Origin of the sequence: Mycobacterium simulans (genome assembly GCF_900232995.1) — a bacterium.
GTDB classification, from domain to species: domain Bacteria; phylum Actinomycetota; class Actinomycetes; order Mycobacteriales; family Mycobacteriaceae; genus Mycobacterium; species Mycobacterium simulans.
On the sequence record NZ_OCVX01000007.1, the window covers coordinates 715,733 to 773,403 of the forward strand.

Genomic DNA, 57,671 nt, shown 5'->3' on the forward strand with positions numbered 1-57,671 from the left:
GGGAGGCGGAGGCGGCGGGTAGCCCTGGGGGCCGTGGTTGCCACCTTCGGCGTCGGCTGGGTTACCTGGATACTCTGGGGGCTGGCTCATAGCCGTCCTAGTTTCTAGTCGGTACGCGCGCAGAACTAAGCAAATCGGAACTTAACAAATATCGGGCGGAGGCGCGCGGATGGGCTTGCCTCATTTCACGTCGGTCGGGCCTCCGGCGAAGCCGGGTGTCCGTGCCGCGTGGTATGCCTGAAACCGTGTCCGACGGTCTGTTTGACCTACCCGGCGCACCGAACGCGACGGGTCATGATCTGGGCGTGTCGGCCGGGGCGCCGCTGGCGGTGCGGATGCGTCCGGCGTCGCTGGATGAGGTAGTTGGGCAGGATCACCTGCTGGCACCCGGATCGCCGCTGCGCCGACTGGTCGAGGGCTCCGGCGTCGCGTCGGTCATCCTCTACGGCCCGCCCGGAAGCGGTAAGACGACGCTGGCGGCGCTGATCTCGCAGGCGACCGGCCGCCGGTTCGAGGCGCTGTCGGCATTGTCGGCTGGCGTCAAGGACGTCCGCGCGGTACTCGAATATGCCCGTAAGGCCCTCCTCGCCCGCGAGCAGACGGTGCTGTTCATCGACGAAGTCCACCGATTCTCCAAGACCCAACAGGACGCCCTGCTGTCAGCGGTGGAGAACCGGGTGGTGTTGCTGGTGGCGGCGACCACCGAGAACCCGTCGTTTTCGGTTGTGGCACCGCTGTTGTCGCGATCGCTGATCCTGCAGTTGCGACCGCTGACCTCTGACGACATCTGCACTGTGGTGCAGCGCGCCATCGACGACCCTCGCGGCCTGGGCGGGCAGGTCTCCGTGGCACCTGAGGCGCTCAAGCTTTTGGTGCAACTGGCGGCCGGGGACGCCCGTCGCGCCCTGACCGCGCTGGAGGTGGCTTCAGAAGCCAACGAACACGTCACCGTCGAGACCATCGAACAGTCACTGGACAAGGCCGCGGTCCGCTACGACCGCGACGGCGATCAGCACTACGACGTTGTCAGCGCCTTCATTAAGTCGGTGCGCGGCTCCGACGTCGACGCCGCACTGCACTATCTGGCCCGCATGCTGGTCGCCGGGGAGGATCCGCGATTCATCGCCCGCCGGCTGATGATCCTGGCCAGCGAGGACGTCGGCATGGCCGACCCCACCGCGCTGCAGACCGCCGTTGCGGCCGCCCAGACCGTGCAGCTGATCGGTATGCCGGAGGCTCAGCTGACGCTGGCCCATGCCACCGTCCACCTCGCCACCGCGCCCAAGTCGAACGCGGTCACGACCGCCCTGGGCGCGGCGATGAACGACATCAAGGCCGGCAAGGCCGGCCTGGTGCCGGCCCATCTACGTGACGGGCACTATTCCGGTGCCGCGGCGCTGGGCAACGCGCAGGGCTACAAGTACTCCCACGATGACCCGGATGGCGTTGTCGCCCAACAATATCCGCCGCATGAGCTGATAGGCGTGGATTATTATCGGCCCACTGGCCGAGGTGGTGAACGGGAGATCGCCGGCCGGCTCGACCGGTTGCGGGCCATCATCCGGAGGAAACGGGGGACTTCCGCGTGAGCGTGACGCTGGCCTGACGCTCGTCGCCGGACGTCACGCCAACGTGACGCTCGGCGACGAGCAACGCAGCTAGACCAGCTCGGGTGCCCGCAGGTGCGCGAGCGCGAGGTCAAACTCGCACTCGTCGAGTTCCTCGACGCCCGCTTCGCGGATTTTCGCGTTCTTGATGGCCCTCGATTGTTCCCTGTTCCGCTCCATCGCTTCGTGGCTGTCGAACGCTGCGCAGGACACGGCGCGACCTGACAAACGGTCGATCATCAGGCTGGCACTGCAGAATCCCTCGAGACCCTCCAGCTCGGGCAGCACGGACGTCTTGAAGTACTCGATGTTTTGGTCCGCGCGAGCCGGGTCTCCCTTGACCCACGTGGCCCGCACGCACGCGCCCTCACGTGAGCGGTGGTCGCGGTGCAGCACCGCAAGCTCCCACTCTTCGACGTGTGGTGTGCCCCCGAACGCTTCCGCGGCCCGGTACCGGATCGGCCGAATCTCGTCAGCGCTTGCGCGCATCGCCTCGTCGGTTTCCCAGGCACTGGTAGCGATACATCTGCCCGATTTGCCGGTCGACCATCAGAGACACCCCCACACACCCGTTGATCTGCTGAAGCGCTGGCATGACGACGTCGCGAATATGTGCAATCCCCGGGTCGATGTCGGTTGATTTCGCCTGAATTGTGGTAGAGCGTGCGTACACGATCCACCCCCCTCACCAGTTAGGGTGGCGCCCCGGCGGCGCCACCGGTGCACCCACTACCTTCCTCCATTGATCCTGGCGCGGCAAGGGGGCGGCAAGGGGAATGCCGTTGTGCTCGCACGGGATTGAGCTGTGCGTTCAGACGAGCTCGGGAACTCGCAGGTGGGCGATCGCCAGCTCGAACTCGGCTACGTCGATCACCTCGGCCCCTAGTTCCCGGACACGCCGGCTGCGCAGCTCGGTCGCCTGGTCGCGGTTTCGCGCCATCGCATCCATGCTGTCGAAGGTCGAGCATGACACGGCACGCCGACACGACGGGTGGTCGACCATCATGCTGGCACTGCAGAATCCATCGAGACGCTCCATCTCGGGTAGTACGTAGGTCCGGTAGAAGTCCAGGGAGCGGCCCACCTGATCCGGCACCACTTTGAGCCAGGTGGCCCGCACGTACGCTCCCTCATGCGAGTGGTGGTCGCGGTGCACCAAGGCGATCTCCCACTCCTCGACCTTGACGCTGCCGTCGAACATCAGCCCGGCACGGTCGCGGATGGGTGCCACCCGTTCGGCGCTGGCGCGCATCGCCGCCAACGACTCCCACGCGCTGGTGGCGATACATCTGCCGGATTGCCGGTCGACCAACAGCGACAGTCCGACACACCCGTCGATCTCCTGTAGGGCGGGCATGACGACATCGCGAACATGCGCAATTCCAATGTCGACCGACAAGGGTTGCGCCTGGATGGTGGTGGAGCGTGCGTACACGATCGACCCCTCCTGTGTCGGGGCAGCGCCCCGGCGGCGCCACCGGTCTCACCAGATACCTTCCTCCTACCGATTAGCCCTGGCAACAGTGGATTGGCAGCCCGCCAAGCGCCCACCGTAGGCTGGACGAGATGGATATTGATGTGCTGGATGTGGATACTTCGCGTCGCCGTATTGTCGATCTGACCGACGCGGTGCGCGGGTTCTGCGCCAACCATTCCGAGGGCTTGTGCAACGTGTTCGTCCCGCACGCGACCGCCGGGGTCGCGATCATCGAGACCGGCGCCGGTTCCGACGACGACCTGGTCGACACCCTGGAAAGGCTGTTACCGCGCGACGACCGCTACCGGCACGCGCACGGCTCCCATGGTCACGGCGCCGACCACGTGTTACCGGCGCTGGTGGCGCCGTCAGTGACGGTGCCGGTCTCGGGCGGTGCGCCGTTGCTGGGCACCTGGCAAAGCGTCGTTCTGGTCGACCTGAACCGGGACAATCCGCGGCGGTCTGTGCGTTTGAGCTTTGTAGAAGGCTAGGTTTACGTCTTTAGACAGCCTTCTAACGAGCCTTCAAAGAGCCCACGAACTAAGGAAGCGGAAACAGTGCAAACACACGAGATCAGGAAGCGGTTCCTTGATCATTTCGTGAAGGCGGGCCACACCGAGGTGCCCAGCGCCTCGGTGATCCTTGACGACCCCAACCTGTTGTTCGTCAACGCCGGCATGGTCCAGTTCGTGCCGTTCTTCCTCGGGCAGCGCACACCGCCGTACGCGACGGCCACCAGCATCCAGAAGTGCATCCGCACCCCCGATATCGACGAGGTGGGCATCACCACCCGGCACAACACCTTCTTTCAGATGGCCGGCAACTTCTCGTTCGGCGACTACTTCAAGCGCGGGGCCATCGAGCTGGCGTGGTCGCTGCTGACCAACAGCATCGCCGACGGCGGGTATGGGCTGGACTCGGAAAGAATGTGGGCCACGGTCTATCTCGATGACGACGAGGCCGCCGGCCTATGGCAGGAGATCGCCGGGCTGCCGCCCGAGCGGATCCAGCGCCGCGGCATGGCCGACAACTACTGGTCGATGGGTATCCCCGGGCCGTGCGGTCCATCCTCGGAGATCTACTACGACCGCGGGCCCGAATTCGGCCCCGAGGGCGGTCCCATCGTCAACGAGGACCGCTACCTCGAGGTCTGGAACCTGGTGTTCATGCAGAACGAGCGCGGCGAGGGAACGACCAAGGAAGATTACGAAATCCTCGGCCCGCTGCCCCGCAAGAACATCGACACCGGCATGGGTGTCGAACGGATCGCACTGGTCCTGCAAGGGGTGCACAACGTCTACGAGACCGACCTGCTGCGGCCGGTGATCGACCTGGTGGCCACTCGTGCGCCGCGCCCCTACGACCCGGACGATCGCGAAGGCCACCACGACGACAATGTGCGTTACCGCATCATCGCCGACCACAGCCGCACCGCCGCCATCCTGATCGGCGACGGCGTCAGCCCCGGCAACGACGGCCGCGGCTATGTGTTGCGCCGGCTGCTGCGCCGGGTCATCCGTTCGGCCAAGCTGCTGGGAATCGACACCCCGATCGTCGGCGACTTGATGGCCAGCGTCCGCGACGCGATGGGCCCCTCGTATCCCGAGTTGGTCAACGACTTCGACCGGATCAACCGCATCGCCGTTGCCGAGGAGACGGCGTTCAACCGCACACTGGCATCCGGCTCGAAGCTGTTCGACGAGGTTGCCGGTGCGACCAAATCCTCAGGCGCCACGGTGGTTTCCGGCTCGGACGCCTTCACCCTGCACGACACCTACGGGTTCCCGATCGAGCTCACGTTGGAAATGGCGTCCGAAGCGGGTCTGACCGTCGACGAGGCGGGCTTCCGCGAACTGATGGCCGAACAGCGCCGGCGCGCCAAGGCCGACGCTGCGGCGCGCAAGCACGCGCATGCCGATCTGAGCGCCTACCGCGAGCTTGTCGACGCCGGCCCCACCGAGTTCACCGGGTTCGACGAGTTGACCTCGCAGGCAAGGATTCTGGGCATTTTTGTCGACGGCAAGCGGGTTCCGGTGGTGTCGCACGGCGATACCCCCGACGGTCCGGCGGCCGACCGCGTGGAACTGGTCCTGGACCGCACACCGCTGTACGCCGAGTCGGGAGGGCAGATCGCCGACGCCGGGACCATTACCGGGACCGGTGCCGGCGGGAGCGCCAAGGCCGCGGTCACCGACGTGCAAAAGATTGCCAAAACCCTCTACGTACACCGGGTCAACGTGGAATCCGGAGAGTTCGTCGAGGGCGACACCGTCGTCGCGGCGGTGGACCCGGGCTGGCGCAAGGGCGCCACCCAGGGCCACTCGGGTACCCACATGGTGCACGCGGCGTTGCGACAAGTACTGGGGCCCAACGCGGTTCAGGCCGGGTCGCTGAACCGGCCGGGCTATTTGCGCTTCGACTTCAACTGGCAAGGGCCACTGACCGACGAGCAGCGCACCCAGATCGAAGAGGTGACCAACGAGGCGGTGCAGGCCGACTTCCAGGTGCACACCTTCACCGAGCAGCTCGACAGGGCCAAGGCGATGGGAGCGATTGCGCTGTTCGGTGAGAGCTACCCCGACGAAGTGCGGGTGGTGGAAATGGGCGGACCGTTCTCCCTGGAGTTGTGCGGTGGCACGCATGTGCACAACACCGCGCAGATTGGCCCCGTGACGATTCTGGGCGAATCGTCGATCGGCTCCGGGGTGCGCCGGGTGGAGGCCTACGTCGGCCTGGATTCCTTCCGGCACCTGGCCAAGGAGCGTGCGCTGATGTCCGGGCTGGCCGCGTCTTTGAAGGTGCCGTCCGAAGAGGTGCCCGCACGGGTGGCCAACCTGGTCGACCGGCTCAAGGCGGCGGAGAAGGAACTCGAACGGGTGCGGCAGGCGAGTGCCCGGGCGGCCGCGGCAAATGCGGCCGCGGGAGCCGAACGCATCGGTAACGTCCGTGTGGTGGCGCAGCGAATGTCCAGCGGAATGTCGGCCGCCGACCTGCGCTCCCTGGTCGGCGACATTCGCGGCAAGCTGGGCAGCGATCCCGCGGTGGTCGCGCTGGTCGCCGCGCCTTCCGGGGACGGGGGCTCCACCGTGCCGTATGCGGTCGCTGCCAATCCCGCTGCTCAAGACCTGGGGATCCGAGCCAACGATCTGATCAAACAGCTCGCCGTGGAGGTCGACGGCCGTGGCGGCGGTAAGCCCGACCTGGCTCAAGGCTCGGGAAAGAATCCGACCGGCATCGACGCTGCCCTAGAGGCGGTGCGTTCCGAGATCGCCGCGATAGCGCGGGTCAGTTGAGTGGTCGAAATACATCGGGGACCTAGACGCGGGAGGAGCCTCGGCATCGACGTCGGCAAGGTGCGCATCGGTGTGGCGTCCAGCGACCCCGACGGCATCCTGGCCACCCCGCTGGAAACAGTGCGCCGTGACCGCTCCGGTAAGCACGTGAAGCGGCTGGCCGCGTTGGCCGCCGAATTGGACGCCGTCGAGGTGATCGTCGGGCTGCCGCGCACCCTGGCCGACCGCATCGGCCCCTCGGCGCAGGACGCGATGGACCTCGCCGAAGCGTTGGCGGAGCGGATTGCTCCGACACCGGTGCGGCTCGCCGACGAACGGTTGACGACGGTCAGCGCGCAGCGGTCACTGCGGGAGGCGGGGGTGCGCGCCCGCGACCAACGCGCCGTGATCGACCAGGCGGCCGCGGTGGCCATCCTGCAGAGCTGGCTGGATCAGCGCCGCGCCGGGGCAGGTTCCGATGTCTGATGAAGAAGGACACCGCCGGGTCGATCCCGTGTCGGTCGGGCCGGCCAGGCACCGGAGAACTCGCGCCGAGCGTAAGCGCGCACAACGAATCCGCCGTCGGCGCCGCATCGCCGGCGGGTTCGCAGTTGGCTCGATCGTCGTCGTAGGAATTGCAACAGTCTTCCTGGGCTCGAAGCTGTGGCACCTGCTGTCCGGTGCCAACGACGACTACACCGGCAACGGCAAGCGCGACATCGTGATCCAGATCGAGGCCGGAGACTCGACCACCGCGGTCGGGGAGACGCTGCACAACAAGGGCGTGGTGCGCACCGTCCGGGCGTTTGTCGACGCCGCGCACGGCAACGCCGCGATCTCGTCGATTCAGCCCGGCTTCTACCGGATGCGCACCGAGATCCCGGCGGCCAGCGCGGTGGCACGGCTCGCGGACCCGCGGAACCGGGGGGGCAAGCTCGTTATTCCGGAAGGTCGTCAGCTCGACGACACCACCGACATGAAGACCGGCAAGGTGAATCCCGGCATCTTCTCGCTGATCTCCCGAGCCACCTGTGTGGATCTCGACGGTAACCAGCGCTGCGTTTCGGTGGCCGACCTGCGCACGGCGGCAAGCAAAAGCACCCCGGCGATGCTGTCGGTGCCGCCCTGGGCGGTTGAGCCGGTGATAGAGCTGGGAGACGACCATCGCCGGATCGAGGGCCTGATCGCGCCGGGCACCTTCAACATCGCTCCTGCCGCCCCGGCCGAGACCAGCCTGGCGACCCTGATCGGCGCCGGCGCCATCGAGTACACGAAATCGGGGTTGGTGGACACCGCTAAGGCCCTGAGCCTGTCGCCCTACGACATCCTTGTGGTGGCGTCGCTGGTCCAGCAGGAAGCGAACGTGCAGGACTTCCCTAAGGTGGCCCAAGTCATCTACAACCGGCTGCACGAGCACCGCACGCTGGAATTCGACTCGACGGTGAACTATCCGCTGGACCGTCGGGAGGTGGCCACCAGCGATGCCGACCGCGCCCAACGGACGCCGTGGAACACCTACGTGGCCGAAGGCTTGCCGGCTACGGCGATCTGTTCGCCCGGCGTCGATGCGCTACATGCCGCCGAACACCCGCAGCCCGGTGACTGGCTGTACTTCGTCACCATCGACGCCCAGGGGACGACGCTGTTCACCCGGGATTACCAGCAGCATCTGGCGAACATCGAGCTGGCCAAGCACAACGGTGTCCTCGACAGCACGCGCTAGCTCGGCGCCTCCTAGAAGGGCCGGGGTGCTCGGTTCGCCGATTGCGCATTCCCGGTCCCCGCAACTACACCTGGCCGCCTACCACGCCCTGGGCCTGGATGACTGGACCTACGAACGCATCGAGTGCGGCGCCGAGGAGCTGCCGGGCGTGGTCGATGCGTTCGGGCCGGAGTGGGTCGGCGTGTCGGTGACCATGCCGGGCAAGTTCGCCGCCCTACGGTTCGCCGACGAGCGCACCGCCCGCGCCGAACAGGTTGGCTCGGCCAACACTCTGGTGCGTACCCCGAGGGGCTGGCGGGCCGACAACACCGACATCGACGGCGTCGCCGGCGCGGTGGGCGCGGCATCCGGGCATGCGCTGGTGTGCGGGTCGGGTGGTACCGCTCCGGCGGCCGTCGTCGGGTTGGCCGAACTCGGCGTCACCGGCATCACTGTCGTGGCGCGCAATCCGGAGAAGGCGGCCAGGCTGGTGGATCTGGGAACGCGAGTCGGCGTGGCGACCCGATTCTGCGACCTCGATAGCCCCGGTCTGGCCGACGAAGTCGGTGCCGCGCAGGTGCTGGTCAGCACCATCCCCGCGGATGCGGTGGCGCATTATGCGGGCACTTTCGCGACGATCCCGGTGCTACTCGACGCCATCTACAACCCGTGGCCCACACCGCTGGCCGCCGCGGTGTCAGCCGCCGGGGGACAGGTGATCAGCGGCCTGCACATGCTGCTGCACCAAGCGTTCGCGCAGGTGGAGCAATTCACCGGGATGCCCGCGCCCCGAGAAGCCATGACTTGCGCATTGGCAGAACTGGATTAGCCTGCCGCGCATGCGGATTGGGATCGCTGGTGTGGTATTGGCCTGGCTCGCGGCGTTGAGCTACTACGACATCAAGCAACGCCGGTTGCCCAACCTGCTGACGCTGCCCGGGGCGGCCGTGGTCCTGGTGGGTGCTGCCGTGGCTGGCCGGGGCATGCCGGCGTTGGCCGGTGCGACGGCATTGACCGCGATGTACCTACTGGTCCATCTGTTGGCACCGACGGCGATGGGCGCCGGCGACGTCAAGCTGGCAATCGGCCTGGGCGCGCTGGCCGGGTGCTTCGGTGTCGAGGTGTGGTTTCTAGCGGCGCAGGCCGCGCCGTTGCTGACCGCGGTGATGGGTGTGGTCGGGCTGTGGCGCCGCGTGCGTACGGTGCCGCACGGACCTTCGATGTGCGTGGCCGCCGCCGGCGCGGCGGGGATAGCGCTGCTGGGTTAGCTGGCTTGGCCGTCGGTGCCATGGTTTCCGGCAACGCCGACGGTGCCGGGAGCTTGATAGTCCTGAGCGCGGCGGGAAAACAGTGCGGCGTTCGCCGCCGACACCTCATCCTGCGCGGCAGCGATCAAACTCGTGGTCGGCGCGGCCGCCGCCACATTGGCGGTCCTGATCATCGGGCCGAGTCCTACCCACTTTCACGTCACGATTTGGCTGTGACGTGTGCGCGCCGCCTTCAACGAACCTTGAATAGTTGTTGAGTCGCAGGTAGGGGGCACGGCGCGGCCCATCGGGCTAGGCAGCGGCGAAGGTGTGGCTTCACAGCGAGGCCCACCCGTGCGCCCGTGGGAAGATGGTCGGGTGTTGCGCTGGATAACCGCGGGAGAGTCCCATGGCCGAGCGCTGGTAGCCGTCGTGGAAGGCATGGTCGCCGGCGTGGAAGTCACGTCGACCGAGATCGCCGACCAGTTGGCCCGTCGCCGGCTGGGTTATGGCCGTGGCGCTCGGATGGCGTTCGAGCGGGACGCGGTGACCGTGCTGTCCGGGGTGCGCCACGGCAGCACCCTGGGCGGGCCCATCGCCATCGAGATTGGCAATACCGAATGGCCCAAGTGGGAAACCGTGATGGCCGCCGACCCGGTCGACCCGGCAGAGCTCGAAGACAGTGCTCGCAATGCGCCGCTGACTCGGCCGCGGCCCGGGCACGCCGACTACGCGGGCATGCTCAAGTTCGGCTTCGACGACGCGCGTCCGGTGCTGGAGCGCGCCAGCGCCCGGGAGACCGCCGCTCGTGTGGCGGCGGGGACCATCGCGCGGGCCTTCCTGCGTCAGGCGCTGGGTGTTGAGGTGCTGTCACATGTCATCTCAATTGGTGCGTCTGCGCCGTACGAGGGTCCGCCGCCGCGGCCCGAGGACCTGGCGAAAATCGACGCCAGCCCCGTTCGCGCGTTCGACGAGGCCGCCGAACAAGCCATGATCACCGAGATCGAAGCGGCCAAGAAGGACGGCGACACGCTGGGCGGGGTGGTCGAGGTCGTGGCTTTGGGCCTGCCGGTGGGGCTGGGTTCCTTCACCAGCGGCGAAAACCGGCTGGACGGACAGCTGGCCGCCGCGGTAATGGGCATACAGGCAATCAAGGGTGTGGAAATCGGCGACGGATTTCAGACCGCGCGCCGCCGTGGCAGCCAAGCCCACGATGAGATGTACCCGGGTCCGGACGGTGTCGTGCGCTCCACCAATCGGGCGGGTGGGCTCGAAGGCGGCATGACCAACGGGCAGCCGCTGCGGGTGCGTGCGGCCATGAAGCCGATCTCCACCGTGCCGCGGGCGCTGGCCACCGTCGACATGGCTACCGGCGACGAAGCCGTGGCCATCCACCAGCGTTCCGATGTCTGCGCAGTGCCCGCCGCTGCAGTCGTGGTCGAGACCATGGTGGCGTTGGTGCTGGCCCGCGTGGCGCTGGAGAAGTTCGGCGGGGATTCGCTGACCGAAACCCGACGCAATATCGCGGCCTACCAGCGTGCCGTCGCGGACCGCGAAGCCCCGGCCGCCCGAGCAAGGGCCTTCGGGGAGTAGTCGATGTCCCCCAAAGCGGTCCTCGTAGGCTTGCCGGGCTCCGGCAAGTCCACCATCGGCCGGCGGCTGTCCAAGGCGCTCGGCGTCACCCTGCTCGACACCGACGCGGCGATCGAACAGCGGACCGGACGTAGCATCGCCGACATCTTCGCCGACGACGGCGAGCAAGAGTTCCGACGCATCGAGGAGGAAGTGGTGCGCGCGGCGTTGGCCGAACACGACGGTGTGCTATCGCTGGGTGGCGGCGCGGTCACTAGCCCCGGGGTATGCGCAGCGTTGGCCGGTCACACCGTCATCTACTTGGAGATCAGCGCCGCCGAGGGCATTCGGCGCACGGGCGGCAGCACGGTGCGCCCGTTGCTGGCCGGAGGCAACCGCACCGAGAAATACCGAGCCCTGATGTCCAACCGCGTCCCGCTGTACCGGCGCGTCGCAACCATCCGGGTGGACACCAACCGTCGCAACCCGGGGGCGGTGGTGCGCTACATCCTGTCGCGGCTGCAGGTTCCCAGTCCGAGTCAGGCCGCCACATGACCGATATCAGGGAACCGGTCACCGTGCACGTGGCCGTTGATCCGCCGTACCCGGTGGTGATCGGCACCGGATTGCTCAACGAACTGGACGAACTGCTCTCCAGCCGGCACAAGGTCGCCATCCTGCACCAGCCCGTGCTGGCGCAGACCGCAGAGGCGATGCGAAACGTCTTGGCCGGCAAGGGAGTCGATGCCCACCGGATTGAAATACCGGACGCTGAGGCCGGTAAGGATCTGCCCGTCGTGGGATTCATCTGGGAAGTGTTGGGCCGCATCGGAATTGGCCGCAAAGACGCCCTGGTGAGCCTGGGCGGTGGGGCGGCCACCGACGTGGCCGGTTTCGCGGCGGCCACCTGGCTGCGCGGCGTCTCGATAGTGCATGTGCCCACCACGCTGCTGGGCATGGTCGACGCGGCCATCGGCGGCAAGACGGGCATCAACACCGACGCCGGCAAAAACCTGGTCGGGGCCTTTCATCAGCCCCTTGCCGTGCTGGTTGACCTCACGACGCTGGAAACGCTGCCGCGCAACGAAATCGTCTGCGGGATGGCCGAAGTGGTCAAGGCGGGGTTCATCGCGGACCCGGTGATCCTGGATCTCATCGAGGCTGACCCGCAGGCCGCGCTGGATCCGAAACGCGATGTGTTGCCGGAGCTGATCCGCCGCGCCATCACTGTCAAGGCAGAGGTGGTCGCCGCCGACGAGAAGGAATCCGAGCTGCGCGAAATCCTCAACTACGGCCACACTTTGGCACACGCGATCGAGCGCCGGGAGCGCTATCAGTGGCGACACGGCGCCGCGGTGTCGGTAGGCCTGGTGTTCGCGGCCGAGCTCGCCAGACTCACCGGACGCCTTGATGACGCCACCGCACAGCGTCACCGCACCATCCTGACGTCGCTCGGCCTCCCGGTCAGCTACGATCCCGACGCTTTGCCGCAGCTGCTGGAATACATGGCGGGCGACAAGAAAACCCGTGCCGGGGTGTTGCGATTTGTGGTCCTCGACGGGTTGGCCAAGCCGGGCCGATTGGTGGGGCCGGACCCGGGGCTGCTGGTGACCGCCTACGCGGGAGTATGCGCCCCATGATCGTCAACGTGATCAACGGCCCGAATCTGGGCCGGCTGGGTCAGCGCGAGCCCGCCGTCTACGGCAGCACCACCCACGACGAGCTGGCGACTCTGATCGAGCGTGAGGCCGCCGATCTGGGGCTGAGAGCCGTTGTGCGGCAAAGTGATAGCGAGGCCCAACTGCTGGATTGGATTCATCGGGCCGCCGATGCCGCGGAACCTGTGATACTCAACGCCGGCGGTCTGACGCACACATCGGTGGCACTGCGTGATGCCTGCGCCGAACTGCGCGCACCGCTGATCGAGGTGCATATCTCCAATGTGCATGCGCGCGAGGAGTTTCGGCGCCACTCCTATCTGAGCCCGGTCGCGACCGGCGTGATCGTTGGGCTGGGCATACAGGGCTATCTGCTCGCCCTGCGCTACCTGGCCGGATCCTCCGGGGCTTCGGGCTAGTCTTTCTTCTTCCGTGTGTCCGGCTTCGTCTGCTCGGCATCCGTGCGGATCACCTCGGTCGGTGCCTCACCCTCGGCGGTGGGAATCGTTTCGGTGGGTGACTCTTCCTCGGTCGTGCGGATCGTCTCGGTTGGTTCCTCGCGCTCGGCCGTGGCCAGCGCCGCGGTCCGTTCCTCCTGCTGGGCCCTGGCCGTCTGCCCGGTCGGAGTCTCGTCAGCGCGGACGGCGGCAAACACGTCGGTATCCGCGCGCTCATGCTCGGCAGCAAGCCCGTGGTGTCGCACGGGCTCTTTCGCGATCTGGCGGTCCACTCGCCACCGGCCGAAAGCCGCCCCAAGGATTCCGAACACGAAGACGAGGAGAGCGGTGAAGGCCGCGAACGTCGTCACCTCGTTGAGCAGCCCGCCGGTGTAGATGCCCTTGTAGAACAGGGCAATGATCCAGGCCACCACCCCGCTGACCAGTCCGGACAACAGGCCTGCCAGCAACCAGGTCATGGCCAGGTCCTGGCGACGGTCCGGATCCGGGTTCGCCCGGGCGTCGTTTCGGCCGTCGATCACCCCCCACACGATCACGCCGACTATGAAGAGCAGCAGCAGCACGATACTGATCAGCGCAGACTGTGTTTGCCACGCGTTGATCAGCGCCCCCTGAAAGAGGCGGACAACCACCATGGCGGCGGCAAACACTAATCCGCGCAGCATCCAGTTCCTCATGGGGCTTCAGCCTAGCGAGTACCGTCAAGGGTCGTGACACATTCTCAGCGTCGGGACAAGCTCAAAGGCGAAATTGCTGCCACCGGACTGGATGCGATGCTGGTCACGGAGCTGATAAATGTCCGATATCTATCGGGTTTCAGCGGGTCCAGCGGCGCGTTGCTGGTGTTCGCCGACGATCGCGAGGCGATTCTGGCCACCGATGGCCGGTATCGCACGCAGGCGGCGCAGCAAGCACCCGACCTGGAGGTGGCCATCGAGCGGGCCGTTGGGAGCTACCTGACGGGCCGGGCCGCGCAGGACGGCGTGCGACGGCTGGGCTACGAAAGCCACGTGGTCACCGTGGACGGCTTGGATGCGATGTCGGCTGCGCTAAACGGTCATGACACCGAGTTGGTGCGGGCCTCCGGGATCGTGGAGAAGCTGCGAGAGGTTAAAGACGCCGGTGAGCTGGCGTTATTGCGGCTAGCCTGCGAGGCGGCCGACGCCGCGCTGACCGACCTGTTGCAGCGCGGCGGCCTGCGGCCGGGCCGAACCGAACGCGAGGTGGGCCGTGAATTGGAGGGCCTGATGCTCGACCATGGCGCCGATGCGGTGTCGTTCGAGACCATTGTCGCGGCCGGGCCGAATTCGGCGATTCCACACCACCGCCCCACCGACGCGGTTCTGGCCGCGGGTGACTTTGTCAAAATCGACTTCGGCGCGCTCGTCGCCGGATATCACTCCGACATGACCCGCACCTTCGTGCTCGGCTCGGCGGCGGACTGGCAGCTGGAGATCTATCAACTGGTCGCCGCGGCACAAAAGGCCGGCCGCGAGGCGCTGCGGCCGGGAGCGAAACTGCGTGACGTGGACTGCGCGGCGCGCCAGCTCATCGCCGACGCCGGTTACGGCGATCACTTTGGCCACGGTCTGGGACACGGGGTCGGCCTGCAGATTCATGAAGCACCGGGCATCGGAGCGACATCCGCCGGTACACTACTTGCGGGCTCCGTGGTGACCGTGGAGCCCGGCGTCTATTTGCCCGGCCGCGGCGGCGTCCGTATTGAGGACACATTGGTAGTACCTGGCGGGACGCCAAAAAAGCCTGAAACCACCGGGCTGACCCCGGAATTGTTGACCCGGTTCCCTAAGGAACTGGCCATCTTGTAGGGAGATTTAGGAGATCGTGGCGACCACCGCTGACTTCAAGAACGGACTTGTCCTGGTTATCGACGGGCAGCTGTGGACGATTACCGAGTTCCAGCACGTCAAGCCCGGCAAGGGGCCGGCCTTTGTGCGTACCAAACTGAAGAACGTGCTCTCCGGGAAGGTCGTGGACAAGACCTACAACGCCGGCGTGAAAGTGGACACGGCCACTGTCGACCGGCGCGACACCACCTACCTGTATCGCGACGGTTCGGATTTCGTATTCATGGACAGCCAGGACTACGAGCAGCATGCGCTGCCGGAGTCTCTGGTCGGCGACGCTGCGCGGTTCCTGTTGGAGGGGTTGCCGGTGCAGGTGGCGTTCCACAACGGTTCGCCGCTGTACATCGAGCTGCCGGTATCGGTGGAGCTGGAGGTCACTCACACCGAGCCGGGGCTGCAGGGGGACCGGTCCAGTGCGGGCACCAAGCCGGCCACCCTGGAGACCGGTGCACAGATCCAAGTCCCGCTGTTCATCAACACCGGTGACAAGTTGAAGGTCGATTCGCGGGACGGCAGCTACCTGGGTCGGGTCAACGCCTAAAGATGCCTGACGGAAAGCCGGTTAAAGGACGTCATCAGGCCCGCAAGCGCGCGGTCGACCTGCTGTTCGAGGCCGAGGCTCGGGGTATGAGCCCAGTCGAGGTGGTCGACGCCCGCACCGCGCTGGCCGAAACAAAGCCCGACGTGGCGCCGCTGCATCCGTATACGGCCGCGGTGGCCCGGGGGGTCAGTGAGCACGCCGCCCATATCGATGACTTGATCACCTCACATCTGCAGGGCTGGACGTTGGACCGGCTGCCCGCGGTGGATCGTGCCATTCTGCGGGTTTCGGTGTGGGAGCTGCTGCACGCCGACGACGTGCCGGAGCCGGTTGCCGTCGACGAGGCCGTGGAGCTGGCCAAGGAGCTGTCCACCGACGACTCGCCGGGCTTTGTCAACGGCGTGTTGGGTCAGGTCATGCTGGTGACGCCGCAGATCCGAGCGGCCGCCCAGGCGGTCCGAGGAGGTGCGTCGTGACCCGGCTGGAGCTGCGTGTCGTCGTCGCCGCTTCGTTGGCCGCGACGGTGATATTGGGCGCGGTCATTTGCGCCGCGTTGGGGTGGGCAATCGTCGCGTCGGTCTTGTCGATCTACGCACTTGGCGTCGGCGCCTGGCTGTATCACTCGATCGAGCGCCTGATCCTGGCCCGACGCATCAGCACGGTTCGCACGGCGGCCAAGCCGCTGCAGCCGCTGCTGCCGGTGATGGCCGCGATTATGGGCCTGACGCAAGCCGTGGTCCGATCGCTCGGCGATGTCACCGAGATGCCGTCGCGCCATTGGGAGTTTCCCCAGTTCCCACAGCTGCCGGTGCTGCGATGGATGGAGCATCCCCTCGGTAATCGGAGCAAAGGGCGGATCGCGGAAAGTGATGACGAACTGGACGGCTGAGACGTCGAATCCCGGATCGAAAATGATCGCGCTTTGAGCGCGGCCGGGACACAATAGCGGCAACCGGATGGAAAGCTGACGACATGAATCGAGACAGCGCCCGCCCGCGACGACTGCGTGTCTCCGCACTGGCGGCAGTAGCCAACCCTTCATACGCGCGCATCGACACGTGGAACCTGCTCGACGACGCCTGCCGTCATCTCGCCGAGGTTGACCTGGCCGGGCTGGACACCGCCCACGACATGGCCAAAGTCAAGCGCCTGATGGACCGCATCGGGGCATACGAGCGGTACTGGCTCTATCCCGGCGCCGAAAATCTGGCGACTTTCCGCGCTCACCTGGAGAGCAAGTCCACGGTCCGGCTTACCGAGGAGGTGTCGCTGGCTGTACGTCTGCTCTCCGAATATGGCGACCGCACAGCGCTATTCGACACTTCGGCACCGTTGGCCGACCAGGAATTGGTGGCGCAGGCGAAGCAGCAGCAGTTCTACACCGTGCTGCTTGCCGACGATGCCCCGTCCACCGCTCCGGACTGTCTGGCGGAAAGCTTACGGGCGCTGCGCAATCCGGCCGACGACGTCCAGTTTGAGATTCTGGTGGCCCCCAGTGTCGAGGATGCCATCACCGCCGTCGCGTTGAACGGCGAGATCCAGGCGGCGATCATCCGCCACGACCTGCCGTTGCGGTCCCGTGATCGGTTGCCGCTGATGAACGCGTTGCTGGGCGCCAACGAGGACGTGGTCTCTATCGAGGGCGCCCACGACTGGGTCGAGTGCGGTGAGTGGATCAGGGAGCTGCGGCCACACATCGAGCTATATCTGCTCACCGACGAGTCGATCGCGGCGGGCGGTGACGACGAGCCCGACGTCTACGATCGGACGTTCTACCGGCTCAACGACGTCACCGATCTGCACAGCACGGTGCTCGCGGGCCTGAGAAATCGTTTCTCCACACCGTTTTTCGACGCGTTGCGCGCCTACGCGGCCGCGCCCGTCGGCCAATTCCACGCTCTTCCCGTCGCGCGTGGCGCCAGCATCTTCAACTCAAAATCGCTGCAGGACATGGGCGAGTTCTACGGTCGCAACATCTTCATGGCCGAAACCTCCACTACCTCAGGTGGACTCGATTCGCTGCTCGACCCGCACGGCAACATCAAGAAGGCGATGGACAAGGCCGCGGTCACCTGGCGCGCCAATCACACGTACTTCGTCACCAACGGGACCTCCACCGCCAACAAGATCGTTGTCCAGTCGCTGACGCGACCGGGTGACATCGTGCTCATCGACCGCAACTGCCACAAGTCGCATCACTACGGGCTGGTTCTTGCCGGGGCTTACCCGCTGTACCTCGACGCGTATCCGTTGCCGCAGTTCGCGATCTACGGCGCGGTGTCGCTGCGCACAATCAAGAAGGCGCTATTCGATCTCGAAGCGGCCGGGCAGCTGCACCGGGTGCGCATGCTGCTGCTCACCAACTGCACGTTCGACGGCGTCGTCTACAACCCCCAACGGGTGATGGAAGAGGTGCTGGCGATCAAGCCGGACATCTGCTTCTTGTGGGACGAGGCGTGGTACGCGTTCGCGACCGCGGTGCCATGGGCCCGACAGCGTACCGCGATGGTGTCTGCCGAGCGGTTGGAATCGAAGCTGGCGTCGCCGGAATACACTGAGGAATACCGGAATTGGTGCGAGTCGATGCAGGGGATCCCACGGTCGGAGTGGGTTGACCACCGGCTGCTGCCCGACCCGGCTCGTGCCCGGGTTCGCGTGTATGCGACGCATTCCACCCACAAGTCACTGTCGGCGCTGCGGCAGGCGTCGATGATCCATGTGCGCGACCAGGATTTCAACGCCCGCGCCCGGGATGCGTTCGGTGAGGCGTTCTTGACGCACACCTCAACATCGCCCAACCAGCAACTGCTGGCGTCGCTGGACCTGGCCCGCCGACAGGTCGACATCGAGGGTTTCCAACTGGTCCGGCAGGTTTACGACATGGCGCTTGTCTTCCGCCATCGCGTCCGCAAAGACCGCCTGATCAGCAAGTGGTTCCGCATTCTCGACGAGTCCGACCTGGTGCCCGAGGAGTACCGCGCGTCCGCGGTGAGTTCCTACCGCCAGGTCCGTCAGGGCGCACTGGCCGAGTGGAACGAGGCGTGGCGATCCGACCAGTTCGTCCTCGACCCGACGCGGGTCACCCTGTTCATCGGCGATACCGGAATGAACGGGTACGACTTCCGCGAGAAAATCCTGATGGAGCGATTCGGGATCCAGATCAACAAGACGTCGATCAACAGCGTGTTGTTGATCTTCACCATCGGTGTCACCTGGTCGAGCGTGCATTATCTGCTCGACGTGCTGCGCCGGGTGGCCACCGACTTCGACCGGACCAAGAATGCGGCCAGCGCGGCCGACTGGGCCCTGCACGAGCGCCGTGTTGAGGAGATCACCCAGGATCTGCCGCACCTACCCGACTTCAGCGAATTCGACGTTGCCTTCCGTCCGCAAGACGCGTGCATGTTCGGCGACACGCGGTCGGCCTTCTACGCCGGCTACGAAGAGTCGGATCGCGAGTACGTGCTGATCGGGATGGCGGGGCGACGGCTTGCCGAGGGAAAGACGTTGGTGTCCACCACTTTTGTGGTGCCGTACCCGCCGGGTTTCCCGGTGCTAGTCCCGGGCCAGGTGGTCTCCAAGGAGATCATCTATTTCCTGGCCCAACTCGACGTCAAAGAGATCCACGGCTACAACCATGAACTCGGGTTGTCGGTATTCACCCAGGCGGCGCTCGCCCGGTTGGAGGCCCAGCGGAATGCGGCGACGGCCGCGGTGGGTTCGGCGTTCCCGGTCTTCGAGGTGCCGCGGGATGCTTCCGCTTTAAATGGCGACCGCGTCGTGGGGACCGTGGCCGAAGACGTGTGACGGCTGGTGGTCCCCCGAGCGCAGCCCCCGCCCGCTCGTACGATGATGCTATGCGCACCACTTTGCAAATTGATGACGATGTGCTAGAAGATGCGCGCAGCATCGCTCGCGCGGAGGGTCGGTCCATAGGCGCGGTGATTTCTGAGCTGGCGCGCAGGTCGCTGCGGCCCGTTGGGATCGTCGTGGTTGACGGGCTGCCGGTATTCGACGTTCCGCCGGAGGCGCCAATCATCACCGATGAAGATGTCGCCCGGGCTCTTGAGGAAGACGGGTGACCGCCCTGCTCGACGTGAACGTCCTGATTGCGTTGGGCTGGCGCAACCATGTTCACCACACGGCGGCGCGGAAATGGTTTACGCGGTCGTCGTCGAGAGGATGGGCTACGACGCCGATCACTGAAATCGGATTCGTTCGCATTTCGAGCAACCGCAGGCTGATGAAGGTGTCGACAACACCGGCGACTGCCATCGCGCAACTAGCGGCTCTAAGAAGGCTTCCAGGCCATGCGTTTTGGCCCGACGACGTGCCGTTGGTTGTCGGCGAGGGCAGCGACCGCGCTGCTGTTTCGACTCACCGTCTTGTTACGGACCGTCATCTGATTGCATTGGCTGCCCGGTATGACGGGCGGTTGGTTACCTTCGACGCAACACTGGCCGATTCGGCGTCGGCCGGGGTCGTTGAGCTTCTGTAGCTCAACGGCGATGTGTGTCGTGTCACGCCCGCAGAAGACCTCGAAAACTGTTGTGGCGTATTGGTCGTCAATAAGCCACGTGAGCGCGGCGGCGATTGGTTCTGCGTTTTCCGTCTTCGAGGTTTCCGAAAACGCCTAGGACTGCCCGTTGAGGGCACGGTAGACGAACTCGGTCAACGCATCGATCGCCTCGTCGTCGTCGACGTGGTGTTCCCCGAACTGGCCATTCGACATCTGCCACTGTGATCCCAATCCGTCGAGCAACCCGACAAACATCGCCAGTACCACCTCGGGGCGCCCCGGCAGCGTACGGCCGGACGCACTGATGGGGTCGAGGTGATTGCGCAGCTGGTTGATGTCTTCGCTCATCAGGGCCTGCACTTGGGCGCCAAACTCTGGGTTCACCAGACCCGCCTGACGTAGCGCGGTCAGCTCGACGGCATGGCGTCGTTGAAAGCGCCAATACGAAGCGACATGCCAGCGGACCGCGGCGCGGTCGCTGAAGTCCGCGCGGTGCTGGGAATCGGGCGCAGCCACTTCCCGGTCGTGGTCGGCGAATATGTCTGCGAGCAGCGCCCGGAGCAGGTCTTCCTTGCTGGTGAAGTGGTTGTAAACCGATCCTGCGGCGCGCCCGGCTTCGTCGGTGATGTCGGTGATCTTCGTGTTCAGGTAGCCCTTTCGGGCGAACAACCGCCGAGCCGCGTCCTTAAGCGCAACCGCGGTGCCAACCGCCTTTTCCGCCCGTTTCACCAGCACCTCCTTGACAGGAAAGCTAGCACTAACCAAACTGAATCAATATTCAGTGAATTGAAGTTCAACCAAGGAGAATGGATGGACATCCAGGTGCTGATCGTCGGAGGTGGGCCCACCGGACTCACGCTGGCGATCGAATTGGCCCGCCGCGGTGTCCACGTGCGCATCCTCGATAAAGCCGAGCGGTTCGCTACCGGCTCCCGGGGTGACGGCCTGCAGCCACGCACGCTGGAGGTCTTCGAAGACCTCGGTGTCCTCGACGAGGTCTTCGCCAGCGGCATGGGTGCACCGCTGATGCGCATCTATGACGGCATAGCTGCGGTGGGGGAGCGCCGGCTGGCTACCGAGGAGCCACCAAGCACCGACACGCCTTTCCCGAACCCGTGGTTCGTGCCGCAATGGCGCACCGAGGAGATCCTGCGCTCTCGGCTCTTGAGGTACGGGGTGCAGGTGCAGCTGGGCGCCGAGGTCGTGGCGGTGGAGCAGGGCGACCCGCTGGACGGGGATGCGGTGACGGTGCACATGCGCAGCGGCGAAGTCGTGCGGGCACGGTACGTAGTTGGCGCCGACGGCGGCCCCAGCACCGTGCGCCGACAGCTCGCCATCCCATTCGTCGGCATCACCGATGACAAGCTGCGGTTGCTGCAGGCTGACCTACGGATCGAGGGTCTGGACCATGAGACCTGGGCCACCATTTGGCGAGTGAATGTCCGCATGGCGCAGAGATTTCGCGACGGACGGGTATTCCTGGCTGGCGACGCCGCCCACGTGCACCCGCCCACCGGCGGGCAGGGACTCAACACCGGTGTGCAGGACGCCTACAACCTGGGCTGGAAGCTCGCCGCGGTGCTCGCCGGGGCTCCCGACGAACTGCTGGATAGTTACGAAGCGGAGCGTATCCGCGTTGCCGAACGCATCCTTGCACTCAGCGCCGAGCTCCTGGCCAAGACCGTGCGTGGCAGCGCCGGCGCAATGGAGCGCGGCGCGGAAATTCGACAACTTGATTTGAGTTACCGTGGCGGGCCATTGACGCTCGATGACTGCTCCCGCGCCGTGCTGGCAGCCGGTGATCGCGCACCGGACGCGCCGATGCTCGCCAAGGGCCGCGCGGCTCGGCTGTTTACTCTTTTTGCCGGCGTGCATTGGACGCTGCTGCGATTCGGGCGTGGTGCACCGTATCTGGACCACCCGTGCGTCCACTCGTACGAGATCGGCAACGACATCCTCGACACCGATCGGCATATTCGGCGGGCCTACGACATCGACGACTGCGCGGCTGTCCTCATCCGCCCAGACGGCTACATCGGTGCTATCACCACCAACCTTGCCGCGCTTACCGCCTACGGCAACTGGGTGCTGGCTGGATGAGGTCTTTCGGTTTCTACACCGCCTGGCTGGTGCGCGCGGGCCCCCGATGTCCCAGCCGGGTGGACATCGGTTAGCCGACAACACCAGGGTCCAGGAAATTGTCAATCGAATGATGGGAAAGGGGGTGAGTATATGGAGCACGAGGTTTTGTTTCACGACGTGGAGACGGCCCAGTGTGTGATCTCCTTCATCGTCGGCGAACTCGCCGACTGAGAATCTGAACCGTTACCGACAGAGGTTCGGTTCACCGGTGCCGGCGGGCTTTCATGAAATGGTGAATCCCGCTGGCACCAAACATCTTCGGCCTTACCTAGCGATCTTGGCGTAAAGCAGGCTGTCGCGCGGTTCGCGACCCATGTTCGGGTAGACGGCGTGGCAAGCCAGGCGGCCCTCTAAAACGAACCCGAGTTGCTCGAGCATCCTCGGCACCGCTGCGTTGTCGACATGGCATGTGGCCCAAACGCGGTATACCTCAGGGTCATCGGCCAGCGCCGTCAGTTGCAGGTTCAACGCTTCAGGCATATAACCCATGCCCCACCACTGGCGGCCGAGGCAGCCACCTATCTCGGCGGAGTGGGGCGCATGGCGCAGGTAGCTGGTCAGGCCGATAACGTAGCCGGTGCTTCGGAGCGCGATGACCCAGGTCCGGTCATCCTCGCTGATATTGAGCTTCTCGGCGATCACACTTCGTGTGTGCAGCACATCCGGGTGCATCCCTGTCGGCAAATAGCGCATGACTTCGGCGTCGCTGCCGATCCGCTCGTACAACGCGTCCGCGTCATCGGGCACGGGTGGGCGTAGCAGTAGCCGCGGTCCGGTCATCCGTTCAGGCGGGTGCTTGGTCATGAGTCATGAGCCCGCATTCACGGCATCGCCTCGGCCAAGGCTCGATGCCCCTCGAAGCTCGCCGATTTCGCCATCTCGCGGTAGCGATCGCGCAGACTTGTGTACGTCGCGTCATCGCCGTGCGCCCGCGCCAGTAGCGCGCGCAACCGCAACAGCAGGACGTCGCGCACGCCCAGACCCTGGTCGGTCGCGGCCGCCGCCAACCGCTCGATCATGGTGTGGGCTTCGGCCACGTCGCTCTCGGTACCGCGCTCGAGCAGCGTGTGCACCAAAACACCCGTCGCTGGCACGCCCCAGGCCAGCAGTTGTCCGTCGCCGAACAGCTTGTCGACGGCGGCGCGCATCAGCGGTATGGCGCGATCCGGGTCTCCGCCGCGAGCTAGCTCACGCGCCAGGTAGACGTTCACCAGCGGCAACTCACCCAGATTGTGGCCTCGACGTACGAAGACTTCGGCCACCTCGGTCAAAACCGCTTGTCCGCGTTCACGTTCGGCGACCGTTGGTCGTTCCACCAGTGCGACACCCAATGTCATCCGAGCGAAGGCCAACGCAAGGTCGTCGCTGGAACGTTCGGCAACTCGCAGGGCGTTCTCGATCTCGCGCACCGCGGCATCGTCGGCCGTCAAGACTCCAATCGGTATCCCCATGAAATAGACGTAGCTGACAACCGTGGCGTAGGACATGTGGTCGGCGCGGCGGGCCATGGTCAGGCCCTGTTGTAGGTCGTCGCGCCAGTCCGGGAGACCCAGCCAATACCGGGCAATCCCGCGCGTCGTGAAGGCAAGTGCCAACGGCGACCCGAAAATCACTTTGCCTTTAGACGGATCGCCGTCGGCCAGTTCGATAACCCGCTGTGACCACCGCAGCGTGTCAGGCCACTCGTTGTTCAGGGCCTTGGCGTATATGCCCGCAAACGACAGTCCCACAGTCAAATTCGGATCGTCGATCGACTCGATGAGGGCCATGGCTTCGGCCGCCAGCCGCGAGGCCTCGGGTGTGCGAGCCTGATACGCGTGATGCATCACCAACCCCGCCATCCCGATGGCCAGCGACGGCTTGTCTCCGGTGGCGGCGCACAACTCCCGCAATTCGTCGAGGCGGGCGCCCGCAATGTCCGCACGGGCGACAAACGCGAGCCCGCACAACATGGTGCGCGGGGCGATGCGCATGGCCGCCAGGTTGCGGTGTTCGGGGCTTTCGATGGGCAGGGCATCGGCGATCCGGATGGCGCGCTCCCAACTCAGTCGCGCCGCGGTGATGTCGCGCTTGGCCGCCCACGACGCGGCGCGCATGTGCCAGCCGTAGGCGACCTGCAGATCACCCGCGACCTCTAGATGTTCGGCGATCAGCGCCGCGTTTTGGTCGGCCAATTGCGGTGCGCGCGATTCGATCGCGGCGGCCAGCCGCCGATGCATCTGGACCCGGTCGGACTTGAGTTGTGATTCGTAGGCCACGGCGTGAATCAGGTTGTGCCGGAATGCGTACTCGGCGCCGGGGGCGAACCGCACCTGATCAATGAGCTTCGCGGAGATCGGCTCCTCGACGGATGCATCCGCGCGCAGGCTGGTCAGCAGATCGGAGCTGAAGCGGGGCCCGATGACCGCCGCCGCGCTGAGCGTGTGTTTGGCCACCGGGCGCAGCCGGTCGATGCGGGCGGCGATGGTTGCCTGCACCGTGGCCGGCACGCGGATCTCCCCGACGTCGGTGGCGCAGGCGTAGCTACCGCGCTGGCCCACCAGCACGCCCCGTTCGGCGAGTTCACGGATCATCTCCTCGGCGAAGAACGGGTTACCGGCAGCACGCCCGGCGACGATCTCGCCGATCTGGCTCACCGAGGGATCGGCGCCCAACAGCTCGGCGACCAGCGTTGAGGTCTCCGAATCATTCAGCGCCCCCAACGCGATCGTCTGTGCGTCGGCGACACGTCCCAGTGCTCCGTGATACTCGGGTCGATAGGTCACCAGCACCATCGAGTGGGTCTGTGGAATAACCGCAAACAAGTCCATCAGCAGGGATTCGCTGACCTCGTCGATCCAGTGCGCGTCCTCGACGACAAAGACCGCGGGTTCGGCGCGGGCCAGCTGGGCCGCGCTGATCAGTGCGGTCAACCGCCGCCGCCGTGCATCGGGGTCGATCTTGGGCAGCTTCATGCCGGGATCGGCGATACCGAGCAACTCATCCAGCAGCAGCAGGTCTTGCGGATCGGCGTCGGGAACTTGCGCTCGCACCCGGGCCCGCGCCGCCTGGTCATCGAGACCGCGCAAGTGGCCGAACGCGCGCAACAAGCGCGCCACCACGCGGAACGAGACGTCGGCGGCGTGCGATTCGCAGAAGGTGGTGAACACCTCGACGCCGCGGCTTTTCGCCAGCTGCATGACCTCGCGGACCAGTCGGGTCTTTCCGACGCCGGCTGGGCCCGCCACCGAAACCACCGACCCACGCCCACCGATCGAGCGGTCCAGCATCGCGGCCAACGCCGACACTTCCCATTCGCGGCCCACCAGCCTTGAGTCCGAGCTGCGCTCGAGCTGCCCGGGCACACTGAGCAGCTGCCGCGCCGGGACCGCCTCCTCGGCGCCCTTGATGCGCACCATTTGAGGCTCTCCCAGCACCGCGGCGCCCTCAACCAGCCGCGCCGTGGACTCGCTCAGCATGACTGTGCCGGGCTGCGCGACCGACTCCATCCGCTGAGCCATGCCGACCTGCACACCGATCGCGGTGTAACGCAAACCGGCAGAGCCGATCTTGCCGGCGACAACCTGTCCGGAATTGAGACCCACCCGAAGCCGCAGATCAACACCGTCGCGGCGATCGATCTCGACGGCCAGGGCCTTGGCCTCATCCTGGACGCCGAGCGCAGTCAAACACGCCCGCAGCGCGTGGTCCTCCAAAGCGGTCGGCGCACCGAACACGGCCATGATGCCGTCGCCGGTGAACTGGTCGAGCGTGCCGCCGTAGCGCTGCACCACCGTCGCCGAGCGGGTGACCAGCTCGGCCATGATCTCGCGCCACCGCTCCGGGCCCACCGCCGCCGCCATATCCATCGAACGCACGACGTCGGCGAACAGCACGGTCACCTGTTTGTACTCGGCCGGCGCGTCGTCCTGGGCAACTGGTGACCCACATCCGTGACAAAATCGAGCGTTCTCAAGTGGTTCGATCCCACAGGTGCGACACACGATTGCGGCCGTCATCCGCCCCTCCGCCGATTCGGACCAAAGTTTCCGGCTCTCCCAGAATAGGGTCGTTACGCGCGCCAGGTGCCGGATCGCGCGGCCGGGTAGTCGGGCAGGTCGACGGCCTCGGCGGTGGTGAACCATTTCCGCTCGGCGAACGGCCGAAACGGCCAGCGTTGCATGTATTTCATCACCAACGCCGTCATGCGGATATCCGACGCGGATTTCGGAACATAGCCGTCGATGCTGTTGGGCAGCTTCTGGCATCTGTCGACATAGGGCCGCATCACCTTCTGGTAGCGGTCCAGCGCGGCCGGGATGTCGGTGCCCTGAACCAGCTCGCCGGCCAGCACATAGGCCCCACCAGGGCCAGGCTGGTGCCCATTCCGCTCAGCGGCGACGCACAGTAGCCGGCGTCACCGACCAGCACGACGCGCCCGGACGACCACCGGTCCATGTGGACCTGGGTGAACGCGTCGAAATAGAAGTCGTCCGCCTGGCGGGCGGCGGCAAGCAGGGCGTCGCAATGCCATCCGGCACCGTCGAAGCGAGCGGCCAGCAGATTGCGCTGGGCGCCGAGATCGCCGCGGTCGTAGTGCAGTGGCTCCGATCGAAATGCGAGCCCCGCCTTGGCGATTGCCGCGTCATGCGATGGGCGCATCGACGCGTTCAGCCCACCGGGCGCCTGGTACATCAGGTACCAACCGTCGAGTCCGACGGTATCGGGAGCGGTGAACCACGGTGCCGAATCGGTACTCGACGTCGGAGGCGGTCGCCCGGTAGAGCACGTCGGCCAGGTCGCCGCGCAGGATCTCGAGCTGGCTGACCACGCCGTTGCCGTGGAAGGCCGCCACCGGCATCTCGGCCCGGCGCCGCCCGTCGGCTTTCACCCAGGCGACGCCGCGCTGTTCGAGGCTGCGGTCACGCATGTCGTCAAGTAGCCCCATCCGCTCGACGATCGCCCGCCCGGCGCCACGTAGGTCGACGGTTTGGCCGCCCGGGCGGATGCCATCGGCAAGCTCGACCACCACCACCTGATATCCGCTGCGGCTGAGCCAGAACGCAAGCGCGGGTCCGGCGATGCCCGCGCCGCTGATCAGAACGGTCGGCTTTGCCACGCGCCTTACCCTAATGTCCCCTTGGTGGACGTCAGGGGTTTTCCGGCGAGACCACGAAGATGGCGCCCACTCGTGGGATACACAGGCCGCTGGCAGGCGTGGCTGCCGATGCGTTCGAACAATGCGTCAGCGTCGTCGAGCACGGCCGGGCGCAGGAGTACCGTGGTCCGGTCATCTGGTGGGTGCTTGGTCACATAAGCCCGAGCGCGCGATACGTGTGGCGGACGAACCGCGGTTGTGCCGTCCGCAGCTTCGCCAATGCGGGGTTAGCCGCGACTGCCTCGGCCTCGTTCACGGACAGATCAGGACAAAACTGAATCAGATACAGCAGGATCAGGTCCGCGGACGGGTCCGCTTGCCACCACGTCCCATACGCCCCGGGCCAGCTGAACGTCCCGACACCGCCGGGACCGAACAACGGGGCCGACTTCGCCGGATCGGTCACCACCGACAGGTTCAAGCCGAACCCGCGGCCAACCCAGAACGGCGACCCTAGGAAGTTATGCCGCTTCTGTTCGTCGGTGAGCCGGTCGGTGCGCATCAGGCGCACCGACTCAGGTGATAGCACCCGTACACCGTCGACCGACCCGTCGCCCAGCAGCATCCGCACGAACCGCAGGTAGTCGTCGGCGCTGGACCACAACCCTCCGCCGGCATTGCAGAACGACGGCGGCGTGACGTGCGGCGGCCCCATCACGTCGTGCCGCAACCGGTCTTGCTCGTCGTGACGGTACATGGTCGCGGCGCGCCGTTGGGCTTCGACCGGCATAAAGAAGCCCGTGTCGGTCATGGCCGCCGGGCCCAGCACTCGCTCGTCGAGCACCTGGTAGAACGGCTTGTCTTCGATGCGGGACAAAATGACCCCCAGCACATCGATGGCGTGGCTGTAGGTCACCCGGTCACCGGGTTGGTGTACCAACGGCAGCGCGCCTAGCTCGGCGAGCCAGGCGTCGGAACCCTGGTCGAACGGCAGGCGCATATATGCCCGCGAGATTGGCCCGGACACCGAGAAGGCGTAGGCAAGTCCACTGGTATGGGTGAGGAGGTCCTCGACCAGGATCGCGCCGTGCGCCGGATGGGTCCGGTCCAGCGGTCCGTGCGGGTCGTCGAGCACCGCCATCTGGGCGAGTTCAGGGACCCAGCGTGCGATTGGATCGCGCAGCGCCAGCTTGCCCTCGTCGACCAGGGTCATGGCGGCTGCCACCGTGACCGGCTTGCTCATCGATGCGATCCGAAACAGCGTGTCCCTGGTCATCGGCAGGCCCGCGCCGACGTCGCGGTAACCGATCTCATTGACCTGCAAGACCTTTCCGCGCTGCCAGACCATGGTCACGGCGCCTGGGAGCAGGCCGGCGTCACAGACCGCGCGAATCGACGTCTGGTTGCCTTCAAGGCCCACCAGGTAGAGGTTAGCTGGGCACGCGCCAGTTAATCGTGCCGCTGCGCGCGGACATACCAGAACGCCAGCTCGACTTCGGTGCCCTCCAGTTCGCGGCGCACCGTGGCCGGCTCGAGCGACTCGATGTCCCAGCCCGCGTCGCCGAGGACGTCGCGAACCGTCTCTTCAGGCACCACCGGTAAGGGGAACTCCTCGTTTGGCGGGTTGGCGTCGCAGAAGCAGCTGAGCAGCAAGGTGGCACCTGGCCTGGTGGCGCGGTGTACCGCGGTGGCGTAGCTGCGCTTGCCGTCGTCGTCGAGGCAATGAAACATCCCGCTGTCGATGACGGTGTCGAATGCGTCGGTGTAGCCCTCAAGCTTGGTCGAGTCGGCCACTGCGAATTTCACATCGACTCCGGCGTCCTTGGCCCGCCGTTCGGCGGTGATCAGCGCGGTCGGCGAGATGTCGAGTGCGGTCACCTGGTATCCGTTCTTGGCCAGGTAGACCGCGTTGTCGCCAAGCCCGCAGCCGATGTCGAGAACGTCGCCGTTGATCCAGCCCTTGGCCTGCCATCCGATGACATTCTCCTTGGGCGCCTTGGTATCCCAGGGCGGTGTCGTCACCGGAGGCAGGCCTTCACCAGGGCTCTCGCCGCGATAGAGGGCGTCGAAATCAATACCTGTCATGCTCGCCAGCTTAGGCCGCGTGAGGTTGGGCGAGTGCGACGCCGATCCTGGTCTCTACCTCACTGACGTATATCTCGAACGACCCGGGTAGTGGTGGCGCGGTGGAGTGGTAGCACATACCGGTGGGTGTCGTGAATTCGGCTTTGTGCCAACCTGTCTCGTCTGTCGTGGTGCTGACATGCCAGCCGGGCGATTCCTTGACGTAATTACATCGCTCGCACGATCCGAGTCCGTTTGCCGCGGTGGTCGGACCGCCGAGATGATGCGGCTGGGCGTGGTCACGGTGGCGGATTGGGGCGTCACAGTAGGGGGTGCGGCAGCCCTGATCGCGCAACCCGATGAAAGCGGCCAGTCCCTTCGGGAAGCAGCGCGACCGTGATTCCATGGCCACCAACGCCCCCGACCGGGGGTGACGGTAGAGCCGGCGCAGCGTGGCTCCTGACCGGGTATCGGCGACGGCGTCGCTGACGAGGTTACGGGCCACGGCTGCGGGGATCGGGCCATATCCGTCAACGACCGCCGGGGTATCGCCGTGACCCAGCAGCGTTTCATCGGAGATGACCAGATTGACCGCAACCGGTTCGGCGACATCGGCGCGTCGTCCGGTGACACGCTCGACCAATGTGTCTGCCATCACCTGGCCACGAGTGCGGTCATCGAATGTGGTGTCGGCGGCCCGCCTCAGTGCTGCATACACGGCCACACCTTGCGCCACCGGAAGCAACGCCGTCACCCAGGTCATCGTGTCGGGAGCCGGTCGAATCGTGACCGTGCGCTCGGATTCCGCCTTGGCGGCGCGATCCACCACCGCCTGGGCATTGAGTCTGTAGGCAATCGCGCGGGCCGTTGCTGCGATCCGCGCATTGCCCATCCCGCATAACCTCGACCCGTCGGCGCATAGCTCGGCGTCTAGTGCGCGGCGATCCTCAACGTCCAAGCAAGCCGATTCCCGCACGATCAGCGTGGCCCGCCATTCCGACAGCAGCCCGGTCTCCAGCGCGGCCAATGTGTGCGGCATCTCGTATACCAGCGCCTTCGCGAATCCGAGATGCCTGCCACCCCGAGCTGGAGAATCTTGTCGGGCCAGCGCGATCTCACTGGCCACCCCGCCGCCACGCTGGGCCGCCGGCATTCCGGCGTCGGCTTCATTCGAGCGCCGCAGCGCGTCGAGCGCTGCGGACGCCCGCGCCTGACCTGCGGCGGCCGCAGCCTTCATCCGCTCCAACTCGGCGATTCGCGCTATCAGCGCCGCCTCGTCGGCAAGGGGATCTAGCTCCGCTAGCCTGCCCAATTCGAACATACTTTCGATAGTAGACGTAGCCGCCGACACGTGGACCGCGACACAACACGGAAGGGCGGAAATGCTACGCTGCCGGGCAGTCGACATCCTTTAACGATCCGTCCAGAGAGGCGGAGAAGGAGGTCTCTGAAAAAGCGATGTCTCGTATTGGTCCCGCCTTTGGCCCGGAATCCCGAGAATTGATGTCCGCGGCTGACGTCGGACGCACCATTTCCCGGATGGCGCACCAGATCATCGAGAAGACCGCATTAGACAGTCCCGACGCGCCGCGGGTCGTGCTGCTGGGCATCCCAACTCGTGGCGTGATCCTGGCCAGTCGTTTGGCCACCAAAATCGCCGAATATATCGACGTCGAGGTCGGCCATGGTGCCCTGGACATCACCCTGTACCGCGACGACCTGATGATTAAGCCGCCGCGGCCCTTGGAGGCGACGGCGATCCCGGCCGGCGGCATCGACGACGCGCTGGTGATCTTCGTCGACGACGTGCTGTACTCAGGGCGCTCGGTGCGATCCGCCCTCGACGCGCTGCGCGACGTGGGCCGGCCGCGGGTGGTGCAATTGGCCGTGCTGGTCGACCGCGGCCATCGCGAATTGCCGGTGCGCGCCGACTATGTGGGCAAGAACGTGCCCACCTCCCGCAGCGAAAGCGTGCACGTGCTGCTGCACGAGTCCGATGGCTGCGACGGCGTGGTGATCACCCGGGAAGGTGTCTCGTGAGCCGACATCTGCTGACCGCCGGCGACTTGAGCCGCGACGACGCCATCGCAATCCTCGATGACGCCGACCGGTTTGCCCAGGCTCTGGTGGGTCGCGAGATCAAGAAGCTGCCCACGCTGCGCGGCCGCACGGTCATCACGATGTTCTACGAGAACTCGACCCGCACCCGGGTGTCGTTCGAGGTGGCTGGTAAGTGGATGAGCGCCGACGTCATCAACGTCAGTGCCACCGGATCGTCGGTGGGCAAAGGGGAGTCGCTGCGCGACACGGCACGTACCCTGCGTGCGGCCGGCGCTGACGCGCTGATCATCCGGCATCCCGCGTCGGGTGCCGCGCATCTGCTGGCCGACTGGACGTCGCCCGCGAAGGCAGGCGATGACTCTGCTCCGTCGGTGATCAATGCCGGCGACGGCACCCATGAGCATCCGACGCAGGCGCTGTTGGACGCGCTGACCATCCGACAGCGGCTGGGCGGCATCGAAGGTCGGCGCATCGTGATCGTTGGCGACATCCTGCACAGCCGGGTGGCCCGCTCCAACGTCATGCTGCTGCACACCCTGGGCGCCGAGGTGGTGCTGGTGGCGCCGCCGACGCTGCTGCCGGTCGGGGTCGACGGCTGGCCGGCCACCGTCTCCTATGACTTTGACGCCGAGCTGCCCGCCGCGGATGCGGTTTTGATGCTTCGGGTGCAGGCAGAGCGGATGAACGGTGGCTTCTTCCCGTCAGCGCGCGAGTACTCGGTGCGTTACGGCCTTTCCGATCGGCGTCAGGCGATGCTTCCCGGCCATGCCGTGGTCCTGCACCCAGGTCCGATGGTTCGCGGCATGGAGATCTCCTCTTCGGTTGCGGACTCCTCGCAATCAGCTGTGCTGCAACAGGTTTCGAACGGGGTGCATGTGCGGATGGCGGTGCTGTTCCATGTTCTGGTCGGGACCGAGTCGGCCGGAAAAGAGGGGGCGGCATGAGCGTGCTGATCCGTGGTGTGCGTCCCTACGGCGAAGGCGACCGTGTCGATGTCCTGGTGGACGACGGGCAGATCGCCGAAATCGGCCCTAAGCTCGATATCCCGGACACCGCCGACGTCATCGACGCCACGGGACACGTGCTGCTGCCCGGGTTTGTCGACCTGCACACCCACCTGCGCGAACCGGGCCGCGAATACGCCGAGGACATCGAAACAGGTTCAGCGGCAGCGGCCTTGGGCGGCTACACCGCGGTGTTCGCGATGGCCAACACCAACCCGGTCGCCGACAGCCCGGTGGTCACCGACCACGTTTGGCATCGCGGCCAGCAGGTCGGCCTCGTCGACGTGCATCCGGTCGGTGCAGTCACGGTCGGACTTGGCGGATCCGAGCTCACCGAAATGGGCATGATGGCTGCCGGTGCCGCCCAGGTGCGGATGTTCTCCGACGACGGCATCTGTGTCCATGACCCGCTGGTGATGCGCCGCGCCCTGGAATACGCAAAGGGCCTAGGGGTGCTGATCGCTCAGCACGCCGAGGAACCGCGGCTGACCGTCGGCGCGGTCGCGCACGAGGGCCCCGCAGCCGCCAGGCTGGGGCTTGCCGGATGGCCCAGAGCCGCCGAGGAATCGATCGTCGCTCGCGACGCGCTGCTGGCCCGCGATGCCGGCGCCCGGGTGCACATCTGCCACGCCTCGACGGCGGGCACCGTCGAACTTCTGAAATGGGCTAAGGGGCAAGGTGTTTCGATCACCGCCGAGGTCACCCCGCATCACCTTTTGCTCGACGACAGCAGATTGGCCGGCTATGACGGGGTGAACCGGGTCAACCCCCCGCTGCGCGAGGCCGCCGACGCGATCGCGCTGCGCAAAGCGCTAGCCGACGGAATCATCGACTGTGTGGCCACCGACCATGCGCCCCACGCAGAGCACGAGAAATGCGTCGAGTTCTGCGCGGCGCGCCCAGGCATGCTGGGCTTGCAGACCGCGTTGTCTGTGGTGGTGCAGACGATGGTGGCACCGGGGCTGTTGACCTGGCGCGGTGTGGCCCGGGTAATGAGTGAGAACCCTGCCCGCATCGTCGGACTGCCCGATCATGGCCGGCCGCTGGAGGTGGGGGAGCCGGCTAACCTGACCGTCGTGGACCCCGACGCCACCTGGACTGTCGCTGGGACCGATCTGGCCAGCCGCTCAGCCAACACGCCGTACGAGTCGATGACCCTGCCCGCCACCGTGACTGCCACTCTGCTGCGTGGGACGGTCACCGCCCGAGACGGGAAGAGCCCGGCATGAACCGCGCCGGCGACGATGCAGAGCGAAGCGATGAGGAGGAGCGGCGCGCATGAACCGCGCCGGCGACGATGCAGAGCGAAGCGATGAGGAGGAGCGGCGCGCATGAACCGCGCCGGCGACGATGCAGAGCGAAGCGATGAGGAGGAGCGGCGCGCATGAACCGCGCCGGCGACGATGCAGAGCGAAGCGATGAGGAGGAGCGGCGCGCATGAACCGCGCCGGCGACGATGCAGAGCGAAGCGATGAGGAGGAGCGGCGCGCATGAACACTGGCACGCTGGTGGGGTCGCTGATCTTCGCAGCGGTGCTGGTGGTGGTAATCGCGGTGATGATCCAGCTGATGATGCGGGGCTGGCGGCGCCGTTCCCAGCGGCAGGAGGAGCTGATCGGGACCCTGCCCGACGCGCCCGACACCCTAGGCTCGGCCGGCGTCACCACCCGCGGGCTCTACTGCGGCTGCACGCTGGCGCCAGAGTGGAACGAACGAGTCACCGCAGGCGACCTTGGCTACCGCAGCAAGGCGGTGCTCACCCGCTATCCCGAGGGGATCATGGTGGAACGCTTACGGGCTCAGCCGATTTGGATTCCCGCGGAGTCGATCTCCGCGATCCGCATGGAACGCGGCATTGCCGGCAAGGTGGTGGCCCGCTACGGGATCCTGGTGATCCGGTGGCGGTTGCCGTCGGGCGCCGAGATCGACACCGGGTTTCGGGCGAACAACCGCGACGAGTATTCGGATTGGCTACAGGAGGCCGCGTGAGTCGCGCCGGAGACGATGCAGGGCGAAAGAGCGATGCGGGGGATGCCCCCACAAGTGGGACGTACCCCGCCGCTTGCGGGGGCGAGGAGTGGCGCTCATGAGTAAAGCGCTGCTGGTACTCGAGGACGGCCGAATCTTCACCGGAAAGCCGTTCGGAGAGATAGGCCAGACGCTCGGGGAAGCGGTGTTCAGCACCGGCATGTCGGGCTACCAGGAAACGCTGACCGACCCCAGTTATCACCGCCAGATCGTAGTCGCCACTGCACCCCAGATCGGCAACACCGGCTGGAACGGAGAGGACGCCGAAAGTCGCGGCGACAAGATCTGGGTCGCCGGCTACGCGGTGCGTGACCCATCGCCGCGCGCCTCCAACTGGCGCGCCCCCGGAACGCTGGAGGAGGAACTCATCCGCCAGCGCATCGTCGGGATAGCCGGCGTCGATACCCGGGCCGTGGTGCGCCACTTGCGCAGTCGCGGCTCGATGAAGGCTGGGGTGTTCTCCGGGGCTGCGCTGGTCGACCCTGCCGAGTTGCTCGAGCGGGTGCGGTCCCAACAGCCGATGCTGGGCGCCGATCTGGCCGGCGAGGTCAGCACCTCCGAAACCTATATTGTCGAACCCGAAGGGCCGCCGGGCGTTTCGAGGTTTACAGTGGCGGCACTGGACCTCGGGATCAAGACCAACACGCCGCGCAACTTCGCCCGGCGTGGGATACGTAGCCATGTGCTACCGGCATCCGCCACCTTCGAGCAAATCGCCGACATCAAGCCACACGGTGTGTTCCTGTCCAACGGGCCCGGCGACCCGGCCACCGCCGACCACATCGTCGCCCTCACCCGGGAGGTGCTGGGCGCCGGAATTCCGTTGTTCGGCATCTGTTTCGGCAACCAGATCCTGGGCCGCGCACTGGGGCTATCGACTTACAAGATGGTGTTCGGTCACCGTGGCATCAACATTCCAGTCATTGACCACGCCACCGGGCGGGTCGCGGTAACCGCCCAGAATCACGGCTTTGCGCTGGAAGGAGAGGCGGGTCAGCGATTCGACACGCCGTTCGGCCCGGCCGCTGTCAGCCACACCTGCGCGAACGACGGAGTGGTGGAAGGTGTCAGACTCGCTGACGGACGGGCGTTTTCGGTGCAGTACCATCCTGAGGCCGCCGCCGGCCCCCACGATGCGGAGTACCTGTTCGACCAGTTCGTCGACTTGATGGCGGCCCACAAATGACGTCGAGCGTGCGTGTCTGCACGGCGACACGCCGTAAACCGTGTACAACTGCGCACCCTCGCGCCCAGAAAGGGGGTCGCTAGTGCCGCGTCGCACCGACTTGCACCACGTCCTTGTGATCGGCTCCGGGCCGATCGTCATCGGGCAGGCCTGCGAGTTCGACTATTCCGGCACCCAGGCGTGCCGGGTGCTGCGTGCCGAGGGACTACAGGTCAGCCTGGTCAACTCCAACCCGGCCACCATCATGACCGACCCGGAGTTCGCCGACCACACCTATGTCGAGCCGATCACGCCGGCCTTCGTCGAGCGGGTGATCGCCCAGCAGGCCGAGCGCGGCAACAGGATTGACGCTCTGCTGGCCACACTGGGTGGGCAGACCGCGCTCAACACCGCCGTCGCGCTGTACGAGAACGGCACCCTGGAGAAATACGGAGTCGAGCTGATCGGCGCCGATTTCGAGGCCATCCAGCGCGGCGAGGACCGGCAGCGATTCAAAGACATCGTCGCCAAGGTTGGCGGTGAATCCGCACGCAGCCGAGTGTGTTTCACCATGGACGAGGTGCGCGAAACGGTCGAGGACCTCGGCCTTCCGGTTGTGGTCCGGCCAAGCTTCACCATGGGCGGGCTGGGCTCGGGCATGGCGCACTCCGCCGAGGAGGTGGACCGGATGGCCGGCGCCGGCCCTCTCTTGCTTTCTCACTCTCACCCTCTCTGTCCCTCCGCTCCTCTTCCTTCTTTTTTTTTTTTTTTCCAACCAGAAGCCGCCATACGATTTTTCTCCCTGTCTCGGGGGCTGGGAGTTGTGTAAAAGAGCACTCGAGCTGATGCGCGACGGCCACGACAACGTGGTGGTGGTGTGCTCGATCGAGAACGTCGACCCGATGGGCGTGCACACCGGTGACTCGGTCACCGTCGCACCCGCCATGACGCTCACCGACCGGGAATATCAGCGGATGCGGGATCTGGGCATCGCGATCCTGCGCGAGGTCGGCGTGGACACCGGCGGCTGCAACATCCAATTCGCGATCAACCCACGCGACGGCCGGCTCATCGTCATCGAGATGAACCCGCGGGTATCCCGCTCCAGTGCGCTGGCGTCCAAGGCCACCGGTTTCCCGATCGCCAAGATCGCGGCCAAGCTGGCCGTCGGGTACACACTGGACGAGATCCTCAATGACATCACCAAGGAAACGCCGGCCTGCTTCGAACCCACGTTGGACTACGTCGTGGTGAAGGCGCCGCGGTTCGCGTTCGAAAAATTCCCCGGTGCCGATCCCACACTGACCACCACGATGAAATCGGTCGGCGAAGCAATGTCGTTGGGCCGCAACTTTGTCGAAGCATTGGGTAAGGTGATGCGGTCGCTGGAGACCGGCCGCGCCGGCTTCTGGACGGCCCCGGACCCGGAGGGCCCGGAAGATGGCGTCGCCGCCATCCTGACGCGGCTGCGGACCCCGACCGAAGGCCGGTTGTATGACATCGAACTGGCGCTGCGGCTCGGCGCGTCTGTGGAACAGGTGGCCGAGGCGAGTGGCGTCGACCCGTGGTTCGTCGCGCAGATCAACGAACTCGGCACGCTGCGTACCGAACTCGTCGATGCGCCGGTGCTTGATGCCGACCTGCTGCGGCACGCCAAGCACAGCGGATTGTCCGACCGCCAGATTGCGGCGCTGCGGCCGGAATTGGCCGGGGAAGGCGGTGTGCGGTCGCTGCGCGAGCGATTGGGCATCCACCCGGTGTACAAAACCGTGGACACCTGCGCGGCCGAGTTCGAGGCCAAGACGCCCTACCACTACAGCAGCTACGAGCTCGATCCGGCCGCCGAGACCGAAGTAGCGCCGCAGACCGAGAAGCCAAAGGTGCTGATCCTGGGGTCCGGCCCCAATCGGATCGGTCAGGGAATCGAATTCGACTACAGCTGTGTGCATGCCGCAACAACGTTGTCGCAGGCGGGTTTTGAGACCGTCATGATCAACTGCAACCCGGAGACCGTGTCCACCGACTACGACACCGCGGACCGGCTGTACTTCGAACCGCTGACATTCGAAGACGTCCTCGAGGTGTTCCATGCCGAAGCGCAGTCGGGTCACGGTGGCCCCGGCGTGGTCGGCGTCATTGTGCAACTCGGCGGCCAGACGCCGCTCGGGCTGGCGCAGCGCCTCGCCGACGCGGGTGTTCCGATCGTCGGAACCCCACCCGAGGCCATCGACCTGGCCGAGGACCGGGGCGCATTCGGCGACGTGCTGACCGCCGCGGGATTGCCGGCTCCTAAGTACGGCACCGCAACAACTTTCGCGCAAGCACGCCGCATCGCAGACGAGATCGGCTATCCGGTGCTGGTGCGGCCGTCATATGTGCTGGGCGGTCGCGGCATGGAGATCGTTTACGACGAGGAGACGCTGAGGGCCTACATCACGCGTGCCACCCAGCTGTCGCCGGAACATCCGGTGCTCGTCGACCGCTTCCTCGAAGATGCGGTCGAGATCGATGTCGACGCACTTTGCGACGGCACCGAGGTATACATCGGCGGGATCATGGAGCACATCGAGGAGGCCGGTATCCACTCCGGTGACTCGGCCTGCGCTTTGCCGCCGGTCACGCTGGGGCGCAGCGACATTGAGAAGGTACGCAAGGCTACCGAGGCCATCGCACACGGTATCGGTGTGGTGGGCCTGCTCAATGTGCAGTATGCGCTGAAAGACGATGTGCTCTACGTGCTGGAGGCCAATCCACGCGCCAGCCGCACGGTGCCGTTCGTTTCCAAGGCAACCGCAATTCCGCTCGCTAAAGCGTGTGCACGGATAATGTTGGGCGCCAGCATATCTGCGCTTCGCGACGAGGGAATGCTGGTGGCGTCCGGAGACGGTGCCAGCGCGGCCCCGGACGCCCCGATCGCGGTCAAGGAGGCGGTGTTGCCGTTCCACCGGTTTCGGAGCGCCGATGGGGCGGCGATCGACTCGCTGCTGGGTCCGGAGATGAAATCGACGGGCGAGGTGATGGGGATCGACCGCGATTTCGGCAGCGCGTTCGCTAAGAGCCAGACCGCGGCCTACGGCTCGCTGCCGGCGCAGGGCACGGTGTTCGTCTCAGTTGCCAACCGGGACAAGCGATCATTGGTTTTTCCGGTCAAACGGCTGGCAGACCTGGGTTTTCGTGTTCTCGCGACCGAGGGGACCGCGGAGATGCTGCGCCGCAATGGAATTCCGTGCGACGAGGTTCGCAAGCATTTTGAGTCACCGCAGGCAGGCCGTCCCGTGGTGTCGTCTGTGGATGCAATCCGAGCCGGTGAGATCGACATGGTAATCAATACCCCATACGGCAACTCCGGTCCGCGGATCGACGGCTACGAGATCCGGTCGGCTGCGGTAGCGGTCAACATCCCCTGCGTCACCACGGTGCAGGGTGCCTCTGCCGCGGTTCAGGGCATCGAAGCGGGGATCCGCGGCGACATTGGGGTGCGGTCGCTGCAAGAGCTGCACCGCGCGATCGGTCCCCGGAGTGCACAGCGGTGACCAGCTTCGGCGTGCGGCTGGCCGAGGCGAAGTCGCGCCGCGGGCCGCTGTGCCTGGGCATCGATCCGCACCCCGAGTTGTTGCGGGCTTGGAACCTGCCGACCACCGCCGACGGTTTGGCCACCTTCTGCGACGTATGCGTTGCGGCGTTCGCCGGTTTCGCTGTCGTCAAACCGCAGGTGGCGTTTTTCGAGGCCTATGGCACCGCCGGCTTCGCGGTGCTGGAACGCACCATCGCCGCGCTGCAAGGCAACGGGGTGCTGGTGCTGGCCGACGCAAAGCGTGGGGACATCGGATCAACCATGGCCGCCTACGCGGCGGCCTGGGCGGGTGACTCTCCGCTGGCAGCCGACGCCGTGACGGCGTCGCCCTATCTGGGCTTCGGCTCGTTGCGGCCGCTGCTGGAGGTCGCCGCGGCACACGACCGAGGGGTGTTCGTGCTGGCGGCGACGTCCAACCCGGAGGGCGCGACCGTGCAACGTGCCGACGCCGACGGCCGCACGGTGGCCCAGCTCATCGTCGACCACGTCGCGGCTGCCAACGCGGCGACGCAACCCGAGCCCGGATGCTTCGGCTCTGTAGGCGTCGTGGTCGGGGCAACGGTGATCGATCCGCCCGATCTCAGTGCCCTGGCTGGACCGGTGTTGGTGCCCGGTGTGGGTGCCCAAGGTGGTCGGCCCGACGCGCTGGCCGGTCTGGGCGGCGCGGCGCCGGGCCAGCTGCTGCCCGCCGTCTCACGGGAAGTCTTACGGGCCGGTCCCATGTTGTCGGAGCTGCGCGCGGCGGGCGAGCGCATGCTTGACGCCGTTGCCTACCTGTCGGCGGTGTAGGGGCCGAACTGCGTGTGACGGGTGCGACACGCGCGAACTGCGACGAAAATGCGTGATCCGCGGCACTGCGGCCAGTCGATGTCTGCTGCTGGGCACCCCAACTGACCGGCATCGTCGAAGGTGAGCCGGCTCGACACCACAAAACCGCTGCTAGAGGCGGTTATTTGGGTCCGTAACCGGCGCATCGGGGGCATGCCACGGTAAGCCATCCTGCCCCTGTCAATGTCGCTTGACGGACCGCTGGCCGGCGGCACACGCCGCGCCCACGCTGGACAAATGTCCCCGAAACGGGGGGGTCGGGTTAGATTTCGTTCTAAAGCGTGGGTACGGTCGTCTGCGCTGGCTGGAGTACCGGCCGAGACAAACAAATATCGATTGTTATCGATGAGAGACGGAGGAATCGTGGCCCTTCCCCAGTTGACCGACGAGCAGCGCGCGGCCGCGTTGGAGAAGGCTGCTGCCGCACGTCGAGCGAGAGCAGAGCTCAAGGATCGGCTCAAGCGCGGCGGCACCAACCTCACCCAGGTGCTCAAGGACGCCGAGAGCGACGAAGTTTTGGGCAAGATGAAAGTGTCTGCGCTGCTTGAGGCGTTGCCGAAGGTGGGCAAGGTCAAGGCGCAGGAAATCATGACCGAGCTGGAAATCGCGCCGACGCGCCGTTTGCGCGGCCTCGGCGACCGTCAGCGCAAGGCCCTGCTGGAAAAATTCGGCTCCGCCTAACCCCGGCCGGCGATCAAGCACCAGTGAGCGGGGGACCCGGCACAGGACGTGTGGTCGTCCTGTCCGGTCCCTCCGCGGTCGGCAAGTCGACAGTGGTCCGGTGTCTGCGTGAGCGGATCCCGAAGCTGCATTTCAGCGTTTCGGCGACGACGCGGGTGCCGCGGGCCGGGGAGGTCGACGGCGTCGACTACCACTTCGTAAGTCCTGGTCGTTTCCAAGAATTGATCGACCGGGGCGAGCTGCTGGAGTGGGCGGAAATCCATGGCGGGCTGCACCGATCGGGCACCCTGGCCGAGCCGGTGCGGGCCGCCACCGCGTCCGGAGTTCCGGTGCTCATCGAAGTCGACCTGGCCGGCGCCAGGGCGATCAAGAACGCCATGCCGGAGGCCATCACCGTGTTCCTGGCGCCGCCCAGTTGGGAGGACCTGGAGGCCAGGCTGGTCGGTCGCGGCACTGAGACACCAGACGTCATCCGTCGCCGTCTGGACACCGCACGCATCGAAATGGCAGCCCAAGGCGACTTCGACGAGGTCGTGGTGAACAGTCGATTAGAGTCTGCGTGCGCCGAATTGGTATCCTTGCTGGTGAGCAACCTATCGAGTTCTTAACCTTTGAGCCGCCCCTTCTAAGCAGCTCTGCGCAGCCGGGAGAAATTCTGAAGTGACTATTCCGCAGTCAGACGCGTCGTTAGCCGCCCTGGATCAGTTCGATCCCTCCGCAGGTGGGCTGGGCGCCTACGACACACCACTGGGCATCACCAACCCGCCGATCGACGAGCTGCTGGACCGCGTCTCGAGCAAGTACGCCCTGGTCATCTACGCGGCGAAGCGGGCCCGGCAGATCAACGACTACTACAACCAGCTCGGCGAGGGCATCCTCGAATACGTCGGCCCGCTGGTCGAGCCTGGGCTGCAAGAAAAGCCGCTGTCCATCGCGATGCGCGAGATCCACGCCGACCTGCTCGAACACACCGAGGGCGAGTAACGGGCAGGGCCGGGCGCGCTGTGGACAGCAAGCGGATCCCCAAACGGGTCATAGTCGGCGTCTCCGGGGGTATCGCGGCCTACAAGGCCTGCACCGTTGTCCGTCAGCTCACTGAGGCCGGCCATCACGTCCGGGTAATCCCCACCGAGTCCGCGCTGCGCTTCGTCGGAGCCGCGACCTTCGAGGCGCTTTCGGGTGAGCCGGTGCGCACCGGTGTCTTCGACGACGTGCCGGAGGTCCCGCACGTCCACCTCGGCCAGCTGGCTGACCTGGTGGTGGTGGCACCTGCCACGGCCGACCTGCTTGCCCGGGCCGTGGCTGGCCGGGCGGACGATCTGTTGACCGCTACCCTGCTGACGGCCCGATGTCCGGTGATGTTCGCGCCAGCGATGCACACCGAGATGTGGTTGCACCCGGCTACCGTCGACAACGTCGCCGTTTTGCGCCGCCGCGGCGCGGTAGTCCTCGAGCCCGCATCCGGGCGGCTCACCGGCGCCGACAGCGGGGCTGGTCGGCTGCCTGAGGCCGAGGAGATCACCACGCTCGCGCACCTGCTGCTGGAGCGCCACGACGCCCTGCCCTACGACCTTGCGGGCCGCAAGATGCTGGTGACCGCCGGCGGCACGCGCGAGGCGATCGATCCGGTGCGCTTCATCGGCAACCGCAGCTCCGGTAAGCAGGGCTACGCGGTCGCGCGGGTGGCCGCACAGCGTGGCGCCGAGGTCACGCTGATCGCCGGGCATACCGCGGGGCTCATCGACCCGGCGGGTGTCAATGTGGTGCATGTCAGCTCGGCGCAGCAACTCGCCGACGCGGTGTCCAAGCACGCTCCCGAGGTGGACGTGCTGGTGATGGCCGCAGCCGTTGCCGACTTCAGGCCGGCACAGGTTGCCACCGCAAAGATCAAGAAGGGTGCCGAGGGGCCGCCGACCATCGAGCTTGTGCGCAACGACGATGTGCTGGCCGGCGCCGTGCAGGCCCGTGCACACGGCCAGCTGCCCAACATGCGGGCCATCGTCGGTTTCGCGGCTGAGACCGGCGATGCCAACGGTGACGTGCTGTTTCATGCCCGCGAGAAACTGCAACGCAAGGGCTGCGATCTACTGGTCGTCAACGCCGTGGGCGACGGCAGGGCCTTCGAAGTAGACAGCAACGACGGCTGGCTGCTGGCATCCGATGGAACCGAGTCGGCGCTGCAGCATGGGTCGAAGACCCTGATGGCGAGCCGTATCGTTGACGCTATCGTGGCGTTCCTGGATGGCGGGAGCGGGTAGCGACTCAGCGGGCCTAGGTCTGTAAGGCTCCTGGACAGGTGCTGGACGATCCCTTGCCCGAATGGACGGGCGGGGATTATTGCCAGAGGATATAATTCGGCTTACTAATTATTGGAAGGATAGGGATAGTGAGCGTAAAGGGTCGGCTGTTTACCAGTGAGTCGGTGACAGAGGGACATCCCGACAAGATCTGCGACGCGATCAGCGACTCGGTCCTCGACGCGCTTCTCGCGGAGGATCCGCGCTCACGTGTCGCGGTCGAGACGCTGGTCACTACCGGGCAGGTCCACGTCGTGGGTGAGGTGACGACGAACGCGAAGGCGGCATTCGCCGATATCACCAACACCGTCCGCCGGCGAATTCTCGAGATCGGCTATGACTCGTCGGAAAAGGGCTTCGATGGGGCGTCGTGCGGGGTGAACATCGGCATCGGCGCGCAATCACCCGACATCGCCCAAGGCGTGGACACCGCGCACGAGGCGCGAGTCGAGGGCGCGGCTGATCCGCTGGACTCTCAGGGCGCAGGTGACCAGGGCCTGATGTTCGGCTACGCGATCAACGACACCCCGGAACTGATGCCGCTCCCGATCGCGCTGGCCCACCGGCTGTCGCGGCGGCTGACCGAGGTCCGCAAGAACGGCGTGCTGCCGTACCTGCGGCCCGACGGCAAGACACAGGTGACCATCGCCTATGAGGACAACGTCCCGGTTCGGTTGGACACCGTGGTCGTCTCCACCCAGCACGCCGACGGTATTGACCTAGAGAAGACGCTGGACCCCGACATCCGTGAGCACGTGCTCAAGACGGTGCTCGCGGACCTTGCGCACGACACCCTGGACTCGTCGTCGACGCGGGTGCTGGTGAACCCGACTGGCAAGTTTGTCCTCGGCGGGCCGATGGGCGACGCCGGGCTAACCGGCCGCAAGATCATCGTCGACACTTATGGCGGTTGGGCCCGCCACGGCGGCGGCGCATTCTCCGGCAAGGATCCGTCCAAGGTGGACCGCTCAGCGGCGTACGCGATGCGCTGGGTGGCCAAAAACGTCGTCGCAGCCGGGCTCGCGGAACGGGTCGAGGTCCAGGTGGCCTACGCCATCGGCAAAGCCGCCCCGGTCGGCCTGTTCGTCGAGACATTCGGCACCGAGACTGAAGACCCGGTCAAGATCGAGAAGGCCATCGGTGAGGTGTTCGATCTGCGGCCCGGCGCGATCATCCGTGACCTCAGCCTGTTGCAGCCCATCTACGCGCAGACGGCCGCCTATGGGCATTTCGGTCGCACCGACGTCGAACTGCCCTGGGAGAAGCTGGACAAGGTCGACGACCTCAAGCGCGCCATTTAGTTGGCCCTAAATGGCGGGTGGCAGTGGGTGGTCGGCGTCCACGGCGGGTAGACCGTCGATGCTGTGGCGGTTGCGCTCGACCAGGCGAACGTAGGCTTCGTCGTCCGCCTTGGTGAGATACGCGTCGAGCACCGGCCGTTCGTCGACCAGCTCGTAATACGGCACCGCGTAACCGCAGGCGTCGGCGATCCGCACGACGTCGACCACGATGGCGGCCCGGACACCGGGGTGCAGGGTTGCGAAATGCGTTCTAATGCGGCTGAATTCGGCGCTGTCCGGGCGCACCGCTCGGCCAGTTCCGCTCAGCCTCAAGATCCGCGAGTTGCGGGTGAACGAGCAGAACATGATGGTGATCCGACCGTTGTCCCGCAGGTGTGCGATGGTTTCCGCGCCGCTGCCGAACAGGTCGAGGTAGGCGACCGTATGCTCGTCCAGCACAACGAAGGTGTCGCGATATCCCTTGGGGGAGAGGTTGACTCGGCCCCCTTGCGAAGGTGCGGTCGCAACGAAGAACATGGCCTGCGCCTGAATGAACTCCCGCAGCGACTCGTCGATACGCGAAAACTCCTTCGCCATCCTGTGAGCGTAGCCGTCAGTGGAAGAAACCGGACTCCTGGTTCTGCGCGTTGAAGAGTCCCGAAACCTGGTTGCCCAGGTTCCCGATGCCTGAGTTAAAGGTTTCCGTGACGCCCGCTGTGATCGTGGCCGCGTTGAAGAGGCCTGAGATGAACTGTCCGGAGCTGTTGACGAAGCCTGACATGTAGGCCGGGCCGATGTATGTGGGGCCCGTGTTTCTGAAGCCCGAGCTATAGGCACCCGCGTTCAGGAATCCGGATCCATAGTTGCCGTGGTTTTCGAAGCCGGAGGAGTTGATGGTGCCAACGAAAGTTTCGCCATTAAGGGTCTGAATAATGTTGTCGCCGGAATCGATGCCGGAGTTATTGAAGCCTTGATTTGCGAAGCCAGATTGGTTGACGCCCCCATGGCCAAAGCCTGAGCCGGAGTTAGAAAAGCCGGAATTTACGACGGCTTGGTTGAAGGGGCTGGCCGGGCCGGTGTTCAGATTGCCCCCGTTGAGGAAGCCGGTATTCACGCCTCCCGAGTTTGCGTAGCCGCTGTTGATGTCGCCCGAGTTGAAACCGCCCGAGTTGATATTGCCGCCATTGAAGCTGCCGAAGTTTATGGAGCCCGAGTTGAACAGGCCCGTGTTGGTGTCGCCGGAGTTGAACAGGCCGGTGTTGGTGTCGCCGGAGTTGAACAGGCCCGTGTTGGTGGCACCCGAGTTGAAGAAGCCCGTGTTCGTCATGCCCGAGTCGAAGGCGCCGGTGTTATAGCTGCCGGACATTCCAAGACCCGTGTTGAGGTAGCCCGAGCTCCCGATACCCGTGTTGTAGACGCCCGAGGTGGCGAATTCGAGGCTCAGCGGTCCAACGCCGTGGCCCGAGTTCGCGATGCCCCAGTTTTCGTTACCGGAGTTGAAGAAACCGATGTTGTTGTCGCCGGAGTTGAACAGACCGATGTTTCCGTTACCGCTATTGAGAGCGTTGAAATTTATGCCGACCTGATTGTCGCCGACCAACCCGAAGCCGATGTTGTTGTTGCCCTTGTTCCCAAAGCCGATGTTATTGCTACCCAGGTTTCCATACCCGACATTCGCGTTGCCAAGGTTACCGCCGCCGAAGTTGTCGAAGCCCGTATTTCCACTGCCGAAGTTTGCGTTGCCGGTATTGCCGAGGCCAAAGTTTGCATCACCGGTGTTTCCGCTGCCCAGATTCATGCTGCCGGTGTTGCCGGAGCCAAAGTTCTGGCTGCCATTGTTTCCGCCGCCGAGGTTTGTGCCGCCGATGTTGCCCAGGCCAAAGTTGGTGTCGCCCGTGTTTCCGCTGCCCAGGTTTGTGCTGCCAATGTTGCCGCTGCCCAGGTTGAAGCTGCCAATGTTGCCGCTACCCAGGTTGAAGTTTCCCGGGAGTTGGGCGCCCGATAGTCCGTGCCCTGAGCTTCCATTTCCGCTGCCCAGGTTGAGATTGCCGAAATTGCCGGTGCCCAGGTTGTAGCTGCCGATGTTTCCGCTGCCCAGGTTCAGGTCGCCGATATTGCCGAGGCCCAGATTGAGTGCGCCGACATTGCCGAGGGTCAGGTTGATGGTGCCGTCGAGGAAGGGCACGTAGATGTAGATACCTTGTGACGCGGCAGCGCCCCACGGGGTCAACGACGCGACCGCATCGGACGCTTCTGCGTAATAGGCAGACATCGCGACCACATCCTGGGCCCACATCTCGTCGTAGGTGGCCTCGACGGCCGCGATCGCCGGAGCGTTTTGACCAAACAGGTTCGAGACCACCAACGACACCAACTGCGAGCGATTGGCCGCCACCGCCAGCGGATGTACCGTTGCCGCGCGTGCGGAGTCAAACACAGCCGCTACGGCTTTGGCTTGGCTCGACGCCTGCTCGGCTTGAGCCGCCGTCGCTCGTAGCCAGGTGGCATACGATTTCGCCACGCCAGTCATCGCCTGCGCCGCCGGGCCCTGCCACGCCTGGTCCGTCAAACCCGAGATCATCGAACCGAAAGAACTTGCAGCCGAGTCTAATTCACCGGCCAGCGTGTCCCAGGCGGCCGCCGTCGCCAGCATTGGAGCGGTCCCCGGGCCTGCCCAAATCAGTCCAGAGTTGACCTCAGGAGCCAACATTGTGAAATTCATGCCCCGATAGCCTTCCGATGGCGCGTTGAGTGACAAGCACAGAATCGTACGAAGAATCGAAGCCGGCGAAGGCGTTTCGCGAAACCCTGGTCAAAGTGCACAGTCGCTTCCAGGTAACGGCCCAGATCGATGGGCTCGCCACGGTGTGTTATGCATGGCAATCGGTTCCAGCGTTGATCGCCGAGTACAGACATTTCGACCAAGGGAAGCGATGGCGGAGCATCCTATGCCGATTGTGTGGACTTGCGACGAGCACGCCCGACGCCGTTTGCAGGTGACGGTGCTGACCGTTGCGGACGGGGGGAGGTTCCGCGTGACGCGGGTCGGTCCGGGCGGCGCATGCGGCGCGGGTTGTGGGGTGCCGGTGGTACTCGTTCCCGGGATGTTCGACAACCGCCGACTGTATCTGTGGCCGGGCGGGGGTGGATTGGCAGAGACTCTGGCCGGCGCCGGGTTCGACGCATGGATGGGTGGGAGGAGCTGGTCTCGGTCGATCTGCCGGCCGTCCAGAGGCTTGTCGCCGAAGAGTCCGGCCAAACGGCGTTTTGGGTCGGTCATTCGTTCGGCGGTGTGGCACTTGCCCGCGCAGCCGCTGAGACGATGCAGCAATCGCAGATCGCCGGACTGGTGTTGGTCAACTCAGCCGTCGATATCCCGTTGCTGGCCAATCCATTCGTCGCCGCGACAGTGCGGGCGCGCAGGTGGGATGGCCTGTTCCCAGCGCGGCGGTTCCGGCTGGGGCCGGAAGACGAGCCGGTCGCCGCCCTCGAAGACGCGATCTCGTGGGGCGCCGCCGAGCGTGCCTGCGGCCAGCTTTCGGCGACGCTGAATGCGGTCGACTTGCCGCTGCTGGCGTTCACCGGTCCGCGCGACGTCATCGCGCCGGCCACCCGCTGCGACCGGCTGGCACGGCCGTTCGCCAGCATCGACGGGCGGGTGCAATTGGCCGCACGGCGCTACGGATTTGCCCGCAATCATTCGCACGAATCACCGCTGCTGCATCCCGTCGCCACCACGGACGTGTTCCCGTTCCTGGTTGACTGGCTTACCGCCCGGACCGATGAAACGGCATCGGCGGACACCGTCGCCGGTTCGGCGGGCCGACCAATTTGTCCAAGGCTGCATTACACCGTCGAACTCGACGCACCAGCCGAGAAACTCTTTGAAGTCCTCAGCCACCAATGGTCGACGTTGTGGCCGGTCCGCCAGCGGCGAGTGCGTGACGGCGTGGACCCCGCCGACCCCGACGGCCTGCGCTCGGTCCGAGCGCAGCGAGTGCTGGGGATCTGGCCAATCCAAGAAGAAATCGTTACCTATCGGCCACCTCGGCTGATCGAATACCGCACCGTGCGCGGCCCAGTCCGCAATCATCTCGGACGTGTCGAACTCACCGACATGCCAGGTGGCGGAACACGTCTGGACTATCGCATCACCTTCGACACCCCAGCGTGGCTGCCCGGCCGCCTGCTGTGCGCCGTACTCGACACGACTTGGCGGCGCTATAGCCTTCCCAGGCTGCGTTGCCACATAGCTACCAGTGGCTAGGCCGTGAATCGGTAATCGTCGAGATCGAAACGTCTACTGCGCCAATAGGCTTCGACAGTCGTGGTGGGACGAAGCGGAACGTCGCCGTTCTTGTCGAAGTAGTAGCTGTTGGACAGCCGGCAACTGTCCTGCCAGAAGACCTGACGGTATCGCCGGCGCATCACCTCCGCGAAATAGCGGGAGTTGGCTTCCTCGGTGACCTCCACGCGGGTTGCGGCGTCGCGCCGGGCCCGCTTCAAGCAACGGACGATGTGGTGGGTCTGCGTTTCGATGAGCGCGAAGTACGACGACCCCACATACCCGTACGGTCCGAAGACCGCGAAGAAGTTGGGATAACCGGGAATGCTGACGCCTTCGTAGGCCTGCGTTCGATGCTCGTCCCAGAACCGGCTCAAGGACCGGCCGCCGGTTCCGATCACGGGGTAGGTAAGAACGTCGTCGGTGTCGAGCACCTTGAAGCCCGTCGCCAGCACCAGCACGTCCACCTCGTGGCTTGTGCCGTCGGTGGTAGCCACCGCGGTAGGTGTGACCTTGCTGATCGGCTCGGTGACGAGTCGCACATTGTCGCGATTGAACGTGGCCAGATAGGTGTTGTGGAAGCCTGGCCGCTTGCAGCCGACGGCATAGCGCGGGGTGAGTTGGTCACGCACCGCCGGATCGCTGACCTGTTGGCGCAGATAGCGCCGGCCTGCCGACGCCATCCACCGCGCCAGCGGAAACACCTTGAAGTATTGCGCCGCGATAGGGAAGGTCAGTTCGACGAAGGCTTGGCTGAGCCAGCGATGGACGGCTTTGCCGCCCGGAATTCGCATCGCCCAGCGCACCGGTGCGGGCAGTGGGACGTCCAGCTTGGGGAAGCACCAGATCGGGGTGCGCTGAAACACGGTGAGGTGACCGACAATTGGCGCGATCTCGGGGATGACTTGCACCGCCGAGGCGCCGGTGCCGATGATCGCAACGCGCTTACCGGTCAGGTCTTGAGTGTGATCCCAGCGCGCGGTGTGCATGGTCACGCCGTCGAAGGAGTCGACACCGTCGATGTCGGGCAACTTGGGAACCGTCAGAACGCCGCTGGCGTTGATCACGAACCTTGCGGTGATTTCGCCGCCGGGGTCTGCTTGCAGCCGCCATAGCTGGTTTGGTTCGTCGAACTCGGCGGCAAGGACCTTGGTGTTGAACCGGATTCGGGACCTGATGCCGTACTTGTCGACGCAGTGTTCGGCGTACGCCTTGAGCTCGTGACCCGGGGCGTAGGTTCGCGACCAGCCGGTGCTCTGCTCAAACGAGAACTGATAGGAAAACGACGGAATGTCCACTGCGATACCGGGATAGGTGTTCCAATACCACGTGCCGCCGACTCCGTCGCCCGCTTCGACTATCAAGTAATCGTGAAAACCCGCCTGGTCGAGTTTGATTGCCGCCCCGATCCCGGAGAATCCGGCGCCGACGATCAGGATCTGGTAATCGGGCCGGGCTGTCATCGGCGCTTCCTTCCTACGAGGTGCAGTCCGCGCTTGGGACGCAGGGTAAGCGTCGCCTCGAGTTCGACGGGGTGATCGGGCGCTAGGTCAAAGATGAAGTGCTGACTCATGATTGCCGCCATCAGCACCATTTCCATCAGGGCAAAGCTTTGCCCGATGCAGCTGCGTCTACCACCGCCGAACGGCAGATATGCCGAGCGCGGACGGCTCTTGGGGCCTGCGCCGAGGAATCGGTGCGGATCGAATCTATCCGGTTCGGGCCACCAGCGCGGGTCGTGGTGGATGTGGTGGATGGGGATGACGACGGTGGTGCCGCCACGAATGTGGTGTCCATCGATGTCGTCCTCGTCGATGGCCTCGCGCGCGATAATCCACACCGAGGAAAAGTAGCGCTGCGACTCCTGCACACAGGCGGTCGTCCACGGGAGCTTCCCCAGGTCGTCAGCGGTCGGACGGCGCCTTCCCAACACGTCGTCCACCTCGGCCACCATCCGGTCGCGGACATCGCGGTTGACCGCCATCAGATACCAGAACCACGACATGGCGTTCGCGGTGGTCTCATGACCCGCAAGCATGAACGTCAGCGCCTCGTCACGGACTCGCTGACGTGGCCACGAGCCGCCGTCGGCGCGCAGCAACACATTGAGTAGGTCATTGGCGTCAGTCGGGTGCGCGAGGCGCTGATCGATCACCGAGTGGACCGCGCGGTCGAGCGTCAGCGTGATTTCTTGCATTTCCCGCAATGGTGGCGGCAGGTGCACACCCGAATAGGTGCACCAGACCAGCGCGTCGTAGACCGGTTGCGGCATCAGACCCCACAGTCCGAGTCGCTCCAGCTTTTCCGCACGCCGCAGTCCTCGGGTCGCCAGATCGTTCATGCTCTGCACCAGTGGTCCGAAGTCCTGGCTGAACAGGGCATTGGCGACAACACGCAAGGTTGCCTCGACCATCGTCTCGTGCATGTCGAACTGCACGCCCCCGGTGGGTGGGCCGGCCGGCAAAGCGGCAGTGACGTCGGTGATCGGGTCGATCATCAGGTCGACCAGCCCGTTGAGGTGCCGCCGGGCGAATGTCGGGTTCAGCACGCCGCGGTGGCACGCCCACGAATCGCCCTCGTCGGTGAGCAGGTTCAGACCGGCCGCGGCCCGGATCGGCCCGTATTCGTCGGACTTGACGTATTTCAACCGCGCCTCATGCAGCACATGGTCGACGTAGTCGGGATGGCCGATCGAGACGAAACGCCTCCCGCCACAACGAAATCGGGCGATATCCGTGCCGCGCAGCCGGCCCAGGAAGCCATCGCCAGTGTCGAATCCGATGGTGAGCGCTTCCTTAGTCATAGTCCAGGTGCTCAGCCGTCTGGCCGGTCCCCGCAGGGGCCGCTCGGCGGTCAGAGTGGCCATGCCTTCACTGTATGGATGACGAGGATGGCTCGTAATGAGACTATGGGACACAGACTTGGGAGTTTGGGACAGCTCATGGAGCGCATGCTGCCGCAGGCCGGCGTACGGCATCCGGTGTATGCCACCCGAGTGCTGTGCGAGGTGGCCAATGAGCGCGGGGTGCCGACCGGCGATGTGCTGATGGGCACTTCGATCACGCCGGCCGACCTCGACGACGCCGACGCCATGGTCAGTGCGTCCGACGAGATCTTGGCCGTGCGCAGGCTGCTGAACCGGCTGCCGAACGACCCCGGTATCGGGATCGACGTGGGCAGCCGATTCACGCTGACTCATTTCGGGTTGTTCGGGTTTGCCGTGATGTCGTGTGCAACCCTTCGTGAGTTGCTGACCATCGCGATGCGCTACTTCGCGCTGACCACCATGCAGGTCGGCATCACGTTGCTCGAGACCGCCGACGACTGCCTGGTCGAGCTGGACGCCAGCCACCTGCCTGCGGACGTACGGGGCTTCTTCATCGAACGTGATATCGCCGGAATCATAGCCACCACAACAAGTTTCACGCTTCCGGTAGCCGAGAAGTACGCGGATCAGGTATCGGCGGAACTGGCGATCGACGAGAAACTGCTTCGGCCACTGCTCGACCTCGTGCCGGTCCGCGACGTCGCATTCGGCCGCGCGCACAACCGGCTGCACTTTCCACGCGCGATGTTCGATGAGCCGTTGCCGCAAGCGGATCGCCACACGTTGGAGATGTGCATCGCGCAGTGTGACGTGTTGATGCAGCGCAATGAGCAACGCCAGGGCATTACCGCGCTGGTACGCACCAAGCTATTCCGGGATTCGCGGCTTTTCCCGACGCTTCCCGATGTTGCCGCCGAGCTCGACATGCATCCGCGGACGCTGCGGCGTCGACTTGCCGAGGAAGGCACGTCTTTTCGGGCCTTGCTGAACGAAGCGCGCTCGGCGGTGGCCGTCGACTTGCTGCGCAATGTGGGGCTGACGGTGGAGGAAGTGTCCAGGCGGCTGGGCTATACGGAAGTCTCGACGTTCTCGCACGCGTTCAAACGCTGGTACGGTGTTGCGCCCAGTGCGTATTCGCACCGAGGCTACGGCTCGTCATCTCTGCCGTGACCGCCGGATTGTCCGAATAGCACCCCGCCGACGCCGCCGCTCGCGCCTGCCCTGTCGACCCCGTCGCGGACGAGATGCGCAAGGCCGTGGGATTCCGAAACATCCTTGTGTGCAGCCAGACGTGCCTGGATCATTGGGTGACTGCGCGCCGGACGGCGGAGGAGGCATTCACGCGGCTGGGCTTCGCTTAGCTAGACGCGCCTTGCTCGCCGCCCTTGCCGAACAGTGTCCCGCCGGGCCCTCCTCGCCGAACAGTCCGACCGAACCACCGATGCCACCCGCGCCGCCACCGCCGCCGCCGCCGATCGCGTTCCCTCCGGCGCCGCCGGCCCCGCCGTGGCCGACCAGCTGGACGGCGCCGCCCGCGCCGCCCGCGCCGCTCAAACCGCCGCCACCGAACCCGGTTCCGCCGACTCCGCCTGGGCCCCCGGCCCCACCGTTGCCAAAGAACGCGGTGCCGCCGGCACCGCCCATGCCGGCGGCACCGCCGCGTCCACCCGAAATTGTCGCGCCTTGTCCGCCTTGTCCGCCTTGACCGCCTGCTCCGCCGTCTCCAAACAGGCCGGCGGCCCCACCAATACCGCCGACCCCGCCGACGCCGCCAGTGCCGGTGGTGGAAGCCGCGCCAATTCCACCGGTGCCGCCGGCCCCGCCATTGCCGTACAACCAGCCGCCGGTGCCGCCGGCTCCGCCGGCTGCTCCCGTTCCACCGATGCCGCCGGCACCCCCATTACCGATTAAGCCGGCGGCGCCGCCGGGACCGCCGGTCTGACCGGGGGCGCCGGATCCGCCAGTGCCGCCATTGCCGTACAGGAGACCGCCGGCACCGCCGGGAGCCCCCGTCCCGTCGGGCGCATTGGCGCCGTCACCGATCAGCGGGCGGCCCAGCAGCGCCTGGGTGGGCGCGTTGATCGCATCGAGCAGACTTTGCTGGACATTGGCGGCCTCGGCCGCCGCGTAGACACCGGCGCCTGAGTTGAGTACCTGCACAAACTGGGTGTGAAACGTCGCCGCCTGGGCGCTGAGCGCCTGATACGCCTGAGCGTGGCTGCCGAATAGCGCCGCAAGGCCAGCTGAAACCTCGTCGGCACCGGCGGCCAGCACCGCGGTGGTGGGAAGGGCCGCGGCCGCGTTGGCCGCGCTGATACTCGAACCGATACTAGCCAGATCCGAAGCCGCTGCCGCCACGATTTCGGGTGCCGCAATCACGAATGACATTCCGCCACCTTTCGACAGGCTGAACCACAGATCGTATTCCTATCCGCGGCGGCGCGTTGGCGTTTGCTCTAAGAGCTCAGCGCCTTCTTCAGCGCCACCAACCCGCGGTTGGTGGCCTCTGCCGCGGCGGGCACCACCAGCGCGAAGTTGACGTATCCGTGGACCATGTTCGGCTCGTTGCTCAGCTCTGCCGGAACCCCGGCGGCGTTGAGCAGCTCGGCATAGCGGGCTCCATCATCGCGCAGCGGGTCGTGTTCGGCGGTGCCGATGAAGGCCGGAGGCAGGCCGGACAAGTCAGTGGCGTTCGCCGGGCACAAGGTGGCGGGGAGCGCGGTGTGGTCGTCAGTGATGTCGACTCCCGGCACGTACCAGCTCAGGAACGCGTCGATGACATCGCGGTCCAGGATCGGCGCGTTAGCGTTTTCGGTGAAGGACGGCAGCGATAGGTCACCCGTAACCGACGGGTACCACAGCAATTGGAAGGCCAGCGCGGGTCCGCCAACGTCGACGTTGTCACGGGCCAGCTGCGCCATGATCGCGGCGATATTGCCGCCTGCGGAGTCACCGGCGACGGCGATCCGGTTGGGATTGCCACCCAGCTCGGCGGCGTGCTCGCCGACCCAGCGCAACGCCGCCCAGCTGTCGTCGATCCCGGCCGGGAAGGGATTCTCGGGAGCAAGCCGGTAATCGACGGACACCACGATCGCGTCCGCGCCGACGGCGTGCGCCCGGGCGACGGGGTCGTGCGTATCCAGGCTGCCGAGGCACCAGCCACCACCGTGGTAGTAGACGACGATGGGCAGGTTGTCGTGCGCCGGGACTGGCGGCCAGTAGATCCGCACCGGAATGTCAGTCAATTCGCCGGATCCGACGGTCCGGTCCTCGATCCTCAGCTCCGGAAGCAGTTCCGGAGGTGCCTTCATCGCGGCGAGGCGCTCGCGGGCGACCTCGACACCGTCGGCCGCGGTGAAGGTCAGCGGAAACGTATCGAGCAGCATCTTCAGGATGGGATCGATGGCGGCTCGGGTCGTCGTCTGCTCCGTCATGGGCATACCTTACGCAACGTTCTCGGATCTAACCGTGCAGCGCAACGCGCAATGCGCCTAGTCCGCGCTCTAACGCGGCCGTGGCAGCCGGCACCACGCCGGCGTAACCGACGTAGCCGTGCACCATCGTCTGGGCATTGTGTACCTCGACGGGGACGCCGGCGGCGGCCAACAGCTCGCCGTACCGGATGCCGTCGTCGCGCAGCGGGTCATGACCCGCCACGCCGATGTAAGCGGGTGGCAGGTCGGCCAGATTCTCCGCTCGGCCCGGAGCCATTGCTACCGGCGGGTTGGACAAATCGATTTCGCCTGCGTACCAACGGGAGAACGCGGCGATGGCCGTGGTGTCAAGGATCAGCGCAGTGGCATTTTCGGTAAACGACGGCAGCGATTGGTCCCACATCGTGGAGGGATACCACAACAGCTGGAAGGCGATCGGCGGTGCTTTCTCATCGCGTGCCCGCTGCGCGATCGCCGCGGCAATGGTGCCGCCGGCCGAATCCCCGGCGACGGCGATCCGCGTGCTGTCGGCTCCGATTTCGGGACCGTGTTCGGCCACCCATACCGTTGCGGCCCAAGCGTCTTCGATGGCAGCGGGGTACGGGTGTTCGGGTGCCAGCCGGTAGTCGACCGACACGACCACCGCGTCCGCGCCCACCGCATGTTGACGGCAGGAGCCGTCGTGGGTGTCGAGATCGCCCATGACAAACCCGCCGCCGTGGAAGTAGAGGACCACGGGCGTGACGGCCGTGCGGTCGGAACTGCTTGGCGGCCAATATATCCGGATGTCGATGGCGCCCGCCGGCCCGTTGATTGCCCGGTCCTCGACCCGCAGCTCGGGGTGCACCGCTCGGCGCGGCAGGTCCCGTAACCGCTGGCGCACCGCGTCGATTCCATCGTCGGTTGATAGCCGAAACGGAACCGCATCCAGTACCTTCAGCAGGATGGGGTCGACATCGGGTTTCTCGGCGGCGGCGTTGTCCAAACTGGGCATGCAGGTACCGTACGCACCTCGTTTAGTCGCCGGCTTCTGGGTGGCCGCCGGCTGGGCAGCGCTCGCCTACGGCGTCTTCCTGACCGTAATCGCCCTGCGGACGCACCCCGGAACGGACCTGACCGGGCACTGGTTCTTGCAACCGCCATTCAAAGCATCGATGGCCGTGCTACTGACTGTCGCCGCCGTTGCCCACCCCATCGTCCGCGAGCGTCGCTGGCTGATGCCTGCGCTACTGTTCTCGGCCGCCGGCGACTGGCTGTTGGCGATCCCATGGTGGACCCAGTCGTTCGTCTTCGGGCTGGGCTCATTCCTGTTGGCGCACTTATGTTTTCTGGGCGCGATGCTGCCGCACGTGGCTCCGTCACGCCCGCGCATCGCCGCCGCCGCCGTGATGCTCTTGGGGTCTGCTGCGATGTTGACGTGGTTGTGGCCGCACCTGGGCCGGGAAAAGCTGACGATTCCGGTGACGGTCTATATCACCGCGATCTGTGCAATGGTGTGCACCGCGCTCTTGGCACGGCTACCGACAATCTGGACCGCGGTGGGCGCGGTGTCTTTCGCGGCGTCGGATTCGATGATCGCGATCAGTCGATTCATTCTGGGCAACGAGGTGTTAGCAGTACCGATCTGGTGGTCTTACGCCGCGGCGGAGATCCTGATTACGGCCGGATTCTTCTTCGGTCGCGAGGGTCCCGAGCCTGCCGAAATTGCTTAGCCGCAAGCCCATTGAGGTCGAACCGATAGCGCGGGTGCTGCCGATGCTGTCGGTGCCACACCTGGATCGCGAGTTCGACTACCTGGTGTCCGCCGAGCAGTCCGACGACGCCCAGCCGGGGGTGCGGGTTCGGGTGCGGTTCCATGGTCGGCTGGTCGACGGGTTTGTGCTGGAGCGCCGCAACGACACCGACCATGACGGCAAACTGGGCTGGCTCGACCGCGTCGTGTCGCCCGAACCCGTACTCACCCCCGAAATCCGACGGCTGGTCGACGCGGTTGCGGCACGCTACGCCGGGACCCGGCCGGACGTGTTGCGCTTGGCTGTGCCCGCCCGCCACGCCAGGGTGGAAAAGGAAACGGCGCCGCCGCCGGGCGCACCCGTTGTGGCCCCGGTTGATCCGTCAGGCTGGCAGGTTTACGGCCGCGGTGGACAATTCCTGGCCGCCCTGGCCGAGTCGCGCGCGGCGCGGGCCGTCTGGCAGGCGCTGCCGGGCGAACCGTGGGCCGACCGATTCGCCGACGCCGCAGCGCAGACCGTCCGGGCGGGGCGCACAGCCCTGGCGATCGTGCCCGACCAGCGGGATCTGGACGTGCTTGGGGAGGCGGTGGTGACCCGCATCGACGAGCAGCGCGTGGTGGCCTTGGCGGCGGGGCTGGGACCTGCCGCACGGTATCGACGCTGGTTGGCGGCGCTGCGGGGCCGCGCGCGGCTGGTGATCGGTACCCGCAGCGCGGTGTTCGCTCCGCTGAGCGACCTGGGCCTGGTCATGGTCTGGGCGGACGGCGACGACACGTTCGCCGAGCCGCGAGCACCCTATCCGCACGCCCGCGAGGTGGCGATGCTGCGGGCGCATCAAGCGCGATGTGCCGCGTTGATCGGTGGCTACTCCCGGACCGCCGAGGCGCACGCGCTGGTACGCAGCGGGTGGGCGCACGACATCGTCGCGGCGCGGCAGGTGGTGCGGGCCCGCGCTCCGCGTGTGGTTGCCCTCGACGACAGTGGGTACGCCGACGAGCGCGACCCGGCCGCCCGCACCGCGCGGCTACCATCCATCGCGCTGCAGGCTGCCCGTTCGGCGCTGCAGGCTGGCGCGCCGGTGCTGGTGCAGGTGCCGCGACGCGGGTATGTGCCTTCGCTGGCCTGCGGTCGCTGTCGGGCGATCGCCCGGTGTCGGCATTGCACGGGCCCGCTGGCGTTACAGGACGCCGGGCGGAGCACGGTGTGCCGCTGGTGCGGCCGGATGGACCCGACGCCTCGGTGTGCGCGCTGCGGCTCGGAGGCGGTTCGTG

At 65.9% G+C, this 57,671-nt stretch carries 49 protein-coding genes and 6 pseudogenes (1 of these 55 cut by a window edge); 36 read left to right on the forward strand and 19 right to left on the reverse strand.

Translation table 11 applies throughout. From position 1 onward, the window contains the following. Positions 1 to 90, reverse strand: a 90-nt coding sequence (locus MSIMFI_RS29410) for a hypothetical protein (protein ID WP_318187435.1), incomplete at its 3' end; no start/stop codon positions are given. A gap of 143 nt (positions 91 to 233) precedes the next feature. Here MSIMFI_RS29410 and MSIMFI_RS25370 point away from each other — a divergent pair. Then, positions 234 to 1,589, forward strand: coding sequence for a replication-associated recombination protein A (locus MSIMFI_RS25370; RefSeq protein WP_191499661.1), 1,356 nt, complete (start codon positions 234 to 236; stop codon positions 1,587 to 1,589). Between the two features lie 69 nt (positions 1,590 to 1,658). Here the strand turns inward: MSIMFI_RS25370 and MSIMFI_RS25375 are convergent. After that, a pseudogene (locus MSIMFI_RS25375) lies at positions 1,659 to 2,280 on the reverse strand (hypothetical protein). A 138-nt stretch (positions 2,281 to 2,418) separates the two neighbouring features. Continuing rightward, positions 2,419 to 3,042 carry a hypothetical protein gene (locus tag MSIMFI_RS25380; protein WP_191499662.1) on the reverse strand — a complete coding sequence of 208 codons (624 nt, stop codon included), beginning with the start codon at positions 3,040 to 3,042 and terminating at the stop codon, positions 2,419 to 2,421. Positions 3,043 to 3,185: 143 nt separating this feature from the next. Here MSIMFI_RS25380 and MSIMFI_RS25385 point away from each other — a divergent pair, with 143 nt between their 5' ends. From MSIMFI_RS25385 to MSIMFI_RS25405, 6 genes are all read left to right on the forward strand, one after another. Next, positions 3,186 to 3,575: a secondary thiamine-phosphate synthase enzyme YjbQ gene (locus tag MSIMFI_RS25385; RefSeq protein ID WP_186245706.1), complete on the forward strand. Its 390-nt coding sequence runs from the start codon at positions 3,186 to 3,188 to the stop codon at positions 3,573 to 3,575. A 66-nt stretch (positions 3,576 to 3,641) separates the two neighbouring features. Then, positions 3,642 to 6,377, forward strand: a complete 2,736-nt coding sequence (alaS, locus tag MSIMFI_RS25390; protein ID WP_191499663.1) for an alanine--tRNA ligase — start codon at positions 3,642 to 3,644, stop codon at positions 6,375 to 6,377. Next, positions 6,378 to 6,842, forward strand: a complete 465-nt coding sequence (ruvX, locus tag MSIMFI_RS25395) for a Holliday junction resolvase RuvX (protein WP_191499664.1) — start codon at positions 6,378 to 6,380, stop codon at positions 6,840 to 6,842. Beyond that, positions 6,835 to 8,079, forward strand: coding sequence for an endolytic transglycosylase MltG (locus MSIMFI_RS28630; protein WP_224770428.1), 1,245 nt, complete (start codon positions 6,835 to 6,837; stop codon positions 8,077 to 8,079). Before ruvX ends, MSIMFI_RS28630 begins: the two co-directional genes overlap by 8 nt. Next, positions 8,057 to 8,887: a shikimate dehydrogenase gene (locus tag MSIMFI_RS25400; RefSeq protein WP_224770429.1), complete on the forward strand. Its 831-nt coding sequence runs from the start codon at positions 8,057 to 8,059 to the stop codon at positions 8,885 to 8,887. The genes MSIMFI_RS28630 and MSIMFI_RS25400 overlap by 23 nt, the downstream gene beginning before the upstream one ends. 10 nt (positions 8,888 to 8,897) lie before the next feature. Beyond that, positions 8,898 to 9,326, forward strand: a complete 429-nt coding sequence (locus MSIMFI_RS25405) for an A24 family peptidase (protein WP_191499666.1) — start codon at positions 8,898 to 8,900, stop codon at positions 9,324 to 9,326. Positions 9,327 to 9,376: 50 nt separating this feature from the next. On the opposite strand, the pseudogene MSIMFI_RS29080 reads toward MSIMFI_RS25405, so the two are convergent. Continuing rightward, positions 9,377 to 9,511, reverse strand: a pseudogene (locus MSIMFI_RS29080) (PE family protein); the annotation flags it as partial. Positions 9,512 to 9,683: 172 nt separating this feature from the next. Here MSIMFI_RS29080 and aroC point away from each other — a divergent pair. From aroC to aroQ, 4 genes are read left to right on the forward strand one after another with little or no spacing between them, the layout of a single operon-like run. Then, positions 9,684 to 10,898, forward strand: coding sequence for a chorismate synthase (gene aroC, locus MSIMFI_RS25415; protein WP_191499846.1), 1,215 nt, complete (start codon positions 9,684 to 9,686; stop codon positions 10,896 to 10,898). Positions 10,899 to 10,901: 3 nt separating this feature from the next. Further along, positions 10,902 to 11,432, forward strand: coding sequence for a shikimate kinase (locus MSIMFI_RS25420; RefSeq protein ID WP_191499668.1), 531 nt, complete (start codon positions 10,902 to 10,904; stop codon positions 11,430 to 11,432). Further along, positions 11,429 to 12,517 carry a 3-dehydroquinate synthase gene (gene aroB, locus MSIMFI_RS25425; RefSeq protein WP_191499669.1) on the forward strand — a complete coding sequence of 363 codons (1,089 nt, stop codon included), beginning with the start codon at positions 11,429 to 11,431 and terminating at the stop codon, positions 12,515 to 12,517. Before MSIMFI_RS25420 ends, aroB begins: the two co-directional genes overlap by 4 nt. Next, on the forward strand, positions 12,505 to 12,954 hold the full coding sequence (gene aroQ, locus MSIMFI_RS25430) for a type II 3-dehydroquinate dehydratase (protein ID WP_191499670.1): 450 nt from the start codon (positions 12,505 to 12,507) through the stop codon (positions 12,952 to 12,954). Before aroB ends, aroQ begins: the two co-directional genes overlap by 13 nt. Here aroQ and MSIMFI_RS25435 read toward each other — a convergent pair. Continuing rightward, positions 12,951 to 13,670, reverse strand: a complete 720-nt coding sequence (locus MSIMFI_RS25435) for a B-4DMT family transporter (protein WP_191499671.1) — start codon at positions 13,668 to 13,670, stop codon at positions 12,951 to 12,953. The two genes, aroQ and MSIMFI_RS25435, sit on opposite strands and share 4 nt — an antisense overlap. A gap of 33 nt (positions 13,671 to 13,703) precedes the next feature. On the opposite strand from MSIMFI_RS25435, the gene MSIMFI_RS25440 reads away from it, so the two are divergent. The 7 genes from MSIMFI_RS25440 to MSIMFI_RS25470 all read left to right on the forward strand — a co-directional run bounded on the left by MSIMFI_RS25440 (position 13,704) and on the right by MSIMFI_RS25470 (position 19,900). Beyond that, the gene (locus MSIMFI_RS25440) at positions 13,704 to 14,822 is read left to right on the forward strand and encodes a M24 family metallopeptidase (RefSeq protein WP_186242753.1); all 1,119 of its coding nucleotides are present in this window, start codon (positions 13,704 to 13,706) and stop codon (positions 14,820 to 14,822) included. Positions 14,823 to 14,838: 16 nt separating this feature from the next. Further along, a complete protein-coding gene (efp, locus tag MSIMFI_RS25445; RefSeq protein ID WP_186242754.1) occupies positions 14,839 to 15,402 on the forward strand; it encodes an elongation factor P in 564 nt (187 codons plus the stop codon). A 2-nt stretch (positions 15,403 to 15,404) separates the two neighbouring features. Beyond that, positions 15,405 to 15,878: a transcription antitermination factor NusB gene (gene nusB, locus MSIMFI_RS25450; protein WP_186242755.1), complete on the forward strand. Its 474-nt coding sequence runs from the start codon at positions 15,405 to 15,407 to the stop codon at positions 15,876 to 15,878. Then, complete coding sequence (locus tag MSIMFI_RS25455) at positions 15,875 to 16,291, forward strand: antitermination protein NusB (protein WP_186242756.1); 417 nt, start codon at positions 15,875 to 15,877, stop codon at positions 16,289 to 16,291. Before nusB ends, MSIMFI_RS25455 begins: the two co-directional genes overlap by 4 nt. Before the next feature lie 83 nt (positions 16,292 to 16,374). Continuing rightward, complete coding sequence (locus tag MSIMFI_RS25460; protein WP_191499672.1) at positions 16,375 to 19,209, forward strand: aminotransferase class I/II-fold pyridoxal phosphate-dependent enzyme; 2,835 nt, start codon at positions 16,375 to 16,377, stop codon at positions 19,207 to 19,209. Positions 19,210 to 19,259: 50 nt separating this feature from the next. Further along, positions 19,260 to 19,484: a ribbon-helix-helix domain-containing protein gene (locus tag MSIMFI_RS25465; protein ID WP_191499673.1), complete on the forward strand. Its 225-nt coding sequence runs from the start codon at positions 19,260 to 19,262 to the stop codon at positions 19,482 to 19,484. Further along, entirely contained in the window at positions 19,481 to 19,900 is a 420-nt protein-coding gene (locus MSIMFI_RS25470) for a type II toxin-antitoxin system VapC family toxin (protein WP_191499674.1), read from the forward strand. The genes MSIMFI_RS25465 and MSIMFI_RS25470 overlap by 4 nt, the downstream gene beginning before the upstream one ends. Before the next feature lie 135 nt (positions 19,901 to 20,035). Here the strand turns inward: MSIMFI_RS25470 and MSIMFI_RS25475 are convergent, their stop codons facing one another. Further along, the gene (locus tag MSIMFI_RS25475; RefSeq protein ID WP_191499675.1) at positions 20,036 to 20,650 is read right to left on the reverse strand and encodes a TetR/AcrR family transcriptional regulator; all 615 of its coding nucleotides are present in this window, start codon (positions 20,648 to 20,650) and stop codon (positions 20,036 to 20,038) included. An 81-nt stretch (positions 20,651 to 20,731) separates the two neighbouring features. Here MSIMFI_RS25475 and MSIMFI_RS25480 point away from each other — a divergent pair, with 81 nt between their 5' ends. Continuing rightward, positions 20,732 to 22,021, forward strand: coding sequence for an FAD-dependent oxidoreductase (locus tag MSIMFI_RS25480; RefSeq protein WP_191499676.1), 1,290 nt, complete (start codon positions 20,732 to 20,734; stop codon positions 22,019 to 22,021). A 306-nt stretch (positions 22,022 to 22,327) separates the two neighbouring features. Here the strand turns inward: MSIMFI_RS25480 and MSIMFI_RS25485 are convergent, their stop codons facing one another. From MSIMFI_RS25485 to MSIMFI_RS25510, 6 genes and pseudogenes are all read right to left on the reverse strand, one after another. Further along, on the reverse strand, positions 22,328 to 22,867 hold the full coding sequence (locus MSIMFI_RS25485; RefSeq protein ID WP_191499677.1) for a GNAT family N-acetyltransferase: 540 nt from the start codon (positions 22,865 to 22,867) through the stop codon (positions 22,328 to 22,330). Positions 22,868 to 22,884: 17 nt separating this feature from the next. Further along, a complete protein-coding gene (locus MSIMFI_RS25490; protein WP_191499678.1) occupies positions 22,885 to 26,061 on the reverse strand; it encodes an ATP-binding protein in 3,177 nt (1,058 codons plus the stop codon). Between the two features lie 53 nt (positions 26,062 to 26,114). After that, positions 26,115 to 27,161 (reverse strand): annotated as a pseudogene (locus MSIMFI_RS25495) (FAD-dependent monooxygenase). Between the two features lie 190 nt (positions 27,162 to 27,351). Next, positions 27,352 to 28,560 carry a serine hydrolase domain-containing protein gene (locus MSIMFI_RS25500; protein WP_191499679.1) on the reverse strand — a complete coding sequence of 403 codons (1,209 nt, stop codon included), beginning with the start codon at positions 28,558 to 28,560 and terminating at the stop codon, positions 27,352 to 27,354. A gap of 29 nt (positions 28,561 to 28,589) precedes the next feature. Further along, on the reverse strand, positions 28,590 to 29,225 hold the full coding sequence (locus MSIMFI_RS25505) for a class I SAM-dependent methyltransferase (RefSeq protein WP_191499680.1): 636 nt from the start codon (positions 29,223 to 29,225) through the stop codon (positions 28,590 to 28,592). A gap of 10 nt (positions 29,226 to 29,235) precedes the next feature. Further along, the gene (locus MSIMFI_RS25510; protein WP_191499681.1) at positions 29,236 to 30,525 is read right to left on the reverse strand and encodes an HNH endonuclease; all 1,290 of its coding nucleotides are present in this window, start codon (positions 30,523 to 30,525) and stop codon (positions 29,236 to 29,238) included. A 137-nt stretch (positions 30,526 to 30,662) separates the two neighbouring features. Here MSIMFI_RS25510 and pyrR point away from each other — a divergent pair, with 137 nt between their 5' ends. The 13 genes and pseudogenes from pyrR to metK all read left to right on the forward strand — a co-directional run bounded on the left by pyrR (position 30,663) and on the right by metK (position 44,142). After that, positions 30,663 to 31,244, forward strand: a complete 582-nt coding sequence (gene pyrR, locus MSIMFI_RS25515) for a bifunctional pyr operon transcriptional regulator/uracil phosphoribosyltransferase PyrR (RefSeq protein WP_191499682.1) — start codon at positions 30,663 to 30,665, stop codon at positions 31,242 to 31,244. Continuing rightward, complete coding sequence (locus tag MSIMFI_RS25520; RefSeq protein ID WP_191499683.1) at positions 31,241 to 32,209, forward strand: aspartate carbamoyltransferase catalytic subunit; 969 nt, start codon at positions 31,241 to 31,243, stop codon at positions 32,207 to 32,209. The genes pyrR and MSIMFI_RS25520 overlap by 4 nt, the downstream gene beginning before the upstream one ends. Continuing rightward, on the forward strand, positions 32,206 to 33,498 hold the full coding sequence (locus MSIMFI_RS25525) for a dihydroorotase (protein ID WP_191499684.1): 1,293 nt from the start codon (positions 32,206 to 32,208) through the stop codon (positions 33,496 to 33,498). Before MSIMFI_RS25520 ends, MSIMFI_RS25525 begins: the two co-directional genes overlap by 4 nt. A 261-nt stretch (positions 33,499 to 33,759) precedes the next feature. Continuing rightward, complete coding sequence (locus tag MSIMFI_RS25530; protein WP_191499685.1) at positions 33,760 to 34,257, forward strand: PH-like domain-containing protein; 498 nt, start codon at positions 33,760 to 33,762, stop codon at positions 34,255 to 34,257. Between the two features lie 97 nt (positions 34,258 to 34,354). Next, positions 34,355 to 35,482, forward strand: a complete 1,128-nt coding sequence (gene carA, locus MSIMFI_RS25535) for a glutamine-hydrolyzing carbamoyl-phosphate synthase small subunit (RefSeq protein WP_191499686.1) — start codon at positions 34,355 to 34,357, stop codon at positions 35,480 to 35,482. A gap of 82 nt (positions 35,483 to 35,564) precedes the next feature. Further along, positions 35,565 to 36,164: pseudogene (locus tag MSIMFI_RS29085) on the forward strand (carbamoyl phosphate synthase preATP-grasp domain-containing protein); the annotation flags it as partial. Between the two features lie 130 nt (positions 36,165 to 36,294). Then, positions 36,295 to 38,994, forward strand: a pseudogene (gene carB, locus MSIMFI_RS25545) (carbamoyl-phosphate synthase large subunit); the annotation flags it as partial. Then, a complete protein-coding gene (pyrF, locus tag MSIMFI_RS25550; RefSeq protein WP_191499687.1) occupies positions 38,991 to 39,824 on the forward strand; it encodes an orotidine-5'-phosphate decarboxylase in 834 nt (277 codons plus the stop codon). The pseudogene carB and the gene pyrF, both read left to right, overlap by 4 nt. 402 nt (positions 39,825 to 40,226) lie before the next feature. Next, positions 40,227 to 40,544, forward strand: a complete 318-nt coding sequence (gene mihF / locus MSIMFI_RS25555; protein ID WP_003407240.1) for an integration host factor, actinobacterial type — start codon at positions 40,227 to 40,229, stop codon at positions 40,542 to 40,544. Continuing rightward, positions 40,529 to 41,152: a guanylate kinase gene (gene gmk / locus MSIMFI_RS25560; RefSeq protein ID WP_191499847.1), complete on the forward strand. Its 624-nt coding sequence runs from the start codon at positions 40,529 to 40,531 to the stop codon at positions 41,150 to 41,152. The genes mihF and gmk overlap by 16 nt, the downstream gene beginning before the upstream one ends. Before the next feature lie 52 nt (positions 41,153 to 41,204). Then, the gene (gene rpoZ / locus MSIMFI_RS25565) at positions 41,205 to 41,528 is read left to right on the forward strand and encodes a DNA-directed RNA polymerase subunit omega (protein ID WP_085252079.1); all 324 of its coding nucleotides are present in this window, start codon (positions 41,205 to 41,207) and stop codon (positions 41,526 to 41,528) included. A gap of 20 nt (positions 41,529 to 41,548) precedes the next feature. Further along, a complete protein-coding gene (coaBC, locus tag MSIMFI_RS25570) occupies positions 41,549 to 42,802 on the forward strand; it encodes a bifunctional phosphopantothenoylcysteine decarboxylase/phosphopantothenate--cysteine ligase CoaBC (protein WP_191499688.1) in 1,254 nt (417 codons plus the stop codon). Between the two features lie 128 nt (positions 42,803 to 42,930). Further along, positions 42,931 to 44,142 (forward strand): methionine adenosyltransferase, encoded by a 1,212-nt coding sequence (gene metK / locus MSIMFI_RS25575; RefSeq protein ID WP_186242775.1) that lies wholly within the window; start codon positions 42,931 to 42,933, stop codon positions 44,140 to 44,142. Between the two features lie 6 nt (positions 44,143 to 44,148). On the opposite strand, the gene MSIMFI_RS25580 is transcribed toward metK, so the two are convergent. After that, positions 44,149 to 44,718, reverse strand: a complete 570-nt coding sequence (locus MSIMFI_RS25580; RefSeq protein WP_191499689.1) for a pyridoxamine 5'-phosphate oxidase family protein — start codon at positions 44,716 to 44,718, stop codon at positions 44,149 to 44,151. A gap of 16 nt (positions 44,719 to 44,734) precedes the next feature. Further along, complete coding sequence (locus MSIMFI_RS25585; protein ID WP_191499690.1) at positions 44,735 to 46,843, reverse strand: PPE family protein; 2,109 nt, start codon at positions 46,841 to 46,843, stop codon at positions 44,735 to 44,737. 462 nt (positions 46,844 to 47,305) lie between these two features. Here MSIMFI_RS25585 and MSIMFI_RS25590 point away from each other — a divergent pair, with 462 nt between their 5' ends. Continuing rightward, positions 47,306 to 48,388, forward strand: coding sequence for an alpha/beta fold hydrolase (locus MSIMFI_RS25590; protein WP_263597446.1), 1,083 nt, complete (start codon positions 47,306 to 47,308; stop codon positions 48,386 to 48,388). Here the strand turns inward: MSIMFI_RS25590 and MSIMFI_RS25595 are convergent. Beyond that, positions 48,385 to 49,869 carry a flavin-containing monooxygenase gene (locus MSIMFI_RS25595; protein ID WP_191499691.1) on the reverse strand — a complete coding sequence of 495 codons (1,485 nt, stop codon included), beginning with the start codon at positions 49,867 to 49,869 and terminating at the stop codon, positions 48,385 to 48,387. The genes MSIMFI_RS25590 and MSIMFI_RS25595 overlap by 4 nt on opposite strands. After that, entirely contained in the window at positions 49,866 to 51,272 is a 1,407-nt protein-coding gene (locus MSIMFI_RS25600; RefSeq protein WP_191499692.1) for a cytochrome P450, read from the reverse strand. The genes MSIMFI_RS25595 and MSIMFI_RS25600 overlap by 4 nt, the downstream gene beginning before the upstream one ends. A 75-nt stretch (positions 51,273 to 51,347) precedes the next feature. On the opposite strand from MSIMFI_RS25600, the gene MSIMFI_RS25605 reads away from it, so the two are divergent. Continuing rightward, positions 51,348 to 52,403, forward strand: coding sequence for an AraC family transcriptional regulator (locus MSIMFI_RS25605; RefSeq protein WP_191499848.1), 1,056 nt, complete (start codon positions 51,348 to 51,350; stop codon positions 52,401 to 52,403). Positions 52,404 to 52,631: 228 nt separating this feature from the next. Here the strand turns inward: MSIMFI_RS25605 and MSIMFI_RS29415 are convergent. The 3 genes and pseudogenes from MSIMFI_RS29415 to MSIMFI_RS25620 all read right to left on the reverse strand — a co-directional run. After that, positions 52,632 to 53,621, reverse strand: a pseudogene (locus MSIMFI_RS29415) (PE family protein); the annotation flags it as partial. Between the two features lie 68 nt (positions 53,622 to 53,689). Next, positions 53,690 to 54,667 (reverse strand): alpha/beta hydrolase, encoded by a 978-nt coding sequence (locus MSIMFI_RS25615; RefSeq protein ID WP_191499694.1) that lies wholly within the window; start codon positions 54,665 to 54,667, stop codon positions 53,690 to 53,692. 28 nt (positions 54,668 to 54,695) lie between these two features. Then, entirely contained in the window at positions 54,696 to 55,661 is a 966-nt protein-coding gene (locus tag MSIMFI_RS25620; RefSeq protein WP_191499695.1) for an alpha/beta hydrolase, read from the reverse strand. On the opposite strand from MSIMFI_RS25620, the gene MSIMFI_RS25625 reads away from it, so the two are divergent. Continuing rightward, entirely contained in the window at positions 55,660 to 56,379 is a 720-nt protein-coding gene (locus MSIMFI_RS25625; protein WP_186245711.1) for a lysoplasmalogenase, read from the forward strand. The genes MSIMFI_RS25620 and MSIMFI_RS25625 overlap by 2 nt on opposite strands. A gap of 43 nt (positions 56,380 to 56,422) precedes the next feature. Next, positions 56,423 to 57,671 carry the 5' portion of a primosomal protein N' gene (locus tag MSIMFI_RS25630; protein WP_191499849.1) on the forward strand. 695 nt of this gene lie beyond the right edge of the window, so the window shows 1,249 of its 1,944 coding nt (coding positions 1-1,249); the start codon lies at positions 56,423 to 56,425; its stop codon lies off the right edge, out of view.

Bases quoted from the DNA above. Each gene is read 5' to 3' on its own strand.
- MSIMFI_RS25465 (WP_191499673.1), top strand. From the start codon at position 19,260: ATGCGCACCACTTTGCAAATTGATGACGATGTGCTAGAAGATGCGCGC.
- MSIMFI_RS25600 (WP_191499692.1), bottom strand. From the start codon at position 51,272: ATGGCCACTCTGACCGCCGAGCGGCCCCTGCGGGGACCGGCCAGACGG.
- nusB (WP_186242755.1), top strand. From the start codon at position 15,405: ATGCCTGACGGAAAGCCGGTTAAAGGACGTCATCAGGCCCGCAAGCGC.
- aroQ (WP_191499670.1), top strand. From the start codon at position 12,505: ATGCGCCCCATGATCGTCAACGTGATCAACGGCCCGAATCTGGGCCGG.
- MSIMFI_RS25625 (WP_186245711.1), top strand. From the start codon at position 55,660: ATGCAGGTACCGTACGCACCTCGTTTAGTCGCCGGCTTCTGGGTGGCC.
- MSIMFI_RS25585 (WP_191499690.1), bottom strand. From the start codon at position 46,843: ATGAATTTCACAATGTTGGCTCCTGAGGTCAACTCTGGACTGATTTGG.
- MSIMFI_RS25615 (WP_191499694.1), bottom strand. From the start codon at position 54,667: ATGACGGAGCAGACGACGACCCGAGCCGCCATCGATCCCATCCTGAAG.
- MSIMFI_RS25480 (WP_191499676.1), top strand. From the start codon at position 20,732: ATGGACATCCAGGTGCTGATCGTCGGAGGTGGGCCCACCGGACTCACG.
- pyrR (WP_191499682.1), top strand. From the start codon at position 30,663: ATGTCTCGTATTGGTCCCGCCTTTGGCCCGGAATCCCGAGAATTGATG.
- MSIMFI_RS25460 (WP_191499672.1), top strand. From the start codon at position 16,375: ATGAATCGAGACAGCGCCCGCCCGCGACGACTGCGTGTCTCCGCACTG.
- aroB (WP_191499669.1), top strand. From the start codon at position 11,429: ATGACCGATATCAGGGAACCGGTCACCGTGCACGTGGCCGTTGATCCG.
- MSIMFI_RS25525 (WP_191499684.1), top strand. From the start codon at position 32,206: ATGAGCGTGCTGATCCGTGGTGTGCGTCCCTACGGCGAAGGCGACCGT.
- MSIMFI_RS25620 (WP_191499695.1), bottom strand. From the start codon at position 55,661: ATGCCCAGTTTGGACAACGCCGCCGCCGAGAAACCCGATGTCGACCCC.
- MSIMFI_RS25405 (WP_191499666.1), top strand. From the start codon at position 8,898: ATGCGGATTGGGATCGCTGGTGTGGTATTGGCCTGGCTCGCGGCGTTG.
- MSIMFI_RS25590 (WP_263597446.1), top strand. From the start codon at position 47,306: ATGGATGGGTGGGAGGAGCTGGTCTCGGTCGATCTGCCGGCCGTCCAG.
- MSIMFI_RS28630 (WP_224770428.1), top strand. From the start codon at position 6,835: ATGTCTGATGAAGAAGGACACCGCCGGGTCGATCCCGTGTCGGTCGGG.
- MSIMFI_RS25435 (WP_191499671.1), bottom strand. From the start codon at position 13,670: ATGAGGAACTGGATGCTGCGCGGATTAGTGTTTGCCGCCGCCATGGTG.
- MSIMFI_RS25420 (WP_191499668.1), top strand. From the start codon at position 10,902: ATGTCCCCCAAAGCGGTCCTCGTAGGCTTGCCGGGCTCCGGCAAGTCC.
- MSIMFI_RS25605 (WP_191499848.1), top strand. From the start codon at position 51,348: ATGGAGCGCATGCTGCCGCAGGCCGGCGTACGGCATCCGGTGTATGCC.
- MSIMFI_RS25580 (WP_191499689.1), bottom strand. From the start codon at position 44,718: ATGGCGAAGGAGTTTTCGCGTATCGACGAGTCGCTGCGGGAGTTCATT.
- MSIMFI_RS25530 (WP_191499685.1), top strand. From the start codon at position 33,760: ATGAACACTGGCACGCTGGTGGGGTCGCTGATCTTCGCAGCGGTGCTG.
- MSIMFI_RS25595 (WP_191499691.1), bottom strand. From the start codon at position 49,869: ATGACAGCCCGGCCCGATTACCAGATCCTGATCGTCGGCGCCGGATTC.
- MSIMFI_RS25510 (WP_191499681.1), bottom strand. From the start codon at position 30,525: ATGTTCGAATTGGGCAGGCTAGCGGAGCTAGATCCCCTTGCCGACGAG.
- MSIMFI_RS25505 (WP_191499680.1), bottom strand. From the start codon at position 29,225: ATGACAGGTATTGATTTCGACGCCCTCTATCGCGGCGAGAGCCCTGGT.
- MSIMFI_RS25485 (WP_191499677.1), bottom strand. From the start codon at position 22,867: ATGACCAAGCACCCGCCTGAACGGATGACCGGACCGCGGCTACTGCTA.
- carA (WP_191499686.1), top strand. From the start codon at position 34,355: ATGAGTAAAGCGCTGCTGGTACTCGAGGACGGCCGAATCTTCACCGGA.
- MSIMFI_RS25490 (WP_191499678.1), bottom strand. From the start codon at position 26,061: ATGACGGCCGCAATCGTGTGTCGCACCTGTGGGATCGAACCACTTGAG.
- MSIMFI_RS25370 (WP_191499661.1), top strand. From the start codon at position 234: ATGCCTGAAACCGTGTCCGACGGTCTGTTTGACCTACCCGGCGCACCG.